Raw genomic sequence first — 57,281 nt, 5'->3', positions numbered from 1 at the left:
CGTTCGCCGCGATCTTTCCATAACGAGGAGCGCAAGACATACCAGAGGCTCTTCGGGTACTCCTTGAAAATCTGAATGCCGTCCTGCTCGACCGCGATCCGCCACATGGGAACGTCCGGCTCAACAGGAACCGATTGCCATTGGATATTGAACGCGATCTGTTTGAAACTGTTTAGAGCGCGGCGGGAATGAAACCAGCTGGTGACAAGAATAGCTTTGCGCACCTGCATGCGTTGCAGAATGGGATTGGAGAAAAGCGCGTTCTCCCACGTGTTTCTTGACTGGCACTCAACCGTGATTGATCCGGTATCGACGCCAAATTCCAACAGGGATTTGCGTATCCAGTAGCAATCGCCGTCGCCGGTTATCAGAATTTTCTGCGCCATGCCAGCTCGCCACAAGCGCGCGGCCTGTGCGGCGCGAGCAGGCCCGTCCCCGCCCAGAACAACAATAATGTCCGCCCGGGTTGCCGGGTTGCGCACGCTCAGCAGCGTGTTGGCGAATACAATTGCCAGGGGATAGCTGCACAGGGCAAACAGTCCCAGGAAAAGGATGGCGGCGAACCTCCAGCGGCGAACCAGACCACCGCGTCGACGCTTCGAGATGGAAGCTGGCAGCGGCGTCATATCGAAAGACCATGTTCGCGGCGGCGCTGCTCCTGAATCTTGATCACAATCATGTACTCGTAAGCGGCAATAAGCCGGCAATAATGGTAGCCTTGCCATCCATCCAGGAATCCGCCTCGCAACAGATACATATAGACAAAGCGGGCCGCTGGACGGAACGGCACCCGATAGGACAGTTCCTTGAGCGCTCTGCGGCGAGCTTCAGGAGCCGGGCTGAAAAAGTCCTTCCATGGGATGCCTCTGTCGCGCAGGATCTGCAGCGACTCCTTCGCCTCAAAACCGGAATACCTGTTATGTTTGTCAAACCAGGCAGTCAGGCCCTTGCTGAAACTGTAATGGATGAAATGGGAGTTCAGCCGTCCTGTGGGACCGTCACCCACGCAACGCGAATGGCACTCGCGCTCATATCTCACCCGCTCCGGGCGGCACAGCCGCGTTATCCATGTCGGATAAAGACTGCTGTGCTTGACCCAGCGTCCCATGAACATGTTCTTGTAGCGGACGCGGAAAAGTGCCTCCGGCCGGTCTGGATCACGCGCTATCGCCAGCATTTCGTCGCGTAGATCATCAGGCGTAATTTCGTCCGCGTCCGGCATGTAGACCCACGGATGCTTGAACTCTATTTCCTTGAGGCCGTACATGCGCTGCTTGGTTTCAGTTTCATATTTGTGCTGATAAATCCGCGCGCCTGCCTTTCGGGCTATTTCGAGCGTTTGATCGGTGCTGAAGGAATCCAGAATGACGATGTCGTCACACCAGGACAGTGATGCCAGACAGGCCGGAAGACTTGCTTCCTCATTTAGCGTCATGATCAGGACAGATACTGACACGTGAACACTCCATTCGTAGGTGCTAAACCGGGTCCGACAATATGCCGGGTTTCGGTTGCGCCGATTGATGATTTGTGCCGAAGTTCTTGCTCGCCTCCGCGCGGAGAAGAACTGGCGCAACAGGATTGAGCTGGCCCATAGTTACCGGACGCATACGGACGGTGTTGCTGGTGCCATTCGACACGAAGACAAACGCCGAATGAATGATGACCGGTATGAACAGTCCAAATGTCATGAGGTAATTGGAGGCTCCCAACAGAACACCGACGGCCCCGACGCCACCGCAGATCGCAGACGATGCCACAATGATGTTTGTGGTCATCGCGTGGGAATGCGACCTATCCAGCAGCAAGTGATGCAGATGCCAGCGATCAGCCGTTAGCGGATTGCGCCCCGCATGCAGCCTTCTCACGATAAGACTGATGGTATCTGTGACCGGCACAATGACGATCCAGAGCAAGACAGGAAAGGCAATCTCGCTCTGGCGCGACAAAGTGATGATCAAATAGGCAATGGCTGCACCCAGCGCTGTACTGCCGGCATCGCCAAGAAATATTTTGGCCCGTGCAGACCAGGGGCTTCGCATGTTGAACAGGAGAAAACCGCAAACCGCAGCGAGAAGAACAAGGCCGGAAACGCCCAGTTCTCCAAGCCCCTTATAAAACGAAAGCAGACTTATCCAGAAAAGGGCAGCTGCAGCACAACCACCTGCAAGTCCATCCACGCCATCAATCATGTTCCATGAATTGACCAGCCCAATAACGAACAGAATAGCAATGATTGTGAGGACAGGCAGCGCTGAACCAATAAGGGCGAGCGGCAGCATGTTTGCTACATAGATACTCGGTGCTGCCAGCGGGATTATCAGAATGGCGCTTGCCAAGAGTTGCACAACGAGCCGCGTTCGAGCCGAAAGTTCCGTTCGATCGTCCATCACGCCGATGCCCAAGATTATCAGAATCCCGATCCAGAAACTGACCGGAAAAGGCGCTACGCCTCGGGAGAAAAGACTGACCAGAAAAAATGCGGAAAAGATCGCGATCCCGCCACACAACGGAACAACGTTTTCGTGTTGTTTTCGGCTATCCGGATAATCGACGAGCGCCAATGTATGGGAAGCCTTTTTGAGAAATCCTATAAGCAATACTGTCATTGACAGCGTTGCAAAACAGCTGGTGAACCAGAACAACAAGGTCTACCCCCACTTGGTCGTGCATTCACCAATGCCAAGTGTCATCACCTTCATTGTTGACGTGAATGCTTTTCCCAAAAAGGTAGCGCGACGCTCGAACCAATTCCATTTAGGAGAAAAGACGAGAAGGTCCGCCTGAAGTATGAGGTAGCATGGACCTTTTGAGTACGGTCACAAACACGGTTGCCATTATTTCTGCCCGGCACCGCATTTCCTTCACATACTTCGCGAGCAAGGCCTACTAAATCTTTGGTATAACAAGCCTATCAGACTATATTTCCCCCGCAGGTAAAAACTTTGAACTACCGGAACTATGACCTCGGCCTGAATAAGCAAACTATCTGGCCTATCTGAAACAGCTCCAAATAATCAATCTTCGTAGTCAAGTCACGCCCGCGTCACTCTCAAATAACTAAGTTAATCTTTATTAATGCCAGATGTGCATTTCCACGTAGATCAATCTTATTGATTACTTGGGTAAAAAATAACAGAAAAAACAAAAAACTTGCAGGTCTATTCCTGCCAAAAATGGGGGCAAGTATGAACGGTAATGTACCTTTTAATATAAGTGAATGCGTGACCTACGAACCCGGAAAGAACTTTGAAAGCAAATCTGAAAATGCCATCTTCATTTATGCTGAAACGGGGGTCGTCTTTCAAGGACTTGTGAAGTCACTGGAAAGAACATTCGCTGATATTCGGATAACACTGTCGAGTTTTCTGCCGGACTCCCAGGACCCTGACATGGGCGTTGGATTGGTCCTTTTGCAGACCGAGCTGATCACCGACCTCCCGGATTGTATTGAACGCTGCAGGACATGTTTTCCGAATGCATCCATCACGCTCATGATCAATGGCGACGGATTTGCATCGCAGGGGTTGAACAGGTTGTTCTGCGACCGAAGAATCCAGGGACTGCTTCCGTTTACCTTGAAGCTCGACATCTGGCTGGCTGCCATATGGCTGCTGCTCAATGGCGGTGAATATTACCCATACGGTGCCATGCAATCGCTGGAAAAACTGGCGAAGGACGGCCACGCCCGCCATACACAACCGTCCCTGGTGGAGGGTAAAAGGGGACCGATGTCCGGCACCAAGCCAATCGATACATTGACGTTGCGCGAACATCAAATTCTCGAGCTTCTCTCCGAAGGGCTGCAAAACAAGACCATCGCTGACCGGCTCAGCCTTTCCGACCACACGGTCAAAGTCCATGTTCACAATCTCATTCGGAAGCTCAAGGTGCACAACCGCACACAGGCCGCGGCAGTATACCGTAATCACCTTGATCATGAATCTCTGCAATCGGCCTTCAGCCGCAATACCGAGCGAGCCTTCAGCCGCAATACGGAGATAACGGAATTAATGATCAATATCTGAAGGAGAGCGCCGTGAACCGGCCTGTCTCAGAATGACATGGCGCTCTTCGGATTGTTCAGCCCAACCGAACCCATCCCCACGCAACAAATGTCGGATGTTGGCTTATGAACCTGCTTTCTCCGCCGGCGGCGGGCCGTCAAACGACCTTGACCATCGACATTGTGCATGCCCTGCGCCGCGGCCGGGCCATACACAATGTCGATGCGAGTTGGATGAGCGGGCTTGGCGCGCATTCGTCAACGGCGATACGCACTGACGCGGAATACTCCCCAACATTGCCGACATCACTCAATGTAAATATATTTCCAGTATCTTTGGTATATAAGCACTATATTTTGTATTCATATATTTATGGAAAATCATAAATATATGAATACCAAATAATTTAAAAATAAAATACAATGAATCAATAAAATTGACTTATTTATAATTGATTCGTTATATCACCCATTCGCGCCCAGCTTGAAGCAATCCAAGGCCGAACGCATTTTATATCAAAATCAACCATTTCGGGGTAATTTTAAGCTCATCATACATCATTGGGTGAAATGACGACCACCCTGCTTAATTCCAATTTATTACGACTTAGGTTGATAATTACTATAGAGAACTACTGCAAGCTATAGTAGATTTGATTGCGAGGACAGGAAGTAAACAACAATAATACGCATCTCTAATCATAAATAAGGGTGACATACGGGGGCTTTAGCCATCATGCGGTTGACGGTTTTAGGAGAGGCTACGGTTAGTATCGGCGGGCACTTGGTCCCGCGCGCACCTACGAACTTCCTGCGCATTGTCACCTACATCCTCCTGGAGAGCAACCGCCACTCGGTATCGCGCGCTAAACTGGCACAAATACTCTGGTCGGAAACTGACCAAGCCCACGCGAGCATGAACTTGCGTCAAAGCCTCGCGCGCATTCGCAGATTTCAGGAACAATTCGGCATCACCCTTATTGAAAGCGATGCTGCCTATGTCAGGCTCAATCTAGCCTCCGTCAGTCAAGGCCTTCTCGAAATAGACCTTGTCGAGTTTTTCAACTGCGCCGAACAAGGAGGCCCAGAATCCGCCCTCAAGATTTCCGAACTTTATCACGGCGATCTTCTGGCGCAGAATGAACCAGACAACTCTGATTTCGATGAATGGCTGGATATCAAACGCGCTAAACTTCGTGACGACGTGATCCTTACTCTACGGTCCGGTCTTGATCTGCCCCATTTCAACATCGATGAGAGGCGGCAATGTGCACGCAAGCTGATCGAAATCGATCCCTACCAGGAGATGGGCTATCGCACGCTCATGCAAACTGCATCCCAACTCGGGATGATCACAATGATCGAGAGAACCTTCCGGGAATGCGCTAAAAAATTACGCGATGACCTGGATATCGATCCAGAGGCCGAAACAATCGAGCTTTACCAGAATCTCCATTCGAAACGATCTCTCAACCTGCCGCAAGTTGTCAGTCATGCACCGCTGCTGGGGTCTTTGTCTCTCAATGATGCGGACCATCACCGGTCGTATTTTCTTCAGCCGTCAAATACACTCGAATTATCGAAGCAACCCATACTGCCGAAAATCATTGTATTGTATCTGCCGCAAACCCTTGCAGACCCCATGGAGCAATTGGCCGCTTCTCTGGTTGACGATATCACGATAGGACTATGCCGGTTGCGTACACTGTCAGTGGTTGCGCCTTATACGTCCATCCGGGTTGTCACGGAATCCAGCATCAATGGCTTTTCTGACCTTCACGAACAATTGGGTGTGGACTTTGTTTTCGACAGCAGGCTCATGCGCGGCGATGGCTTTTGTTTCCTGTCGGTAAAACTCATCAACACGCGTACGCGGGAGATCGTCTGGGCGGAAAAGCAGAAATTTGATTATACATTGCCCGAACAGCAGTACCGCCATCTGTCCATGCGCATCGTTCTATCCATCGTTTCCACCATCGAAAGAGAAGAGCTGGATCGCTACAACAGGCTGATTCAGAATCCCGATGCCTATTACTGGTACCTTGTCGGCAAGCGAGAGATCGACAGCCTGGATCTTACAAAAGTCCGCACGGCGCGGGACGCTTTCAAGAACGCCTTGACCGCAGCGCCAGACTTTGTGCCGGCGCTGAGCGGTGTCGCGCGAACGATGCAGCGCGAATGGCTTGTTCTGGCGCGCAATGAAAAGGATATTCTGCTCGAGGGCGAGCAGATCGCCAAGAAAGCCGCGCCAAACGACCCGGATGACGAGCGCCCTTTGCGTGAGCTTGGCACCATCAATATGTATCTTGGCAAGTATGACGAAAGTCTGGAATATTTTGATCAGAGCGAAGCGCTCAACCCGCAACACGCCGACCTTCTTGCTGATTATGCCGATGCCTTGACCCATTCCGGCGAGCTTGAGTTGGCTCTCAGCAAAATCCAGCATGCGATCGCTTTAAACCCGCTGGCACCGGATTATTACTATTGGGTCGGCGCAGGCACCTTTCACTATCTCGATCGTTATGCCGAGGCCATCGCGTTTATTCAGAAGATGAAAAACCCGCGAGCGGCAGCCCGCTTGATGGCTGCGTGCTGTGCAAGATTGGGTGAACACGAACAAGCCGCAGAATACAGAAACTATGCTCTGCAAGATAACCCGTCGTTCCGAATTGATGAATGGGTAAAGTCGATGAGCCTCAGAGTGCCTGCCCACCGTAGGATGTATGAAGAATCTTTACGCGAAGCGGGATTCCAGTGACAAAACGTCCAATCCAAACAGGGGAAAACATGCATGGAAAAGTATTTTATCATCGGGGAAGCCGGGACTGATGAACTTTGGCTTGTTAACACGAGCGAAAGCCGCGTTGAGAAGTTGAGCGGCATTGCTGCAGGACCCGTTATCGAAACAATCAATACAGCTCGGAAAAACGGATTGACGCTCATCAAGGGCATAAGTATCGCGATCGCCACAAATAGCCGAACGGGCGCGGATGTGAAAATGTCAGTTACTGACCCGACAGTTAAGTAAAATAGAAATGTCGTTGGATAAGAAAGCTCATCAATAATAATGAATTGATCTAGAAACGAATCAACGTACGGTTGCTATGTGGTTCTCCTTCATGGAAAGGTTACTCGCATGGCAAAGTTTTACATTATCGATGAGCCCGAGACAGACACGCTTTGGCTGGTCAATCTGGAAGAAAAAACCGTTGAGAGTCTTGATCGGAGCATGATTGAATGCTCTGGATCGGCCGGGCACGACTTCATAAAGACTATAAGTAGCCGTTCAGAAAACATAATGATTACTGAAGGTTACAGGAACGGACCCTCAGAAAGACTATCGTCCGCGAGCCCCTTGCAATAGGCTGCGCTATTCCAGAGGATCATCGCATTTATCGATATGGTCACGATGATATCGGTTCGCTGGAGTAACAATGGAGCAATTGGCCGAGACTTCAATTCTGGATAGGCTGGCGGCGGACGAAGTGAATCTTTGTTCCGCCGCCAATGTGGAACATCAGTCTTCGACAAGATTGATGGACGCAGATTTGACGGTGCAGAAATTGCGCCCGTATTTTTCCCGTTTGGGTATTGTCCGGCTGGCAGAGACAACAGGGCTGGACCGGATAGGAATCCCCGTGTGGATGGCGGTTCGCCCGAACAGCAAGACCCTGGCGGTAAGCCAGGGCAAGGGGATCACCACAGCTCACGCGCGCGCTTCCGCTGTGATGGAAGCGGCTGAGATTGCCATAGCCGAAAACATACCGCTCGCGTCGATCAACGCCGCCCGCCGGGATTTACTGCATGCCGGCAAAGCAGTCTTTGACGGCCGGATGCTGGTCATGAAGGACGCTGATGAGCCTGCGTCCGACGCGGTTGATGAATGGCTCGAGGGCTATGACCTTCTGAAAAAAAGCAAGGTTTTCGTTCCGAGAGAACTCGTATCACTGGATTTTACATCGGCGCGAAAGTCTCGCCATTACTGCCAGTCAACCGATGGCCTTGCCTCGGGCAACTGCCTGCTTGAAGCTGTTATTCATGGCCTGTGCGAGCGGGTTGAACGCGATGCCACCGAATTATGGCGTTTCAAGCGTGACGGCGCAGTCCATGCCCAATGCGTTGACCCCGCCGTGTTCTCAGATGCCGGCATCAGCTGGCTGGCGGAGAGGATTACGCAGGCGGGTTTTCTGCTGCGTCTTTTCGATATTCGTTCCGATATTGACCTTCCGGTATTCATGGCAACCATCAACCCCGTCGCACGGAAGGGCACCTATCTGCATTTCGATCTTGCTGCGGGTTATGGTTGCCACCTGTCGCCGCGCGTGGCCGCCATGCGGGCGATCACCGAAGCGGCCCAGACGCGTATCACCAATATTTCAGGCGCGCGGGATGATTTCGACCCCTCGGAATATGCACAGCGCCTCGCTCCGGACCTTGGTGTTTATATAAACGCAGAGCCAAGGGCTCATTGGCAGTTTGATGAACCGGTGCCGTCTCAGCGCGCTCGTCTCGATACTTATCTCGACCCTTTGCGCAAACGCGGTATCGGCAGTGTGATCGTTGTTCCGCTCGGCGGCGAAGAGTGCGGAATGTCGGTTTGCCGCGTCCTGATCAATGAGCTGGAAAGTCCGGCCGGCATACGCAAACATCGCTTTGGTGGAAGGGCGTTGAACGCCATGTTGCTGCAATGAAGATCCTGTTTGCAGGCCCAAGTCTTTCGGGAACCGAGTTTGTACCGCTGCGCTCAAACGAAGACCGGTTGCTGCCCCATCTTTCATTGACATGTCGAGGCCCTGCGAAGTGCGGTGATCTCACCCGTGCGGTGGACGAAGGTTACAACGTGATCGGGTTGATCGACGGCCGATTTGAGGACGTTGCTGCGGTCTGGCACAAGGAAATACTGTATGCGCTTTCGCGCGGCGTTACGGTCCTCGGCGCAGCGAGCATGGGCGCGCTGCGCGCTGCCGAATGTCATCCATTCGGTATGATCGGTATCGGGGATGTTTTTGCGCGCTACGCTTTCGGCGGACTGGAAGACGACGCCGCAGTGGCACAAGTGCACGCGCCGGCCGAGTTTGGCTATACCGCCTTCACGGAAGCCATGGTCACTATAGATGCCACCCTGGATGCCGCATTGGCTGCGTCGGCGATCGTTCCCGAGGAACATGCGCTGATCCGCGACAAAGCCAATGCAGTGTTCTTCAAGGACAGGAGCTGGGCTTGTATATTCGACGTCCTGGCTTCCGATATCGCTCACGCCGCCGAACGGCTGAAACCTTTCATTCGCAATGTCAAAAGACAGGATGCACAAGCCTTGTTGAAAGTGCTGCTCGAAGGTAAACACCCGGACGAAGCCAAGAAGTCAGGGGAGCCTCTTACCGGCTGGTTGTTCAACGAAACGACGCAGTGGCAAAAACTCCGGGCTCAGCACTGAGGCGATCAACCGGGGCGGCAAAAAGCCTATCCTTGGAAGATGTAAGCGCCAGCACATCTTAGATGTATGATCCCTCCTCCAAAAGGATGCGGCTTTCGCTCCTGGTTGGTTTTTTTCAGCACCCAGTAGGCCGATTTCAGCATCGGACAGCCGCCAAAATCCAAAGCGTTTCCCGCCGTGCTTTCCTATAGGATGGTCATCGGAATATTTGGATTGAAAGTTGCACTGTAACCACGGAGGGGACTATGTCACCAACTACAGAGCGGCACCGGCCACTCAGCCACGCGCGACGACACTTTCTTGGCGTGGTGGTTTCCACAAGCGTCAAGGTCGCGGCAATCACCGGCCTGGCCACGGCCATGTCTTCCCTCCCCGCGCGGGCTATGGGACGGAAATGGTGGAGACATAGCGGCGAGCCCAGCCATAACCCGGGCGGCAACAATCAAAACTGTTTTCTGCGGGGGACATCCATCAAGACTCCGACAGGTGAGGTTTGCATTGAAAATCTTCAGATCGGCGATACCGTTGAAACCATGAACGGCAAAGCTGCCAGCGTGAGATGGATAGGGCGCCAGGTTTACAAAAGGAACAGCCCGTCCTGGGCAGCCAGCGTGATGCCAATCCGTATTTCACGCCACGCTTTTGATCAACGAACACCCCACTCGGATCTCTACCTCTCCCCCAATCACGCGCTGTATATCGATGGCGTTCTCATCCGTGCAAAAGACCTGGTCAACGGCCTCTCCATTGCACCATCCCTTCCCGCTGACCGTCAGATCATCGAATATTTCCACATTGTGCTTGATACCCATGAGGTGATCTTCGCCGAGGGCGCACCTGCCGAAACCTTCCTGCTTCGCGACAGCAATCATGAAAGCTTTACAAACTTCGCTGAATACACGCGGCTCTACCCTGCAGGCCTCTGCCCACCCATGGTGCCGTTCGCACCGATCGTTGGTTATGAGGGCGGGCGCGAGAACCTGATGGCTCTTCTGCGTCTCGGCATACCCCGTTTCATGGGCTTGCGTGACCCGGTTCAGCGCGCCCGCGACAGGTTTGACCTGCGTGCACAGGAAACCGCCGGCGCAGGCCAACTGCACGACACCGCCTAAGCGCGTAGCGCCACGGCAAGAATGCGGTCATACGCAACAGGTTGAGTTTTATAAGCAGGTGTTTTCTTCCGGGAACACCTGCTTATAAACGTTAAACAATAATTTTTGGATGTTATTTGCAAAGCGTTCCCGGCACCCCGGAATGCGCTTGCCTGGCCGGAACCCATCTGTTCGTTACACGGCCGCAGCGCGTTCCTCGCCCGTCCCAAAAGCTGCGATACTCTCGTGAACGCCTTGCAGAGCCTTGATATGATCGGCAAGGCGCAACGCCAGCGCGACAATTGTCAGTGTCGGCATATCATTGCCGCAGGTCGGAAACACTGAACTGCCGGCGATGTGCAGGTTGTGGATGCCATGCACCGTGCAGTTCTGGTCAACGACGCCCATATGCGGGTCGATATGCATCCGGGTGGTTCCCATATGATGATTGCATCCGATGATCGAAAGCTCAGGCTCTGCAGTCGACTGTTCGAGATCGACATGTCCGACGCCGGACGCTTCAAACTCATCCTTTATCAATCCCAACATCCGTGAATGAGTGTGTTTTTCCAGATCACCGACGCGCCAATCAAGCGCTGCCCGGTTGAGGCCCAACCTGTCCCGTTGCTCCGACAGTGTGACCCTGCTCTCCCTGTTGGGAACGGGCTCGATAACACTCTCGATCTGAAAATAATCGGACTTCGCGGCAAGCCTCAGCTTCCGATAAAGCAAGGAAGCCATCAGATTGGGGCTGCCAAGCGCAACAGTGGCAAACGTTCTCAGTTTGAAGTCGCGATAATGCCGCCACCGGACGGCATTGTATATCTCGTGGAACCGCTCGGTCAGCGTACTGTCCTCGCCCGCCCGGCATGCCCGGAAATAGGTACGGCACTGCACCAGTTGTTCATCTCGCTGCACCTGTTCCGTCAAGCCGAGATGCGCGCTTGCGCTTGTACCATCCACGGCTAGCTTGGGGTTGTGATAGGTGTAGCGGGCATCATAAAAGCGAAACGCGGCGGCATTGACCGCAGGTATCATCTGGCCGCGGCGAATACGCGGGTGCTCCATGAAATAGCGGCCGACCACATCGTGCTGATTACCAAGCCCCCGCTGATCGCGCCGATTGGAAAGCAGGAGAAGACGCGCGTTTTCGATCCCGCCTGCGGCTAGAATGACTCTTTCCGCCCGCACGAACATCATCTTTTGCCCATATGTCGCCACATGCACGCCGGTCACGATTGACGGATCTTCAAGCGTCGCGATCTCTGTCGCATTGGCATTCAGCAACACTTTCGTTGTTTGGGCGGCGCGTAGAAACACTTCATAGTCGCGGCCAAAACGTGTCGGCGGGCTAAACTTGCTCACCATTGTCTCAAGCGAGGCGTCATTCAGCTCCAGCAGTATGGAACGGTCACCCACGAGGTGTTTGTGCCAGAACTGCGGTTCAAAACCGTGATTGTTGACCTGGACCAGGTTACTTGCGCGGGCATAGAACCGCTGCATCTCTGTCAGATCAAATGGCCAGCCGCTATTGGGAACCCAGTGCCGCGGCTCAAAATCAATGCCGATGAACGGTCGTATCCACCCGCCCCAGCAATTTGAACTGCCTCCGAATTGCCGGGTTCTGGTCGCTTGAAGGTCGTAAGGGATGCCAAGGTTTTCGCCTTGGTAAAGGGATTGCGACGCGGCGTTGAAGTTCAGTCCGCCGCCTTCGAGAACGATTGTTTCAATGCCCCGCTTCTGGAATTCGAGCGCAAGCGTAATCCCTGCAACGCCACCGCCAACGATGCATATCGCGGCATCCAGGACCGAACCCGCTGGAAGTTCTCTGGCGTCAACAAACATGGCGTGAAAGCCCGGATTGAGCAAAGCTTAAAACAATATTGAGCGATATGGCGTGTTCCATTGCCGATCGACCTCAAGCCAGAACGAGCAAGACGAAAGTTATTGCTCACAGCGACAATCCGCCGGTTGGCGGCTTGTCTGTCCCCATTGGAAATTTGAAGGCGATTATAGGGCCGGATGGCCTCGAAGCGGAATATGCTGCGACGGTTAGGACAAGTAGCCCTTTTGAGTAGCGCCCTCCCCATTCGGGCTACTGTTTACACAGCCGATTAGATAAAATCGAAAGCAACGCGTCATTTCTCTTGAGACCTGATGTGCCAAGGCATTTCCCGAAATGCAGGCTCGGACAGCCCGTAACTATGACGCGATGCAAGTTACATCGATTGCCTGCCCGAGTGCTGTGGCGCCGCCAGCAGCCTGGACAGCCAAACTTCCCAGAGCAACACCGGCATTGAGGCAGGATTGCGGATCCAGCCTGTTGAGCCAGGCATTGATGAATCCTGCATCGAATGCATCGCCTGCACCAGTCGTATCAACGACCGCGACGCTCGGAGCAACGCTGTAGAAATAACGGCCATCCATCATCAGATGGGCGCCGCGCGCGCCGGATTTGACGACAACGATCGGAAAGTCTTCAGCGAGCTTGCGCAGGCTTTCAACCGGGTCGGACAGGCCGGTGATCGCCGTCGCCTCTTCTTCGTTCGGCAGGAAGATGTCCACCCCCATGCAGTTTCCGATAAAGGCAGGATCGAAAATCAGGGTCTCATCCCAGCTGGGATCGAGAGAAACCGTCAGGCCATGCGCCTTCGCATTCCGAACCAGATCGGGGATCTCAACGAGAGTGGCATATTCAGCGATATGAAGATGCGTCGCCTTTTCCCAGGCGAGAGCCGGCAGCAACGCCGCCGGCCGCGCTGAACCGGCCCGGCGTGACAGGAACGCCCGCTCATGACTGTGATTGATCGCAACGGAGACCTGGGGACCGGCATCCGGTGCTTGTTCAAGAAAGCGCAGATCAATGCCGCTTGTCGCGAGTTGATCCAGCAGTCCCACCGACAGGGAGTCCGTACCAAGCCGAGCAAGAAGCGCCGTGGTCCTGCCCGTATGGGCCAGATAGGCCGCGACGATGAACGCGCCGCCGCCGCCGGTGATGGCCATGTTGCTGGCAAAGACTTCACGCCCGAGCACCGGCATTGTCTCAAGCCCGGTAAAAATCAGGTCACAGTAAATCCTGCCGATACTCAGAACGGCGTTCATTTCGGCTGAATTGGATTTCATAAACGGCCCAGCGACTTCTCGGTTTTTGCATCGAAGAGATAGAGTGCCGTAGGCGCGGCATAAGCAGTGACCATGCTTCCTGTCGCCGGGATCAGTTTGCCCGGTGCTGTTGCAATGACCGATTGTCCGGCGACATCGAAATGCACCAGCGTTTCGGATCCAAGCGGCTCGACCGCCGACACGACACCCTCCAGTTTGAAACTGCCCGGCGCGGCCTCCCCGATCACCAGATCGTGCGGGCGAATACCGATCAGCATGGTGCCACCGGCTTCCACAGCGCCGCCCCTATCTGTCCGGCGCCCTGGAATGAGGTTCATTGAGGGGCTGCCGATGAACTTTGCGGTAAACACATCCAGCGGGTTTTCGTAGATTTCCATGGGCGTTCCGGTCTGCAGGATATGGCCGTCGCGCATGACCACGATCCGGTCGGCCATGGTCATGGCTTCCACCTGATCGTGGGTGACATAGACGATGGTCGTGCCCAGCCGCTGATGCAGACGTTTGACCTCGATGCGCATTTGCGCCCGCAATTGCGCGTCAAGATTGGACAGAGGCTCGTCGAACAGGAAAGCGGAGGGATTGCGCACCATTGCACGGCCGATGGCGACGCGCTGGCGCTGTCCGCCGGACAATGCCGAGGGACGCCGTTCGAGCAAGGCGGTCAGCCCAAGCATTTCGGCAGTCTCATCGATGCGCTTGTCCTTGTCCTCCCTCGACATTTTCGAGGTGTAAAGACCGAAGCCGATATTCTGCCGGACGGTCAGGTGCGGATAAATGGCATAGTTCTGGAACACCATGGCAATGTTGCGCTGCTTGGGTTCCCGCTCGTTGACCACATCACCACCGATACGCAGCGTGCCTCCGGAAATATCCTCGAGGCCCGCAATCATCCGCAGCGTCGTTGATTTGCCGCAGCCGGACGGACCGACGAAGACAACGAATTCGCCATCGGCGATCTCAAGGTCGATCCCGTGGACAACGTCGGTCTTGCCATAGCGCTTGACCAGGCCCTGAAGTTCAATTGTCGCCATCAGGCAGCTCCTACCAATGCTTTGAAATTGCTATCAAGTTCATGCGCCGCCCGGCTCTCGCTGGCTGCGTGATCGGCAGCCAATTTCGCGAACGCCGAAGCCCTGTCGCGATAGGACGATAACGCCTCGGCCATGGGCTCTGCGGCAGGACCGCCGAACCGGCTGCGGACACGGACAAAATAGTCCGGCGATACGATTTCCGCGAACTGATCGCGATCAACCGCCGGCTTGCGCCCGGTCGCACGTTCGAAGGCCGCCGCAAACGGCTCGAAACCGTCGGTGGGCAGATCGCCTTGTTTGGCAACGACTGCCTTGGCGACCGTGGCGGCGATTTCATGTGCTTCCCGGAACGACAGGCCTTCGCGACGCACGAGTGAATCGGCAAGTTCGGTGATGGTAATGCAGGAGCGGCGGATATTGCCGGTGACGCGCTCGGAATCGATGCGGATCGCCGACACGAAGGACGCCATGAGATCAAGAACGCGCCCGGCGGAAACAAAGGCCTCATAGCCCATCGACTGGGTTTCGCCCTCGCTGTCATTCATGTCGGTGAAGGGAGTGTTGTGCATGACGTCAAGCACGGTACGCGCCCGGCCGAATGTCTGGCTTGCCAGCAGCCGCATGTGCTCGATGGGCACCGGATTGCGCTTCTGCGGCATGATCGACGAGATTTGCACCAGCGCATTCGGGACATAGACCTGCCCCACTTCAAAGCTCGTCCAGAACTGGAAATCCTGGATCAGGCGGCCAAGGTGCAGGAACAGCAATTCGATGGCACTGTAGGTGGAGGTGATATAGTCGACCGCGGCGATGCAGCTGTAGGAATTGCGCAAGGGAGCGGAAAAACCGAGAAGCTCCGCCACGCGGGCGCGATCGATTGCAAATCCGGAGGTGGTGATCGCTGCGGCACCCATGGGGCTGAGATCGACGATCTGCCGCGCTTCCTCGAAACGGTTCATGTCGCGTATCAAAACTTCGATGACGGCAGACAGGTAATGACCGAAGGTCGTCGGCTGGGCCGGCTGGCCATGGGTATAGGCAACGATCAGGGTTGCCTTCTCGCGCTCGGCGGCATCGATCAGGGTATCAAGCAGATGGCGCGCCTTGCCCATCAGTGCATCGATGCGCGTCTTCAACCCAAGCTTGAAAAGCGTATGATCGATATCATTGCGCGAACGGGCTGTGTGGAGGCGTCCTGCAATATCGGCGCCAATCCGTTGTTTCAATTCCTTCTCGATCAGGAAGAAGAAGTCCTCCACCTCCCCCGTATAGACGAGCGAGGCCGGATCGATGTCGCGGTCAATGGCTTCGAGCGCTGCCCCGATCTTGGCGGCCTGATTACGCTCGACGATGCCGGTTTCCACCAGCATCACCAGATGGGCGCGGTCGATGCGACGGAAGCCATCGACATGATGCGACTTGGCGCCGTCAAACAGAGGTCGCAGCACCGCTTCCTTGTAGACCGGATCGGGGAAGATACTTTTGTCCGAGAGACGCGGATCATTCAACGTCATGGCGATTATCCTTTCAGTCCGGCCAGCATCACGCCGCGCACAATGTAGCGCTGCAGCACCAGGAAAACGATGAGCGTCGGCAGCGTGGCGATGGCAGCACCAGTCATGATCAGCTCCCACTGGATCGACTGTTCGACGGCAAAGCTCGAGAGGCCGACGGGAAGCGTGTAGAGTTCCTTGCTCGTGGTCACGATCAGCGGCCAGAAGAACGCCGTCCAGTTGCCAAGGAAGGTGAAAATGGCAAGAGCAGACAGCGCCGGCGTAACCAGCGGCATCGCCACCTTCCACCAGATCTGGAACTCGTTCAGCCCATCGATCCGCGCAGCTTCCAGAAAGTCGTTGGGGATGGTGTCGAAGAACTGCTTCATCAGGAAAGTCCCGAAAGCCGTCATCATGCCCGGGAACATGATGCCCCAATAGCTATCCAGCCAACCGAGCTGGCTTGACATCAGGTACCACGGAATAACCAGCATCTCGGTCGGTATCATCAGGGTCGACAGGATGGCGAGGAAGATCAGGTAGCGGCCGCGGAATTCGAACTTGGCCAGCGTGTAGCCGACAAGGCTGTCGAAGAAAACGTTGGAAAGCGTCACCGTGACGGCGACAATGCTGGAATTGAGAAACCAGCGCATGAAGCGGCCGTCCAGCAACACCTTGGCATAGTTCTCCAATGTCGGCGCTGCAGGAATGATGCGCAGATCGTAGACCTGACCTGCCGTCTTCAGCGAGGTGGAGAACATGAACAGCAGCGGCGTGATCATGATCAGACCGCCGATCAGAAGAAGCGTCCAGACAATGATCTGCGTGGGTTTTATGTTGGCGCGGTACAATCCTGCCGGCTTCGGGAGCGTAGCACTCGTCATATCATTTATCCCTCAAGACGCGCAGCTGCAGCAATGACACCACCAGCAGGATGGAAAACAAGACAACCGTCTGTGCCGCCGCATAACCCATCTGGTAGGATGAAAAGGCTGTTTGGAAGATCATCAGCACCAGGGGCTTCGTCGAACCCAGCGGACCACCGGGATCGTTGGTGGTCATGTTGTAGACCTGGTCAAAAATCCGCAGGAAGCCGATGGAGGAAAAAACCACCAGAAAGACAGTCGTTGGTTTGAGCAGCGGCAAGGTAATGCGGCGCAGAATGGCCCACTCGCCAAGCCCATCGATACGGGCGGCTTCATAGTAGGTACCTGGAATGGCGCGCAGACCAGCCATGAAGATAATGATCTGGAAGCCAAGACCAGCCCAAATCGACGTCACCATGATGGATGGCAGCGCCTGACTGACCGATCGGATGAAGGGCTGCTGCGGCAAGCCGAAAAGCCCAAGGACATCATTGATGACACCGATCGGCGCCGGCTGATAAAACCATCGCCACACCCAGGCCATGGCGGCTGCCGTGGTCAGAAACGGCAGGAAATACAACGCCCGGATGAAGGCGTGCATGAACCGCACGCGATCGAGATAGTAAGCAATGGTGAATGCAAGAAGCAGGCTGATCGGCGTGCCGATCAGAAGATAGGTGAAGGTATTGCGGAAGACTTTCCAGAACTGCGGATCGGTGAACAACCGCTCGTAATTGCCCAGACCGATGAACACCGGAGGCCGCATCAGATCCCAATCGGTCAGCGACAGCCAGAAGGCTTGCAGCGTCGGATAGAAACGGATGACGCTATAGAACAGGATGGGCAGGGCGAGAAACGACCAAACCCAGATCAGCCGTTTGGTTTTCATGGACAGCCGGTCCCACACGGGCCCGGTGGGGCGGCTTGCGACCGCCCCTTCCGTATTGACAGGTGTGGAGACCATTGGACGGTGCCCTTACTTCTTGGCAGAATCGATGATTGCCTGTTCGGCGGTTGCCGCCTGGGCAATCGAGGCTTCCGGCGACTGTCCTTCCAGAAGAACACGGTTGGTCATGTCCATGGCCGTCTGGCGCTGCGCGGCCTCGTCGACGAATTGCGTGGTATGCGCATATTCAAGACCCTTGAGGAACGGGCCAAAGATCGGATCGGCAAGATTGGCTTCCGTCAGGGCGGCGGAACGGCGCGCGGGCAACTCGCCCACCGTCTTCAGCCAGATGTCCATGGCTTCCGGCGACGAGATATAGGCCAGGAACTTCTTCGACGCTTCCAGTTTTTCCCCGCTGACGCGTGCGCCGATACCGTTGGCGAAATAGCTCGCATAGTTGGACCGCACGCCTTCCGCATTGGCTGGCAGTTCGGTGACGCCCCACTCGAAGGTGTTGATCGTCTTGAAGGAGCCGAGACGGAAAGTCCCGTCGATGGTCATGGCCGCCATGCCTGCGCGAAATGCCGCCTGGCCTTCGTCCATGAAGCCGACCTGGCCGATCTTCTTCTCTGTCTGCAGGCTGGTGTAGAACTTCAGGGCTTTGATGCCGGCGTCACTGTTGTATGTGACCTTGGTATTGTCGGCCGAATAGGGTTCGCCGCCATATTGCCGGATGAGAATTTCACGCCACCACTGGTGATCCTGCCCTGCCATATCCAGCGTGGTACCGGCGACGACAAGATTTCCAGCCGCATCGCGCTTGGTTGTCGCAACGCCCGCTGCAACAAAATCGTCCAGCGTCTTCGGCGGATTTTCAATGCCTGCTTCTTTCAGCAGTTTCTTGTTGTAGAACAGCGCTAGCGAGCGGACAGCTGTCGGCAGACCATAGTAATCATTGCCCCTCTTCATCGCTGTCACGATGGGAAAGAAATCGCTTTCAATCTTGTCGTGCGGAAACGTGTCGGCCGGCAGCGGCTGCAGCAGCTTGCCCGCAACGAACTTGTCGAGCCATCCGTAAAACAGCTGCATGACATCCGGACCCTTGCCGCCCATATTGGCTGCAACGATGCGTGTCTGGTAATCGGCATAGGGGAAGGTCGTCTGCTTGACGGTGATGCCGGGATTGGCCTTCTCGAAATTGGCAATCAGCTGATCCATTGCCTTGACGCGGGTTTCGTACACATACTGCCAATATTCGATCTCGACCGCCTGCGCCGTGCTTGCGGCAAACGAGGCGACCCCGGCAAGCAGACCGGCCAATAGAATTCCTTTACGCATATAAACCTCCTGTGCCCTGCCATATCCATCATCGGATGCAGAGCTTCCTTGTTCCCCAGGCATCGGCGATGCCCATGACCTCATCCCACCGCATGGCAATGTTTCTGCTGCAGCAACCGCGAACGTTGTCGCGGCTTACTTATAAGCTTCACCGTCAGCGATGATTTGTCAATAACATACTTTACTTGAATTATTGTATTGCGTCAGAACGCCTCTTGGAGGTATCGGTAAAAGACTGGAATCGAAGGTTTGCGATATGACCCGACAGATGAGCGGTACGCATCAGATTGCCATCGGCAAAAACCCCGAGCGCAGCCGGCATCACAACCGGCGCGTTGTGCTGGATGTCGTGCGCATTCATGGCTCGTTGGGACGCATGCACATCGCCAAGCTCACCCAGCTGACCGCCCAGGCGGTGGCCAATATCGTTGATGAACTGGTAAACGACAACCTGCTGATGGAAGTCGGACGCCTGCGGTCCGGCCGTGGCCAGCCTCCCATACAGTTCGCAGTCAATCCCGAGGGGGCCATTACCATCGGCATCGAGATTGCCGCGGATCACATGGTGATCGTTGTTTTGGACCTCGCCGGCCAAGTACGTTCCAAGGAAATCGTTCCCGTCAAAAACACCACGCCCGAACATTTCATTCCCCGCTTTGTCGGGGAAGTAGACAAGATTCGGCGCCTCTTCAAATCGAAGCTGCTTGGTATTGGCGTGGTGATGCCCGGACCGTTTGAGATCGATGGCATGACGTCCGTTGGCCCAACCACCCTTCCCGGCTGGGGAGCGATTGACACTGCAAAAGTTCTATCCGAGGCGAGCGGCGAACTGGTCATCGTTGAAAACGACGCCACCGCCGCCGTGGTTGGCGAGCGGCTGTTCGGTGCCGGCCAGACGATTTCTGATTTCTGCATGATTTACTTCGGCGCCGGTATCGGCCTTGGCGTCATCCACGAGGGAACACCGTTTCGCGGTGCTTTCGGCAATGCCGGTGAAATCGGACACATCGTGGTCGCACCGCGCGGAAAACAATGCCCGTGCGGCCAGAGCGGCTGCCTCGAACTTTATGCCTCGCTGCATGCCCTGAAGGAAAAACTGCGCGAGGCAGGCATCGCCGCCAGCGAATTTTCCGACCTTGAAGCCCTTCATACCGCCAACCATCCCGTTCTGAGAGCGTGGATTGGCGAGGCCGCGGACTATTTGAGCCCGATGGTTTCGATGCTGGAAAATATTCTTGATCCGGAAACCGTGATGCTGGGCGGAGCCATGCCAGACGCAATCATCGATGACATCATTTCCGCCATGCATCATTTGCCGGTGTCTGTGGCGAGCCGCCGTGCGCGCTCCCTCCCGCGCGTCCAGCGCGGCCAAACGGGTCAATTGACCGCCGCCCTTGGCGCCGCAGCGCTGCCGCTCTTCGAGGTCGTAACCCCCAAACTCGATACATCGCCAACAGACATAGCCCACAACACGTTATAAGCGGCAGGAGGATACCGTGCTGACGTCCCATGAGCGGATCGAACGACAAAAGTCCCGACCGGCCCTCGTCCGGCTGCACCATGCGCTGTCCCGATTGACATCGACCGTGACTGTCATGAACACCGGCGCGCATCCCGATGACGAGCAGAACGGTCTCTTGGCCATGTTCCGCTTCGGCCTGGGAATGCGGGTTGTGATCGCCTGCTCGACCCGTGGTGAAGGCGGACAGAATGCGCTTGGGCCTGAGCGCCTGGGGGCGCTCGGCGTGCTGCGATCGCGTGAGTTGGAGGAGGCGGCCCGGCAGCTCGACGCGGACGTTCATTGGCTCGGACACGGGCCGCAAGACCCGGTGCATGATTTCGGTTTTTCCAAGGACGGCGATGCGACATTTGCCCGATGGGACGAAAAGCGCATCGTCGAACGCCTGGTGCGCGCCTATCGGCAGGAGAGGCCGGATATCGTCATTCCGACATTTCTGGATGTTCCCGGACAGCACGGTCATCACCGCGCCATGACCCGCGCTGCCGAAGCGGCCATTGCCCTCGCAGCGGATGCCGAGGCTTATCCCGAACATTTTGCCGAGGGCCTGACGCCGTGGCGCGTGGCCAAGTACTACCTTCCCGCTTGGCCGGGCGGCGGCGACACCTATGATGACGAGGTTCCCCCGCCGGATGCAACGATTGCCATCGACGCTTCCGGTACGGAACCCGCAACGGGAGCCGCTTACGACCATATCGGCGAATGGTCACGCGCCTATCATGCCTCCCAGGGCATGGGGGTCTGGCGCGATACGCCACGGTCCTCTTGGCCGCTGCATCTGCTGCATGGTCCAAGAGGAAGCCGACACGAGCGTTCCATTCTCGAAGACATTCCGGCGACGCTCGCAGAACTCGCCAACACCGCAGATCATTCCACGAGCCAAGCGCTCGCATCGGCCCACGACGCCCTCAATGCAGCCATCCAGGCCTTTCCAAACCGCGACCGCATCACCGCGCTTCTCCTGGATGCTGCCGGCCACATCGACAGTGTCGAAACGCTGGCCTCGCCGGACTTCATGGCACGGCACGGACATCGACTGGATCGCAAGCGGCGGGAAATTGACGCGGCATTGTTTGAGACGGCCGGGATAGGCGTGCGGGCGATTGCAGAACCGCAGCACCTGTCACCCGGAAGCACCGGCCGCATTACGGTGCATATGGACAATCCGTCCATCCCGCTCCCGGACGACATATCGATCACGCTGCCATCCGGCGTAGTTGTTACGCGATCGCAGGACACCGCAAGGTCCCGGTCATTCGACATCGAAGCGTCTGCAGCTGCAGCGCTGACAAACCCATATGGACGCGCATGGTCCAGCCTCGGTGGAAACGGCGTGGCTTTCGCCAATGTTACGGCCAGAATTGGCAACCGGCAGGTTCAAGGCACGTTCGATCTTGAAGAGCCATTGAGCATCGTGCCCAGGCATTCCCTGACACTCCTGCCCGAGGCCATCATCGCCAAACGCGGTGATACGATGCGCAGCTGGCAGATCGGGGTCGACGGGATGGATCCCGCGGTTGCTTTGCGCTTTGACGCGCCGCCCGGCTGGACAATCAAGCCGCAGGACGGCCAATGGCTGCTGTCTGCTCCGGAGCCCCTGCCCGCCGGGATTAACCAGATCACGCCGGAGATATCCGGGTACCCGGCCATGCGCACCACATCCATTTCCTACCCACACACCGGACGCTCGGTATTCATCGCGCCTGAACGGCTACGGGTGTTGACATTGGACTTGAAGCTGCCGGAAGGTGCCAAGATCGGCTACATCGGCGCCGGCGCCGACAAGGTCGCCCTGTGGCTTCAGCGCATGGGACTGGATGTCACGGAACTCGACGCGGAGGCCCTTGGCGGCGACCTCTCACACTTTACCACCATTGTCGTGGGCATTTTCACATTCGGCCTGCGGAAAGACCTGAGCGCAGCGACATCGCGCATTCACAATTTTGTTGAAAACGGCGGTCACCTCGTCACGTTGTACCATCGTCCCAGCGACGGCTGGATTTCCAGCGTCACGCCGCCGCGCTATCTGAAAATCGGATCACCGTCACTGCGCTGGCGTGTGACCGATCCCCACGCCCCGGTAACGATATTGTCACCCCGGCACCCCCTGCTGACAGGCCCCAATATTATTGGGCCAGCCGATTGGGACGGATGGGACAAGGAACGCGGACTTTATTTCGCGTCGGATTTTGACAATGCCTATGAGCCGCTATTGTCCATGCATGATGCCAACGAACAGCCGCTGAACGGCGGGCTGATCTCGGCCCGCGTCGGCAAGGGCAGGCACACCCACACCGGCCTTGTCCTGCATCATCAGCTCGACAAGCTGGTGCCCGGCGCTTTCAGACTGATGGCCAATCTCGTGCAGCCGGCCTGACGAACATGAGCATAGGGATGAGCCACTGCGGCCTGTCATCCGAAGACCTGTTCCTGTGATCCCTACTTCTCGGCAGCCGCGACAAAATCCGCTCGGAAGGCAGCAAGATCAGCAACGCTGACATCCGACACCGCCCAGAATGTCAGGCCGCCACTGGACCATTCGGCAAAATTATAGCCCTCACGTGTCCTGCTTGCCGCCGCAATGGGAGATGCGGGCCAGACGAACACATTGATGACGTGACCGTGCCGGCGGTACACCAGAACCGCCACCACCCTGCCATTGATATAGTCCACGCGGCCGCCGACAAGGGGAAAACCCTGTGCTGAGAGGTCGATGACCGGCGGAGAATAATCGATCTTGCCGTTGAACCAGGGTTTGACCGTATGTTGATCGGATGTCTGCACATCGGTCAGGTGGTCGACGAGCAGGGATCGTACATGGCTGGCAAGAATCTGATCCTGGAGCACAGTGGTCTCGGGCTGCACCGACAATACGAGAAAAATACTTGCAGCCAGTGCCGCGAATGACGGAACAAAACTCCAGCGCTTGATGAAACCCACGGCTGCCCGCCACGTGGCGGGGCGATATGCCGATGCGGGGGAGCTTGATAGCTCTCCGTCGATCTCATGTGAAAGTGCTGACACGATCCGCTCGCGAACACGCTCGGGCATCTGCCACCGGACACCGCCCTGACCAATGATGTTTTTCAGTTCCGTGAACTTCTCCAGCTCCGCCGTACAATTTGCACAGGTGGCAAGGTGCTCTTCAAATTGCAGCGCGTGCATTGAGTCGAGCTCGCCATCGATGAAGCCGTGCAGCATGACAGCCCAGTCGGAGCATTTTTCCGGTTTGGTCTCGCTCATGATGCTGCTGCCTCGTTGCTGGCTTCACCGTGCCAAGCCTTGGCGAACTCCTGCCGGGCGCGGGCGAGCCGTGACATGACCGTCCCAATGGGCAGCTCTGTGATGTCAGCAATCTGCCGATACGAAAGCTGTTCGAGTTCGCGCAACACCAATATTTCACGCAACGCATCAGGGAGCGAATATATGACCATACGGACATGTTCGGATTCCGTCTTGCGGATCAAAGCGGCCTCGGGCGTATCCTCTTCGGAGGCAATGTTCTGCGCGATAGAGGGTGACTCCCCGTCACTATTGTCCGTCAGAGGCATTTCAACGCGAGACTTGCGGCGATTTTCCTGCAGCCAGACATGGTAGCAATTTCTGACAATGGCAAAGACCCAGGATCGCGCGTCGCCGCCGCGATACCCGTCAAAGCTGCGATAGGCGCGCAAGAAAGCATCCTGAACAATATCCTGCGCGGCGTCCCCGTCACGGCTCAGAAAACGGGCAAAATTGTAAGCGGCGTCCAAATGCGGAATGATCAGCCGGTTAAATCGCGCTGCAGTATCGGCCGCAGTGCGCACCCTTTCCGAGGTGACGCCATGACCCGCCAGCCCTGCCATATGCACAATGAAGCCCGGCAATCCCCCGCCTTGTCCGCCAGGGGCGCACCGCGACAGCACATTTGCCAGAAATGCGCGCATACCCACGAGCCGCAACCGCCAGGCAAGCGCCGCACGGGTGGAATTTGGAACAAGCATGGATATGGTTGCCGGGTGCATTTGTGTCATGGTGTTCCCAAGCGGCACGGTCACCGCGCTTGAATCCTCTCCGAAATTCCACAAGCCGTTTGTTACCTAGATCAAACAAGACGTCGGAATATTCCCGAAACCCGCAAATTATTTCGCCGCTGGCGCAGAATGCTCATCTTACACCGTTTTAAGGTGCCTTGCGCAGCTTCTGTCCGTCAGAATTGCTCAAACATTTTCAATGACTTGCATAAAAACCTGCGGCCAATGCGAATAAACCCCTGCTGATCTCAATCTATTTCATCAGCGGAGGCACTGATCGAACCATGTTCTCCGTTTGGCTAGAGCTTTCCATTGAAGGAGAATTCCAATGTTCGACATAACACGTCGTGCCGTTCTCGGATCCGCGGCCGCTGCGGCGGCCTTCGGGCTTTCCAGGCAACTCGAATTTATCCCGCCGTCATGGGCTGAAACGCCAATCGAACCGTCCGTGGGCTTCTACAAATACAAGGTCGGATCGGTCGAGATTACGGCCGTCTATGACGGCATCTGGCGCAAACCGCATGACCCGGCATTCATCAAAAATGCTTCTGTCGACGAGACCAAGCAGGCCTTGGCGAAGGCGGGCCTGACCACTGAATTCATGCCCATTCCGCTGACTGTTGTCGTGCTGAAAATCGGTGACCGGCTGGTGATGATGGATGCGGGCTCCGGCGTTGGTCAATGGCAGGCGAATGCCACCCATCTGCCGGCAAACATGCAGGCGGCCGGAATAGATCATACAAAGATCGACACCGTCATTATCTCCCACTTTCACCCCGATCATGTGTGGGGGCTGATGGAAAAGGAGACGAATGCCCCGGTATTTCCAAATGCCGAACTCGTCGTAAACGAGACTGAATACAATTGGTGGACCGAACCGGGACGCGTTGACAAGCTGGCGGAGGGCCGCAAACCGGCCGGCAAGCGCATTGCCCAGGTTTTTCCGACATGGAAGAACTGGCATCTGGTCAAGGACGGCGCGGAAGTCGCCCCCGGCATACACCTGATTGCGGCACCCGGTCATACACCTGGACACTCCGCTTTCCTTGTCGCCTCCGGCAATGAGCAATTGCTTGTCTCGGCCGACACGATGTACGTGCCTGCCCTGCTCGCGCCCCACCCGGAATGGCAAGGCAGCTATGATCAGGATGGCCCGACCGCCATAACCACCCGCCGCAAGCTCATCGATCGTGTGATCGCCGACAAGATACAGATCTGCGGTTCACATTTTCCGTTTCCCGGCTCGGGCACTTTCGTCAAGGACGGCAACGCCTATGGCTTCACGGCCACCGTCCAAGCTTAGAAACACAAAGGAGATAGGATCATGATCAAGAATGCATTCATCGGCTTTGTAAGCCTTGTCACTGCTGCAACCCTTATGCCCGGCACCGTTGTCGCCCCGGCCTACGCCGTCGATAATATGGAGACGGCAGGCGCTCCGGATCTGACATCAGCGCGCGCAAAGATCGCAGCAAAGAACTATACGGGCGCTTTGGAGGAGCTGCGTGGGCTGGCCGAAGACAGCCCACAGGCCGACGTCTACAACCTCCTTGGCTACACACTGCGCAAGACAGGTGATTTCGAGACATCCCTGACCTATTATACCAAAGCCTTGGAACTCCAGCCTGATCACAAGGCCGCCCGTGAATATTTGGGCGAGCTCTTTGTCGAGACCGGCAAAATGGACAAGGCAAACGAGCAGGTGGCATCGCTGACACGGCTCTGTCCAAATGGCTGTGAAGAGCTTGAAGACCTGCAAAAATTCATTGCCTCAAACGGCACCAAATAACGCTACGGCAGGCGGCTCTCCGCCGCCTGCCTTTTTCGCCAGCCAAAAGGGAGAAAACGTCGTGAACATTATGGCAAAAGGCACGCATCTCGCCGATGTTTTGATGCTGTTCAGCCGGCTGTTGCTGGCCTGGATATTTCTGCACGAGGGTTTTACGCTGGCCGCAAACCTGGATGGGACAATTGCAGTCATGGCAAAACTCGGTGTGAACGCACCGCTTGCCCTGGCGACCATCGCCCTTCAGATCTGTGCTGGCATTTCCATCGCTTTTGGCTGTTACGCCCGCCTTGGCGCTTTGGCACTGGGGATATTCTGCCTGCTGACCGCGGTGCTGTTCCACACCAATTTCGCCAACCAGAACGAGCTGCTGCATTTCGAAAAGGATCTCGCCATTGCGGGCGGCATGTTTGCCCTGGTCGTTGGAGGCGCCGGGAATCTGTCGCTTGACAACTTGATGCGGCCGCACCCGATAAAGCTCTGACGGTGTCTTGGATCGGTCATCGAGTTCAGTGCGCCGTGACGCGCCTGCCGGCAAAGATCGAGCGCGCAGCAGCCATGGCAGACCAGCCGGGTAACGCTGCTGGGCGACGCCATTTTACCCTTACTCAAGCCAGCTCATATTTCGCATCGGGTACGACGACGAGTTTACCGACAAATGCCTTCGCCATGAAATCACTCTGCGCGCGGTGGAATTCTGAGAGCGGGTAGACACCACCGACAAGTGGTTTGATCTTGCCTTCCTCGATATAGCGGACAATGCGGCGGAAATCGCCGCGTGTGCCCTGGGACGATCCGTGTAATTGCAGCTGTTTCAGATACATGGTCCGAAGGTCGAGTTGTACCACAGGTCCGCCGATGGCACCGGCCGTCGTATAGCGGCCTTCCGGCCGCAGGATGCGCAGAAGATCATTGAACAGGAGGCCACCGACAAGATCGGCAACCACATCGATGGGCTTGCCGTTGAGAACGCGCTCCGCGGCAGTGACGAGATCACCGTCACCGCGGGTCATCACTGCCTCGGCGCCGATATCAAGCAGCGCCTGCTCCTTGCCGGCGCCAACCACGGCATAGGGAATGGCGCCGCGCGCCCGCGCCAATTGAACGATACCCGAGCCAACACCGCCCGAAGCACCCGTGACAAGAACCCGTTCACCGGATTTCAATCCGGCTCGCTCAAGCATCTGCTCACCGGTCAGATAAGCACAGCAGAAGGTCGCCAGTTCGATATCGCTCAGATTGGTGTTGACCACATGGGCGTTTTCCGCAGGCACAGCCACATACTCAGCGTATCCGCCGTCACGGCCATGACCAATATAATCGATGTCGGCAAGGCTGTCGTCTTCACGGTTATAGATGGAAAAATCCACCATGACACGCTCGCCGATACGACTATCGGCAACACCTGCGCCTACAGCCACGACATGGCCGACAATATCCGTGCCCTGGATGCGTGGAAAGGTGAGCGTCGGGTCCTGCCGCCGCCAGCTGGAAACCGCGCTCGCATCATTCTCCGTACCATAAGCGCCCTGGCGCACCCACACATCCGTGTTGTTCATGCCGCAGGCGGAGATTTCGATCAGAACCTCGCCTGCCACCGGTTGCGCCACCGGCACATCGGTGCGGTACACCAGATTGTCGAGATCGCCGTGCCCGGTCAGCAACACGGCTGACATTGTTCGGGAAACCGTATCCATCGTCCTCGACCTCAGAGCGCTTTTGCAACGGCATCGACAGCCGCAACGGCTGCGTTGACAACAATATCCGCCTCGTCCCGCGTGAGACACAATGGAGGGGCAAATCCGAGGATATCGCCCTGCGGCATTGCCCGCCCGATCACACCGCGTTCCGCCAGTGCTGCCGCAATTTGCGGGCCGACCTTTTGCGACGCGTCAAAGAACACCCTGTCATCCCGGTCTTTGACGAATTCAACCGCAGCCAGCATGCCGTCACCACGCACCTCCCCGACGATGGGATGATGTCCCAGTGCTTCGGTAAGTGCGTTGCGGAAATAGGCGCCGGTCTCTCCTGCATTGGTCACGAGATCCAGCGTGTCGATCAGTTCCAGATTGGCAACGCCGGCAGCAGCACAGATCGGATGCGCCGAATAGGTCCAGCCATGACCGAGTGATCCGAGTTTGTCCGAGCCCTGCACCAGAACCTGCCAGACCTTGTCGCCGACGATGACGCCGGAGAGCGGCGCATAGGCCGAGGTCAGGCCCTTGGCAATCGTGATCAGATCGGGCTTGATGCCATAATGATCGGAACCGAACATGGTGCCCAGACGGCCAAAACCCGTCACAACCTCATCGGCGACCAGAAGCACATCATATGTGTTGAGAACCGCCTGTATTTTCTCCCAGTACCCGGCAGGCGGCGGCACGATGCCACCGGTGCCAAGGATCGGTTCGCCGATGAATGCAGCCACGGTCTCGGGCCCTTCCGCAAGGATCATTTCCTCCAGTTTGTCGGCGCAATGCTGGGAGAACTGCTCTTCGCTCATCGAGCGGTCTTCCCGGCGGAAATAATACGGCGCTTCCGTATGCAGGATTGGTGCTCGGGGCAGGTCGAAGGCATTGTGGAAGAGGTCGAGACCCGTCAGGCTTCCCGTCATGACGCCTGAGCCATGATAGCCGCGCCAGCGGGAAATGATCTTCTTCTTGTCCGGTCGTCCCAGCACATTGTTGTAGTACCAGATCAGCTTGATGTTGGTCTCGTTGGCATCGGACCCGGAAAGACCGAAATAAACACGGCTCATCCCTTCCGGCGCCCGGTCGATGATCATCTTGGCCAGCTTGATCGAGACTTCGGTGCCATGCCCGACATAGGCGTGATAATAGGCAAGCTCCTTGGCCTGCTGCGCAATCGCATCGGCTATTTCCTGCCGCCCATAGCCGACATTGACGCAGTAGAGCCCAGCGAACGCGTCAAGGCTTCTCTTGCCGTTCACATCAAAAATATGCACGCCTTCGCCGCCCTTTATCACCCGCGTCGGGCTTTCGCCGCGCGCATGGGTGCCCATATGGGTGGAGGGATGGAAAAAGTGGTCGCGGTCCCAGGCGTTCAGCTCGTTCGAACGGTCCAACATGTCTATTGCTCCTGCTTTTTGCCTCAGCTTGCTTCGAGGCAGAGATATTTGAGTTCGGTGAAGGCTTCGATGCCGTGGCGCGACCCTTCCCGTCCGAGACCGGATTGCTTCACGCCGCCAAAGGGGATGGGTGCACCGGTGATTTTCACCCGGTTGATCGCAACCATGCCATATTCGAGCGCCCGGCCCAGACGCAGCATGCGCTGGCCGTCGCGGGTAACGACATAGGCCACAAGACCATATTCCGTATCATTGGCACGGCGGATGACCTCATCCTCGTCATCAAACACGGTCACAGCGGCCACTGGTCCGAATGTTTCCTCGCGCATGATCAGCGCGGTGTCGGGAACATTGGTCAGCAGCGTTGGCTGAAAGAACAGAGGTCCGGCTGCGTGACGCTTGCCGCCGGCAAGGCACTTGGCACCGCGATCGAGCGCGTCCTGCACCTGTTCTTCAACCTTCTGCACGGCCTTTTCGTGCATCAACGGGCCGATTTCCGCTCCCTGTGTCAGGCCGGATGCCACTTTCAACGCCGCCATTTTTCGGGCAAACGCAGCAACAAAAACGTCATGCACCGACCGCTCCACATAAATGCGATTGGCCGCCAGACAGTCCTGGCCGGAAGTGGCAAACTTTGCGCCGATCGCAATGTCCACAGCGCGATCGATATCGCTATCGGCAAAGATAATCAGGGGCGCGTGTCCACCCAGTTCCATGACGAGATTCTTCATTGTCGGTGCGCACTGCGCTGCAATCAGACGTCCGACCTCGGTCGAGCCCGTGAAACTCAAGGCCCGCACACGCGGATCGGTACAAAGCGCCTCAACGATAGGTGCTGCCTTGCCGGTGATGATATTGAAAACACCGGCAGGCACCCCGGCCCGCTCCGCCAGTTCCGCCAGGGCAAGGGCTGACAACGGCGTCTCGGATGAGGGATGCGCCACAACGGTGCAACCGGCCGCAAGAGCCGCAGCTGCCTTGCGGGTCAGCATGGCAGACGGGAAATTCCACGGGGTGACGATGCCGACAACGCCAATCGCTTCACGGCTGACCATCATCTGCGCCCCAGGCAGGTGGCTGGTCACGCCTTCCGCGTTCAGCCGCTTCCCCTCCTCCGCATAGAACTCGATGAAGGATGCGGCGTATTCGATCTCGCCGCGCGACTCATCCAGCGGTTTGCCTTGCTCGAGCGTCATGATCAGCGCGAGATCTTCCTTTGCCGCCAGAACGAGATCGTACCATTTGCGTAAAACGGCAGCACGCTGTTGCGGCAGCAACGCGCGCCATGAACGGAACGCGCGTGACGCCGCATCGATGGCAAGAGACGTTTCCTGCGGACCGAGCGCGGCGACCCATGCCACCGGCATTCCCGATGCCGGGTCACGCACCTCGAATGTCTGCCCGCCTTTGGCTGAGCTCCAATGGCCATCAATATAGGCAAGATCGCGCAACGTCCTGCGGTCCTGCAGGCGGTCAAGTCCATCATGGCGTTCGGGTCGTGCGAAATGGGCAGACATCGGGCTCTCCCTGAGAATATCCAGCGATGCTCGCCCATCCCGTCAGGAGAGAGTGACTGTAATGCGCCGCCCGCAGAGAGAGATTGTCTGATTAAGCCCCCTGATTTGGAGAGATGGACCGGAGTGTCAGCCTTCCGGCTGGATCAGGTCATGCACAGGCAAAGCTGTTTCCTCTTTCACCGTCTTGGTGATGATGTAGGAAAAATACCGGTCGATGCCGAGCTCCCGCTGCAACAGATCATCAATCAGCCGCTGATAGGCATCGATGTCCCGGGCGACAATTTTCAGAATGTAATCAACGCCCCCGCCAACCGACCAGCACGAGGTCACCTCAGGCAAAAGCTTGATCGCCCGCTCAAACCGCTCGAAATCGGTCTGCCTGTGCGATGCAAGAGTGACTTCCACCAGAATGCTGGCAACCGGCGCAACCAGCCGGAGAGACAGGCGCGCATGGTAGCCTGTGATAATCCCCGCCTTTTCCAGTCGGCGAAGCCTTGTCCAGCACGGTGTCGGAGAGATACCAGCACGTTCGGCAAGGGCGAGTTTGGTGATCCGTCCGTCCCTTTGGATGGCGTCGAGAATACGGATGTCGATTGCGTCAAGCCTTGGTGCGCCCATCACTGTTCCAGTTCAAAGAGTGGATTGATCATGGCCTTGTGTTTTTCTCATTGTCAATTGACCTGATTTCAATCAATCTAAAATCATGACATTATGGCGACCCGATATCAGTTCACTCACCCGCCCCGCCTATCTCTCCCTGGCGGACCAGATTGCGCGCGCCATCGGTGACGGAACGCTGGAAGCAGGCGCCCGCCTGCCAACTCACCGGAAGATGGCAGAGGATCTGCACCTGTCCGTGCAGACGGTCAGCCGCGCCTATGAGGAACTCATTCGCCGCGGCATGCTTTCCGGCGAAACCGGGCGCGGCAGTTTCGTCAAGGCGCAGCGGCGCGAAATCGATCAACCCTATCTGCCGGAACGGCTCGGCGAAGTGATTGACCTTTCGATTCTCAAGCCTGTCTGCGAGAAAATGCATCATGAGCGTTTGAAGAAGGCGCTGGGCTGGCTGTCCGAAACCCTGCCGGCAAGTTCGGCCCTGTCGTTCCGCCCGAACGTGGTTTTTCCGCGCCACCGCACCACGGCAGTCAAATGGCTGCGTGCGTGCGGCCTTGATGTCCCCGCCTCGAATATCAGCATTACCAACGGCGCGACTGCTGCGATGACAGTCGCGATCATGAGCGTTGCGCCTGTCGGCTCGACGATTGCGACCGAGGCCACCGGGCACCATACCCTTGTGCCACTCGCCTCCTATCTGGGTCTCACGCTCAAAGGCATCGCCATTGACGATCAGGGTATCATCCCCGAGGCGTTGGACGCCGCGTGCAAGGAATCCAGCATTCGCGCGCTATTTGTGCAGCCGGCAGCGATCAATCCCCATGCGACGGTGATGGGATCGGTCCGCCGCGCCCAGATTGTCGAGGTTGCACGCAAGCGCGATATTGCCATCGTCGAAAGCGACATACTCGGCCCCCTGGTCGAGGATCGCCCGCCGCCGATTGCCGCGCTGGCTCCAGAGCGGACCCTCTATTTCACCAGCTTTACCAAGACTGTCGTACCCGGTTTGCGCATCGGCTATCTCGCGGCACCCGACCGTTACGTCGCCGCCGTCGCCAACCGCCACCTCGTTTCCAACTGGATGGCAACACCGATGGTCGCGGAGATCGCCACACGCTGGGTTGAGGACGGCACGGCCATGGAGCTGGTCGAATGGCAGCGCGAAGCTCTGCGGCGCAGACATGAAATTGCATCCCAGGTGCTTTCGGGCACATTTTTTCGCTCGCATCCGCAAAGCCTGCACATCTGGCTGCCACTGACCGACGGGCGAACGGAAGAGACTTTCGTCGCTCAGGCGCGCCTGCAGAATGTCGCTATTGCGCCCGGTGCATCTTTCCGCATTTCGCAGGAAGACTGGATGCCGGCCGTGCGCATATCCCTCGGCTCTACCACGGAAGAGGAATTGCTGCGCGGCCTCACCGTCGTCGGAAGTCTGCTGCAGGGTGATCCCGAACACCTGCTGCTCGCCATTTAGTCAAAGCGCGCAATTTCATGGCAATAAAACTTATATTGTCATGATTTAATTTTTATAATTGACATGATTTGATAAGTCTCTCATCGTTTAGGGCATAGCCGGTCTCAACCAGAGGGAGAGACGCATGCCCCCAATCAAAGAGACAAGAACAGCGACCACGGCTCAGCCGCCGATCATCGAGATCGACGGCATCAGCAAGAGCTTCGGCGCATTCAAAGTTCTTGATCAGTTGTCATTCAATGTCGCGCCAGGGGAGAAACTGGCGCTTATAGGACCATCCGGCTCCGGCAAGACCACGATCCTGCGTATTCTCATGACACTGGAAGGCATCGACAGCGGCGATATTCGCGTTGCAGGCGAAAATCTCTACCGGATGCAGAAGAATGGTGGCCTGCAACCGGCTGACGAAAACCACCTGCACAAAATGCGCGCCCAGATTGGCATGGTGTTCCAGCTCTTCAATCTGTTCCCCCACAAATGCGTTCTCGATAACGTGACGCTGGCACCCATGCTGACGAAAAGCACGCCGCGCAGGCAGGCCGAAGAGCAGGCCATGCAATTGCTTGAAATGGTCGGGCTTGCCGACAAGGCCAAATCAATGCCTTCGCAGCTGTCGGGCGGGCAGAAACAGCGTGTTGCCATTGCCCGTGCTCTGGCGCTGCAACCCAAGATCATGCTTTTTGACGAAGTGACATCAGCACTGGATCCCGAACTGGTCGAGGAAGTGCTCAACGTCCTGTGGCGACTGTCCGAGGAAACGGACATGACCATGCTGCTCGTCACCCACGAGATGGGTTTTGCCCACGAATTTGCCGATCGGGTCCTGTTCTTTGACCGGGGCAAGATCATCGAGGATGGCAAACCCGACGAAATTTTCCGCCATCCCAAACAGGAACGCACGCAGGCATTCCTGAAAAAGATCATCGCCGCCGGTCACAGGGTTTGACCGGGGCGGCACCTGCACACCTTAAAACACAAGAAAACTGAGGAGTTGGGAACATGTTGAACTTGAAAACAATGAGTGCGTCGATCGGAGCGATTGCACTGTCCGCCATGGCACTTTCCATGCCTGCAAAAGCGGATGAAGCGCTCGACAAACTGAAAGCGCAGGGCTTTGCCCGCATTGCCATTGCCAATGAACCACCTTTCACCGCGGTCAAGCCGGATGGCACCGTGTCCGGCGCGGGTCCTGATGTCGCCCGGGCCGTCTTCAAGAAGCTCGGCGTCGCCGATGTGGTCGCCTCCATTTCCGAGTATGGCGCCATGATCCCGGGCCTTCAGGCAGGACGTCATGATGTGGTGACAGCCGGCTTGTTCATGAAACCGGAGCGGTGCAAGGCTGTTGCTTATTCCGAGCCGATCCTGTGCGATGCCGAAGCTTTTCTGGTCAAGAAGGGTAACCCCAAGGGATTCAAGAGCTACAAGGATATCGCCGTGGATGCGAAAGCGACGATCGGCGCGCCCGGTGGCGGCACGGAAGAGCGGCTGGCGCTGGAAGCCGGTGTGCCGCGCGACCGCGTGATCGTTGTCCCCGATGGCCAGAGCGGCATCAAGATGCTGCAGGACGGGCGTATCGATGTGTATTCCCTGCCGGTTCTTTCGATCAACGATCTGGTCAAGAAGGCCAATGATCCGAATGTAGAAGTCTTCGCTCCCGTCGTCAACGCGCCGGTCTATTGCGATGGCGCTGCCTTCCGCAAAGACCAGACCACCCTGCGTGACGAGTTCGACAAAGTCCTCGCCGAGATGAAGACATCGGGTGAATTTGCAAAGATTGTCGAACCCTATGGCTTCTCCGCCAAGGCTGCCATGTCAACCACGCGCGACAAGCTTTGCGCCGGCTGACACACACCGCTGTCACGATCACTCCGGCGTTGAAACCGGAGTGATCGACCGCAATTTCCGTCACGAATGAGAGCATGACCGATGGGCCAATGGGCCGGATACTTACAGCTGATTCTGGAAGGGGCGCTGGTTACGATCAAGCTGACCCTGATGGGGTCCGTGCTTGCGCTGATCATGGCCTTTATCGCCGGGCTCGGCCGGATATCGCGTTTCCGGGCTGTGCGCGCATTGGCCACCACCTATATCGAATTCTTTCGCGGCACATCCATCTTTGTCCAGCTTTTCTGGGCCTATTTCGTGCTGCCGCTGCTCGGCTTCTCGCTCACACCACTGCAGGCCGGTGTTCTGGCGCTGGGTCTCAACGTGGGAGCCTATGGCGCCGAAGTCGTACGCGGTGCGATCAAATCCATCGGCCGGGAACAGTATGAGGCGTGCATTGCGCTGAACTTCAGCCGCTGGCAGAGCTTGCGCCATATCATTCTGCCGCAGGCCTTCGTGCTTATGCTGCCAACTTTTGGCAACAATGCGATCGAGCTTTTGAAGGCCTCCGCTGTAGTGTCACTGATTTCACTTTCGGACATGACGTTCCAGGCGCAGGTCGTGCGCGCGCAGACAGGCAGCACATTGATGCCGTTCCTGACCATTCTCGTTCTCTACTTCCTAATGTCGTCGGTCATCTCCGCCTCGATCCGCGGACTGGAGCGTTATCTGACCCGCGGCCTTGACGGTGTGAGGTCCTGAGATGGAGTGGGATTGGGCCTTTGTTGTCGAAATTCTTCCGACCATGATCGAGGGCGTGAAGATCACTGTTCTGGCAACCCTTCTGGGATCGGTGCTTGCTGCCATTATCGGCCTCGGCTTGGCCATCCTGCGCCGCTCGAAGAATGTCTTTGTCTCGAAACCGGTTGGCTTTCTTGCCGACTTCATCCGCGGCACGCCGTTGCTCGTGCAGCTGTATTTCATCTTCTACGTGCTGCCCGATGTGGGCATTACCCTTTCACCGCTGGTCGCCGGCGTCATCGGTCTTGGCCTGCATTACGGCACCTATACGGCGGAGGTCTATCGCGGTGGCATTGACAACGTGGCGCGCGGCCAGTGGGAAGCTGCCCGTGCCTGCAATCTCTCGGCGTTCCAGACCTGGACCCGGATCATTCTGCCGCAAGCCCTTCCGCCGATGATCCCCGCACTCGCCAACTACTTCATCGCCATGTTCAAGGAAACGCCGTTGCTTTCCGCCATCACGGTGCTTGAGCTGATGAACCAGGCGCGCAGCATCGCCAATTACAACTATCGCTACATTGAACCGATCACGCTGGTAGGCGCGTTCTTCCTCGTGATCAGTCTTGTGTCCGTCATTGCCCTGCGCTGGCTCGAACGCCGCTATGGGCAGATCGAGGAGAGATGACATGGGTATTCCGATCAAGGTCACCCAGACGATGACGCCGCTTGACTTCGATGACCGCCCCATTGCCAAGCGCATCGGTCTCGTGATCCTGGCCACGGATCACACGACGGAACCGGACTTTCAGCGCTTGGTCGCCAGCCCGAAGATCGGGCTCTATACGGCGCGCATCCCCTATGCCAATCCGACGACACCGGAAAATCTGCGTCGCATGCAGCCCGGACTGACGGTTGGCGCCGGATTGATCCTGCCCGACGAGGATCTCGACGCGATCTGCTATTCCTGCACCTCCGCATCGGTGGTTATCGGCGACGATGCGGTCGAGTCCGCGATCAAGGCCGCCAAGCCGGGCGTGCCGGTCATTACTCCGCCGCTCGCCGCCGTTCGGGGCCTCAATGCCTTCGGCGCCCGCCGGATCAGTGTGCTTACGCCCTATACAGTCGAGACAAGCACCCCGATGCTGGCTTATTTCCAGGCCAAGAGTTTCGATATTGCCCGCTTCACCTGTTTCGGTCTTGAAGACGACCGGGAAATGGCACGCATTAAGCCCGCATCGCTCATAGCCGCAGCAACTGAAGCCACGGCGCCGGATTGCGATGCCCTGTTCATATCCTGCACCGCATTGCGCGCCGCCATCGCCGCCCCGCAGATCGAAGCAGTGATCGGCAAACCCGTTGTCACAAGTAATCTCGCCACGGCATGGGCAACATTGCGTCTGTGCGGCGAAAATCAGCCACGACCGGAACTGGGACAGTTGATGACCCGTCCCATGGCGGCCTGGTAAGTCAGCATGACCCGAACATTCGTCACCCTGACCGAGATCGAGGCAGCCCGCGCCGTGATTGCACCGCACATCCTGCGCACCCCCACGGTTCACTCGGCAAGCCTGACCGAACGAATGGGACTGCCCGTCCATCTCAAACTGGAACAGCGGCAGATAACCGGAGCATTCAAGCTGCGGGGCGCCCTCAACGCCTTGAACAGCCTATCACTGGATGGAAGACAGCGCGGTGTTGTCACCGCGTCAACCGGCAATCACGGCCGCGCCCTCGCCTATGCTTCAAGGCTGCAAAGCATTCGCTCCGTCATCTGCATGTCGAACCTTGTCCCTGGCAACAAGGTGGATGAGATCCGCAAGCTCGGCGCGGAAATCCGGATTGTCGGCACGTCGCAGGATGAGGCCCAGGAGGAAGTCGAGAAGATCGTCGCAAGGGATGGTCTCGTCATGGTTCCGCCCTTTGACGACCCGGCTATCGTTGCCGGTCAGGGAACGATTGGACTTGAGATCGTCGAGGACGTGCCGGACGCGGAAACCGTTCTCATCCCGCTTTCCGGCGGCGGGCTCATCGCCGGGATTGCTGCGGCAATCAAAGGCTTGAAGCCAGAAACCAGGGTCATCGGCATTTCCATGCAGAACGGCGCGGCAATGGCCGCCAGCCTGAAAGCCGGTCATCCCGTCAGCGTTGTGGAACAGCAAAGCCTGGCAGATTCCCTCGGCGGCGGCATCGGCCTCAGCAATAGCGTAACCTTCGGGATGGTGCGCGCACTCGTCGATGAGGTCGTGCTGCTTTCTGAAGAAGAAATAGCGGCGGGCATCGTCCACGCCTACACGCAGGAGCGGGAAATAATCGAAGGCGCGGCGGCCGTCGGTATCGGAGCGCTTCTTGCGGGCAAGATCCGGTTGCAGGGACCGGTGGTCGCCCTGCTGTCCGGCCGCAATATCGACATGGAACAGCACCGCCGCATTGTCGCCGGATATCACGCAGGGGAGACCATGCCATGTCCCGCATGACCATTCTCACCGAAGCCGAACTGCGCCGCATCGTTTCTCTCGATCTGGATGCGGTTGCATGCGTCGAAGCTGCCTTTGAAGCCCTTGCTACGAAGGCCGTTGCCATGCCACCGATCCTGCGGCTCGACATCCCCGAACATCGCGGCGAAGTGGATGTCAAAACCGCCTACGTGCCCGGTATCGATGCCTTTGCGATCAAGATCAGCCCCGGCTTTTTCAACAATCCCCAGATTGGCCTTCCCAGCGTCAACGGCATGATGGTGCTGTTCTCCAGCAAGACGGGACTGGTCGAAGCCTTGCTGCTTGACAATGGCTATCTGACGGATGTCCGCACGGCGGCTGCCGGAGCGGTGGCAGCGAAATATCTCGCCCGCAAGGACGCAAGCATTGCAACGATCTTCGGTGCGGGTGTGCAGGCACAACTGCAGCTCAAGGCACTGACACTGGTTCGTCCCATTGGCGAAGCGCGCCTGTGGGCGCGTGATCCGCAAAAAGCCGAAGCGACGGCAGCGAATATACGGGCAGAGCTTGGCATCCGGATATCCGTTGAAAGCGATCCGTCGAAAGCCGTCGCAGGGAGCCATATCATCGTCACGACAACGCCATCCGAGAAGCCATTGCTTCGGGCGGGGTGGCTGGAACCCGGTCAGCATGTGACCGCAATGGGGTCCGATGCCGAGCACAAGAACGAAATTGATCCGGCCATTATCCGGTTTGCCGATCTCTATGTGGCCGACAGCCTGAAACAGACGCGGCGGCTGGGCGAACTCCATCACGCCATAGCCGCAGGTCTTATTTCAGAGAACCAGGCCTTTCCGGAACTCGGTGCCATCATTGCCAGCGCCAGTGCCGGCCGGCAATCGGACCATGCGATCACCATTGCCGATCTGACCGGTACCGGCGTCCAAGACACCGCCATTGCCACGCTTGCCCGTGACCGTGCCCAAAGGGCCGGTGCCGGTACGCCGTTTGAAAGTTGATATTGGAAAGTGAGGAAACCAGAATGACCGAGCCCAATCTGAAGTTCAGCCGCGACGAGTTTGCGCAGAGGCTGGCAAAAACCCGCAAGTCCATGGAGAAAAAGGGCATCGACGTACTGATCTGCAGCGATCCCTCCAACATGGCATGGCTGACGGGTTATGACGGCTGGTCGTTTTACGTGCATCAGGCAGTGATCGTTCCACCGGAAGGCGAACCTATCTGGTACGGCCGCGGGCAGGACGCGAACGGCGCGAAGCGCACCGCCTATCTCAAGCACGACAATATCGTCGGCTATCCCGATCACTACGTTCAATCCACCGAACGTCACCCGATGGATTTTCTGTCAAAACTTCTGGACGAGCGCGGATGGAGCAAGAAGACCATCGGCGTCGAGATGGACAATTACTGGTTCACGGCAGCAGCCTTCGCCTCGCTGCAAAAACATTTGCCCAATGCCCGGTTTGTCGATGGAACCGCACTCGTCAACTGGCAGCGCGCCGTGAAAAGCAAGACCGAGCTTGACTATATGCGCAAGGCCGCCCGCATTGTCGAACTCATGCACCAGCGTATCGTGGACAAGGTCGAAGTCGGCATGCGCAAATGCGATCTCGTTGCCGAAATCTACGATGCCGGCATTCGCGGAACCAATGCATTCGGTGGCGACTATCCGGCCATCGTGCCGCTGCTTCCATCCGGAGCGGATGCATCTGCCCCTCACCTGACCTGGGATGACCAGCCCATGAAGAACGGCGAAGGCACGTTCTTCGAAATCGCCGGTTGCTTCAACCGCTATCACGTACCGCTGTCCCGTACGGTTTTCCTGGGCAAACCAACCCAGGCATTTCTGGATGCGGAAAAGGCGACGCTTGAGGGGATGGAAGCAGGGCTTGCCGCCGCCAAACCCGGCAATACCTGCGAAGACATCGCCAATGCCTTTTTCGACGTGCTCAGGAAATACGGCATCGTCAAGGACAACCGCACCGGCTACCCCATCGGGATTTCCTATCCCCCGGATTGGGGCGAGCGCACCATGAGCCTGCGCCCCGGGGACAAAACCGTGCTGGAACCGGGTATGACATTCCATTTCATGACCGGTCTCTGGCTTGAAACCATGGGTCTCGAGATCACCGAAAGCATCCTGATCACGGACACCGGCGTCGAATGTCTTGCCAACGTGCCCCGGCAGCTTTTTGTGAAGAATTGATACCCATGACATCAGCTAATCTTCTAGCCCCATCCCCCATCACGCCGACCGTCGATTTTGACAGGGACGGCGTGCAGCATGGCTTCCTGCGTCTGCCTTATAGCAGGGATGATTCCGCTTGGGGGTCGGTCATGATTCCCATTGCGGTCATCCGCAATGGGAAAGGTCCGACAGCGCTTTTGACCGGCGGAAACCACGGCGACGAATACGAAGGACCAATCGCTCTCTTGGATCTGGCGCGCACGCTCGACCCGAAAGAGGTCAACGGCACTGTGATCATCGTCCCCGCCATGAACTATCCGGCCTTCCGGGCCGGGACGCGCACCTCACCCATTGACAAGGGCAACATGAACCGCAGTTTCCCGGGGCGGCCCGACGGGACCGTCACGCAGAAGATCGCCGACTATTTCACGCGGGAGCTGTTGCCTCGCGCCGATGTGGTTCTGGATTTTCATTCGGGCGGCAGGACACTCGATTTCCTGCCGTTCGCCGCTGCTCACGTCCTGCCTGACAAGGCCCAGGAAGCGCGTGGTTTCGATGCGGTCAAAGCGTTCTCGGCGCCCTGGTCCATGCGGATGCTGGAGATCGATGCGGTCGGCATGTACGACACCACGGTCGAAGAACTGGGCAAGACCTTCGTTACAACCGAACTTGGCGGGGGCGGCACAGCCAGCGCCGAAACAATCCGCATTGCCAAGCGCGGCGTCAGCAATTTTCTCCGGCATACGGGTATTTTGAGCGGTGATGTCGAGCTGCATGAAACACGGTGGATCGACATGCCCTCGGCAGACTGTTTCTCGTTCGCCGAAGATGCCGGCATGATCGAAACGATGGCCGATCTGGGCGATCCGGTCACCGCGGGTCAGGTCATCGCCCGTATCTATCCCATCGGCCGAACCGGAGCAGCGCCAGCGGAGATCAAGGCCCAACTTTCAGGGATTCTTGCCGCCCGGCATTTTCCCGGACTGGTCAATGCCGGGGACTGTGCCGCAGTGATTGCAGTCACCGAATAGGTGACTTGCCACCGTGGCACATTTTGCGGTGATTCCTATGCGCTCCAACGCCACTTTGCCTATTACAGCTGTTCGGCACACATTATCGCTGCTCTATGCGTTTGAGTACGGATTCAAGAGCTAGCGTCAGAGCCTTTGTGCCGCCGTTCTCGGTAAACTCCGTCAAGACCTGCTCATTCAGACCGCCCTTTGTCGAAAAATCGGACGCCATCGCCTCGAACGATCGCGCCTCCGATGCGCCCGTTGCATGGGACAGGCCCCCAAACAGCTGCCTCAAATAGGTGCTCGCTTGGTCGTAGGACATTCCTTCCGCTTCAAGCCAGCGGGCGCTTGTTTCCAGCAGGCCGAAATATGTACCCATCAACGCACTCGCTGCGCCAAAAAGATCGTACTGCTTGAGATCTTTTGCCTGAACTGCGGTTCCCAACGAAGAAAACAGATCAGCTATCTGGTCATGAGGTGGATATATGGCTGTGGCGCCCTGCAGATCAGCCACGAAAGGAAGAGGAATTGCCCGGGTAATCGTGACGGGCGCGTCAATCCATCTGGCAAGCGCTTCGATTTGGATAGCGGCGATAAAGCTCACCACATGTTGATCGTTGCGAAATCTGAGTTCGCCTATCACTTCCTCGGCAATTTGCGGCCTTACCGCAAGAAACACGATGTCGGTGCTGTCAACTACATCCTGGTTGTCTTTTCCGACGCGCACGATCGGAAACATTTCGTCAAGTCGGGCAGCGACGCTTGAACTGCGAGGCGAGACAACAAGGGTTTCGACATCGGATCTTGATTTCATCAGGCCAGTCACGACCGCCTCAGTTATCGCGCCGGATCCGATGAATCCCAGTCTCATGAGCTTCCCCCTCATTCGCATTGCGTTATCGCGTCCACAGTGGTCAATCAAATGAAACCCGCTATGGCGAACATTGACAGACTAATGGTCTCCCGGACGTGGGTCCAGCCACATCCATATCCATCCACGACAACAGCATATCGCCCCCAAGCAAAACAGGAATTGTTGGTTTGTCAGTGCTGCGGCTGCCTGAAGTTAATGTGTTGACGCTGTCGACTGAACCGGTCTCCAACCTTCGTTGACCAACCGTGAGAGTCCAACCAGAGTCCGAACCCGCTTCACGAAATTTTCCCGCTTTCTTGAGACTGCTCTTCACCCCGAGAAATCAGCCGCTCGACGATGAATACAAGGCATCCCGCTACCGTCAAACATGCCGCGAGAAAGAACATCGGTGCAATCGTGCTGCCCGTCGCATCCTTTATCCATGGCACGACGTTTTGAGCAATGAACCCGCCCAGATTGCCCACCGAATTGATCGCGGCCAACCCCGCTGCCGCGCCGGCGCCTCTGAGAAACCGCGAGGGCATGCTCCAGAACACGGGTTGCCCGGCGAATATTCCACCGGCGGCAAGGCAAAGAAATGCAAACTGCAGCGTCTGATTGGAAATCACGGCAGACAAGACCAGGCAGATCGCGCCAAAAAAGGCTGGTATGACGATGTAGGGCGTCTGCCAGCGTGCCCGCGCTGCCATATGCGGCACGACATAAAGCGCCACAGACACCACCACCCAGGGAATGATGTTCAGAAAGCCGTTGGCAACATTGCCGATGCCGAAGCTTTTCAGAACGGTTGGCAACCAATAGCTCAAACCATAGGCCGAGAGCGGAAAGCCGATGAAACATACCGACATGAGCAGGACACGCGGGTCAAGGAGCGCCTTGAATGCATGGCCGCCTTCCGTCCCAAGATTTGAATTCTCGTCGTCGATGCGCTTTTTCAGCCAATCCTTTTCCACTGCTGTCAGGAATGTTGCCTTTTCCGGCCGGTCGTCCAGATAGAACCAGGTCACGATCCCGGCAATCACCGCGGGAACGCCGGTAACAAGGAATACCCATTCCCAGCCTTTGAGGCCAAGGAGGCCATCCATTGCCAACAACGATCCGCCAAGCGGCGCTCCGATCGCATTGGCCACGGCGCTGAATATCATGAAGAGACCGACCATTGCGCCGCGATAACGCGCTGGGTACCACAGCGTCATGAGATAAAGCACGCCGGGGAAAAAGCCGGCCTCACACACACCCAGCAGAAAACGAAGGACGTAAAACATGCCAGCGCTCTGCGTGAATGCCAGCGCTATGGTCACCAGGCCCCACGAGACGAGAATTCGGGCGAACCATCGGCTCGCGCCGAATTTTTCCAGAAACAGGTTGCTTGGAACTTCAAAGATGAAATAGCCGATAAAAAACAGCGACGCTCCAAGCCCATAGGCATACTCGCTCATGCCGAGAGCATCGACCATCTGCAGTTTGGCAAAGCTGACATTCTGCCGATCGATATAGGCGATCAGATAGAGGATGCCGAGGAATGGCATCAATCGCCACGATATCTTGCTTATCAGCTGTTTTTCTACGACCATGATATTCTCCAAAAGGCATTGTGGGTGAAGCAGCCGAATCCATCAGGCCGGCTGTTGCTGGGTGCCTGTTACTGGTGTTTGTCCGAACCGGCCGAGGCGCCGGGCATGAAGCTGCACCAGCCGCTCACCGAAGGCGGTCGGGCGCATCGCCGGAGCTCGATCGAAAACCTCGATCCCAGCCCGTGCGGCGAAGAGGCGTTTGCCGTAACACATCAGATGTTCGATTCCCTGCATGACAAACGCCACGGCGGGCAGCATCTGCGCATAGGTATCTTCCGCCGATGCCAGATTGCCGGACCTGTAATCCTTATAGGCCCGTACGGCATAATCGATGATGTCCGGCGCAAGGATGTAGCCGGCGCAGCCGCCATTGAGCCCATCGATCAATTCAAGTCCGCCGCGGCCATTGAACACGGGAACGCTGCTCCCTATCGCCTGAATGAGGGTTTCGACATCGACAGCAGATGCCTCGGCTTTCAGCAGGCGGATATTGGGGTGACGGGTGGTAAGAGCCGTCATATCCGCTGCCCCGAGGCCGCGGCCCAGAAATGCCGGCGCATTCTGTATAGCGACGGGTAATGACGTGGCATCGGCCACCCTTCCGAAAAAGGCTATGTATTCCTGTGCATTGAAGCTTCCGGCAATGGGCGGCTGGAGGATAACCCAGTTCGCCCCCACCCGTTCGGCATGGCGGACCTGCGCGATCTGTTCGGCAACAGACGTGCCGAAGATGGTAAAGGCCAGCGGCAGGCGTCCGGCATTGTCCTCGGCCAGCCAATCCATGACCGTCCGCCTCTCATGTTCGGTCAATTTGGCGACTTCCGTCGCGAGCCCAAGCGCAGCGATACCCTGCACGCCGGTCGAAATGGCGATCTCGGTCTGCTTGCGCATGGCTTGGCGATCGAGTTTTTCGTCCCGGTCGAAGAAGGCGTATAAAATGGCGTGGATGCCGGAAAAATCATTGGATGTAGCGTTCAAAATTGTTTCCCCAGAATAGGCAATGGCAGATTGGAACGAGCACGGCGTGCAAGGGCAATGCCCAATATCCCGCCGATGACAAGCGCAGCAGCAACAAGGCCCAAGGCCACATTATAGTTGCCTGTTGCCTGCCGGATGCTGCCGATAACCGGTGGCAGTGCAAGACCGGCAACATTCGCAAGGGCGTTGATCAAAGCGATGGAGACAGCAGCGGCAACGCCGGATACATATTCCGTGGTGACAGCCCAGAATATCGGAATGACCGCCCAGTTCAGTCCAACGGAAAGAACGAGCAAGGCGTAGCGGACATAGCTGTCACCGGAAAAGACTGCCGCGATGATCGCAACGCCTGATGCGAGAAGGGGAAGGCCGAGATGCAGAGCTCTTTCGCCAGTCGCATCGGAATGCCGGCCATTGAGAAACATGAAAATACAGGCTGCAACGAATGGCACTGCTGAAAGCAGGCTGACGATCAGATTGTTGCTGCCCGACAGATCTTTGACGATCAAAGGCATGAAAAGCGTCAACCCGATTGTGCCGAAGGCCTGCAGCAGCCAGAACACCGCCAGCAACCAGATGTGCATATCAGCAAACGCTGCAACCCACGAGGTCTTGTGCGATACAACCGCCGCCTGTTCGCTCTGGATCGCCTGTTCCAGACCGCTCTGCTGCTCCGGCGTCAGCCAGCGTGCATCGGCGGGCCGGTCCGGCAGGAACCTGAGGACCAGGAAACCCAACAGGATGGCCGGTACGCCTTCGATGAGGAAAACCCACCGCCAGCCCGAAACACCCAGTACACCGTGGGCATTCAACAGCAATCCTGAAAGAGGCAAGCCGATAACGGAAGCAAGAGCAGCGCCGATATAGAAGAACGACATGGCATGGGCGCGATCCCTCGATGGATACCATCTGGCAAGATAGTAGATGATCCCCGGTGTAAACCCGGCTTCCGCTGCGCCCAGCAGAAGACGCATGCCGTAAAGCTGGTAAGCGCTCGTCACCAGCGCCATGCCTGCAGCAATGATTCCCCATGTCACCATGATGCGGGCGATCCACCGGCGTGCGCCAAATCGCGTCAGCGCGATATTGCTGGGAATTTCGAAGACAATGTAGGTGGCAAAAAACAGGCCAGCCGCAATCCCGTACATGCGCTCTGTCAGTTGCAACTCCGCGTTCATCCCCAATGCCGCTACGGAGATGTTTGACCGGTCGATATAAGCGACCAGATAAAGCAGCATCACAAAGGGCAAAATGCGTCGGTTGACGCGCCTGATCGCGTCGGACGTGTTGTAAGCAGTCATTTATTCCTCCCCAGAGCCGCTCTCCCAAGCGGCCTATCAAACATCATACGTTTAACATATGATGTTTGATAGGCAAGAAACTTTTTTGGAGTTCCACCCCGATTGTGTATGGGTGATGAAGCACACAACAATTGGTCGATGAGGTAAAAGCCATGAGAATCCGGAAGCCGAACCGAACCCGGATTGTAGTGGCAGCACTCGGAGCCCGCATCGCAACCGGCGAGTTTGCGCCTGGGGCACTCCTGCCCTCGGAAACGGTGCTTGAGCAAGAATACGAGGTCAGCCGTACCGTCATTCGCGAAGCCACCAAAATTCTTTCGGCCAAAGGCCTTGTGACCGTGCGCCAACGACATGGAACCCACGTCAATCCGCGTGAGCAGTGGATGTGGATGGATGGTGAGCTCATCAGCTGGCTGGCAAACGGCAAGGCCGCCAAGAGCGATCTTCTGGCATTCGCCGAGGCGCGCCAGATCATTGAGCCTGGCGCTGCAGCTCTTGCCGCTTTGCGGGCAACGCATAAACAGCGTGCGGAGATCGTCGCGGCCTATGAACGGATGAAGACAGGCCACGCATCACCGCAGGAGGCTATACTCGCCGACAAGCAGTTCCATCTTGCTATTCTGGACGCCACGCACAACCCTGTCCTGCAGAGCCTGCGCCAGACGATCGAGTCCATTCTGGACGCCATTTTTCCCCATACGGTTGGCACATTCACCCACAACCTCGACAATCACGGCGAGGTTGCCGATGCGATAGCGCGCGGCGACCCCGAAGCCGCACGCGCCAATATGGAGAAGGTCCTGCAGCATACCACCGGGTTTCTGCAGTCCGTCGGTTGAAGCGAGCGAAGCTTCAATGGCTCTCACGCGGTATCCCGGCACCGCGACACCCCACCAGGAAATCAAGGTCAGCCCCGCGGTCAGCCTGCAGAACACGCTCTGTATAAAGATGCTGGTACCCGCCTTCCATTGCTGGGACAGAAGCCTGCCAGGACTGGCGGCGCAATTCCAGCTCAGCGTCAGACACGTCCAGATGAAGTTTGCGCGCTTCGACGTCGAGTTCGATGAAGTCGCCGTTGCGCACCAGGGCCAGCGGACCGCCGACGGCAGCTTCCGGTGCGACGTGGAGGACGACCGTTCCGAAAGCCGTCCCTGACATACGGGCATCGGAGATACGCACCATGTCGCGCACGCCCTTCTGCAGCAGCTTCTGCGGCAGAGCCATGTTGCCAACCTCGGCCATTCCGGGATACCCCTTGGGGCCGCAATTCTTCAGTACCATGATGCAGGTTTCGTCAATATCGAGCGCCGGATCGTCAATGACGGCCTTGTAATGGTCGATGTCTTCAAAAACCACGGCACGCCCGCGATGGCGCATGAGTTCAGACGATGCAGCGGAGGGCTTTATGATCGCGCCCGAGGGTGCAAGATTGCCGCGCAACACAGCTATACCGCCTTGCGCCGTCAAGGCTTTTTCCGTCGGACGGATAACTTCCGGATCGAAATTCTCCGCCTGGGCAATGTTTTCGCCCACGGTTTTGCCGGTGACTGTCATTGCATCAAGCTCGATCAGGGCAGCTATCTCTTTCATGACGGCCGGAAGCCCGCCTGCGTAACAGAAGTCCTCCATCAGGAAACGCCCCGATGGCATGAGATCAAGGATGGTGGGAATGTCGCGCCCGAACCTGTCCCAATCGTCTAGTGACAATTCGCAACCGATCCGTCCGGCAATGGCCAGCAGATGAACGACGGCATTGGTCGAACCTCCGATAGCCCCGTTTATCCGGATGGCATTGGCAAAGGCCTCACGCTTCAAGATCGCCGAAAGCCGCAGATCTTCATGCACCATCTCAACGATGCGGCGCCCGGTCATTCGGGCAAGGCGTGCGCGATGCGCATCGACCGCCGGATAGGCGGCATTTCCCGGCAGGGCAATTCCCAATGCCTCAACCATCGATGCCATCGTCGACGCGGTGCCCATGGTCATGCAATGTCCCGGCGACCGGGACATGGCACTTTCAGCATTGGCAAACTCCTGTTCGCTCATGACGCCTGCCCGGACATCCTCCGAGAATTTCCACACATCCGTTCCCGAGCCGATCTGCTTTCCCTTGAAGCGGCCGTTCAGCATGGGGCCGCCCGATATCACGATGGACGGCAGGTCGCAGGATGCCGCGCCCATGACCAGGGATGGCGTGGTCTTGTCGCAGCCTGCCATGAGGACCACGCCGTCCATGGGATTGCCCCGGATCGATTCCTCGACGTCCATCGACGCCAGATTGCGAAACAGCATCGCCGTTGGCCGCAGATTGGATTCGCCGCAGGAGAAGACGGGGAATTCCAGCGGCAACCCGCCCGCCTCCAGCACGCCCGCCTTGATATGTTCGACGAGACCGCGGAAATGCGCATTGCACGGCGTGAATTCAGAAAATGTATTGCAAATGCCGATCACCGGACGGCCATCAAAGGCATCGTCCGGCAATCCGCCATTTTTCATCCAGCTGCGATGGATGAAAGCATCCTTGCCGTTGCCGCCAAACCAATGCTGGGATCGTCTCTTCGTCATGATAAATGCTCTGTCTTTGTTAATTGTTCGGGTGTTGCTGCTGGCTGAGACCGCCGTCCACGACAAGGCAGGCGGCGTTCATGAACGGGCACTCATCGGAAATCATGAACACAGCCGCCTGCGCGATCTCCTGCGGGGAGGCGATGCGCCCGCCCGGATGAAGGGCGAGTGTCTTGGCGCGCGCTGCAGCCGGGTCTTCAAAGCTGTTCCAGTAGTCGAGCACCTTCTGCGTTTCCACATAGCCGGGTGCCAGCGCGTTCACCCGCACGCCTTTGCCCGCATATTCGAGTGCAAGCGATTTGGTCAGGCCAAGCAGGGCATGTTTGGCGACCGGATAGGGAAAGGTCTGCGGTATGATCGTAAAGCTGTGTGTCGAGGCTATGTTGAGGATGACACCGCCGCCCTGCTCCAGCATCGATGGCAGTACAGCCTTGCTGCAGTTCCACGCGCCTTTGACATTGACATCAAAGTTGCGGTTCCACTGCTCTTCCGAAGTTTCGAGAGGGGTGGAGAACACGTTGATGCCGGCATTGTTAATCAGGGCGTTGATCGCGCCGATTTCAGATGCAGCCTGATTGACGGCGGCAAGAACAGCCGCAGCATCGCTGATATCAGCTATGGCAAATCCAACGGAAATTGACCTTGCCCGCAATTCATCCACCGCGCTTTCGAGCAATGCATGGTCCCGATCGATGAGAAAAAGCCGGGCGCCTTCCGCCAGACACGCCTCGGTGATTGCCAGGCCGATCCCCTGCGCGGCGCCTGTGATGACTATCCTTTTTCCGGCAAGTCGGTTCGTCATGGCACTTCACTCCCATCAAGAATTGTCAGTGATAGTCCGCCGCTGATTTCCTCCCCCGGAGCCAGCAATGCGAGCCCCATGGGATCGGCTTCGACTGAGGCCAGCGCGTTCGGCGTATGGCTCATCGGCTCGAAGCAGAAGAAACTCCGGTCCGTGTCTGGCGCAAAGAGCATGAACCGCGCGAAGACTTCCGTGGCTTCCGCTCTGAGAGAAAGATTGTGCTCCGGCCATGCAATCGTGGCCTTGCCGTCCCAACCCTCGAATGCATTGTTGATCCAGCGATCCGGTAGCGGTGTTGAACGTGCAAAAACCATATCCTCAGGCGGCGCTTCAAGGGTATGGGGAAGATGCGATGGCGCTTCCGTCCACCAACGGACTGCCGATGCCTTCAAGGCCGTTTTGGGCGTTCGCGGAAAAAAGGGATGAAATCCAATACCGAACGGCAGTGTCTCGTCGCCGCTATTGGTTATGGAAAGCTGCATGTCAAGCGTGGCGCCCGCGAGCCGGATTGTTTGCGTTGCCGTGTAAGCATAAGGGGAATTTTCATCCGCCTCCCTGCTGAATTCCATGGTCACCGCTTCAACCGATGCCTCCAGCACATTCCAGTCGCCAAGCCAGCCGTCTCCATGGAGATAAAGGCTTTCCTGCGTATTGGGAACGAATGATCGACGCTTGCCGCCAAAGTGGAAACCGTTGCCGGCAACCCGGTTGCCGATTGGAACAAGCGGAAAACATGCCGCTCGCTGCACTGTGAATTCCTGCTCCGTTCCGGCGTAGGGGCGCAGGAAGAAACGGCCATCCGACGTCTTGCCGTCCACCACCGCACCGCCCTTTGAGGCGACGCGGACAGTCATATACGCATTGTGCAGGACCAGAAAATCTGCTGGAACTGACTGTTCCCCGGATAGCATTTTATCGCCTGATGAACGCGCTGGACCGCAGATTGTCAAGCATCACCGCCAAGAGCAGGATGAGGCCGCGCACGATATATTGATAAAAGGCGGGAATGTTCATGAGGTTCATGACGTTCTCCGCAATGCCCATGATCATCACGCCCACAATGACACCCGCCATCGTGGCTCGTCCGCCCGCAAGCGATACGCCGCCGAGAACACAGGCGGATATGACTGAAAGTTCAAGGCCGACGGCCGCATTCGGTTGACCTGATGTAATACGGGACGCGAGCAATATCCCCGCCACGGCACAGACCACACCTTGCAAGGCAAAAATCCAGATTCTGGTCTTGTCGACATTGACGCCGGCAAGGCGCGACGCCTCCGGATTGCCGCCAATGGCCAAGGTATTCTTGCCGAAGACCGTGCGGTTCAAGACAAAGCCAAAGACCACGAAGAGGCCAGCAAGTATCCAGACCGGGGTCGGGATACCGAACAATTTCGAGAGCGCCAACTGATAGAAACCCGGATCATTGATGCCTATGGCGCGCCCATCCGACGATATCAGGGCAAGGCCACGCACAATCTGCATGGTCGCCAGTGTGGTGATGAGCGCGTTGATCCTGAACTTTGCAATGACGAAGCCGTTGACGAACCCGACGAACGCACCGCACAGAAGTGCTGCACCGATCCCGACCAGTATTGATCCGGTGGTGTTCGACGCCATGACAGCCACCATCCCGGTGAAAGCGGCCGTCGAGCCGACCGACAGATCGAAGTCCCGCGCTGCGAGACAAAACATCATGGTGCAGGCGACAATCCCCACCGTAACCACCGACTGCAGCAGGCCAAGCATATTGCGTTCGGTCAGGAAATTGGGAACCAGCAATGCAACGATCGTGAAGGCCACGATGAAAATCAGGACGATGCCCTGGTCCCCCAGCAAAATCTTCTTCAACTGATTGGTCATGCCTGTGTCCTCAATACGCAATTTCTGTTGGCTGCTTCACGTCCGGAAGCGCCGCTGCCAGGATCGCATTTTCTTCAAACTGGTCACGGTTCAACCCGGCCGCGATTTTCCCGGCGCACATGACGAGGATACGGTCGCAGATACCCATCACCTCGGGCAGTTCGCTCGAAACTACGACGATGCCCATCCCGCTTTCGGCAAGTTCGTAGAGAATCTCGTAGATTTCGGACTTGGCGCCAACATCGATGCCACGCGTCGGTTCATCGACGATCAGGATCTTCACACCCTGCTCGGCCAGCCAGCGGCCCAATATGACTTTCTGCTGATTGCCGCCGGAGAGGTTGACGATGTCCTGCTTGCGCGACGGGGTGCGTACCTTCAGGCGCTTGATGAAGGTTTCCGCAACCTCCACCTCCCTCTTCCGGTCGAGCAATCCGTATGGACTGTAATGGCGGCGCGAGGAAACATTGATGTTTTCTTCGATCGAGCGTCCCTGAAGAATACCGTCATGTTTGCGGTCCTCAGAACACAGAACAATCCCCGACCGGATCGCCTGACGCGGACTCCCGGCTTTCACCTGGGCACCATCGATCGAGGTTGCACCGGAAAACTGCGGATCGGCCCCGAAGACCAGTCGCATCAGTTCGGAACGGCCCGCGCCGATAAGGCCGAAGAAGCCGACAATCTCGCCGGCGCGCACATCAAAGCTCGCAGGCTCCGGCAGGCGTTCTCCGGAAACATTCTCCACCTTCAGACGCACGGCACCTGCCTCACGGCCGCGCCAGCCCCAGATATCGTTGATTTCCCGCCCGACCATTTCGGCTACGATCTGATCACGCGTTACGCCTTGCAACGTCTCATGATGTGCTGCGAGCTTGCCATCGCGCAAAACCGTCAAACTGTCGCAAAGCCTGAAAACCTCATCCAGCCGATGTGAAACATAGAGGATAACCTTGCCTTCGGCCCGCAAGCGGTCAATCAGTGCGAAAAGAATTTCACTTTCGCGGGAAGAAAGCGACGAGGTTGGCTCATCAAGAGCAATCACCCGTGCATCGAGCATCACTGCCTTGGCGATTTCCACCATCTGCCGTTCACCGATGGACAGCGTCTTTACCTTCTGGCGCGGATCGATATCGATCCCAGCATTCTTCAGTTTTTCAGTGACATCGGCGAACATTTTTGCGGAAGCAACTACACCCGCCTTTGCCGGAAAACGGCCAAGATACAGGTTTTCCGCCACGGTCAACTCGGGCACGAGCTGCAGCTCCTGGTGGATAACGATCACACCATGTTCGAAGGCGTCTCTTGAAGAGCCATACGCCTGAACATCACCGTCAATGCGTATTTCGCCCTCGTTCGCATGCTGATCTCCGGACAGAATTCGGATGAGGGTTGATTTACCGGCACCGTTCTCACCCATCAATCCATGCACGGCACCTTTGCGTACATCGAAACTGATGCCGGACAGCGCTTTCACGCCGGGATAGGTCTTCGTAAGATTTGAGAACTGTAAAAACGACACGTGGCTTCCCCTCCAGCTTGGCGGCGGAACAAACCGCCGCCAGGGATTTCAATATACGGCGAGGATTACTCGATACCGAGTTCCTTGCGCACCTGCTGGAAGGTGTCCCGCTTGGCGAGAGCGCCCGATGTCAGGGTAAGCTTTTCCGGCTGCTTGCCATTCGCCACCCACTCATACATGTTGGTGGCAGTCTCATAGCCGTGACGCTTGGGGGAAATGATAACAGTCCCGACAAAACCGGTCGCGGTCGGCTTCTTGAACTCGTTGATCGCCGAGTCAGCGCCGCCGATGCCGACGCCGATCACACCGTCTGCCGGAATGCCAACACTCTCCGTCGCGCGCACAGCGCCGAGCACCGCCTCGTCATTGAGGCCGAAAGCGACCCACTTCTTGATACCGGCATGCGCATTCAACACCACGGTTGCAGCATTCAGAGCAGCTTCGGTATCCGTCTTTGCCTGCGGGGCCGGAAAGATGTTCTCAGCCTTGAAGCCGTTTGCCTTCAGCACCGAAATGGCACCCTCGACACGGTCAACGGCCGTCGGCAGCTGATCGTAGGAAACGCGAATGGCTCCCACTTCCTCCGGCTTCCAGCCGCGCGCCTTCATCTCGTCAACGATGCCCTGCCCGACGGCTTCGCCGATCTTGGTGGCGGAAATGCCCATATGCGGCACCTCCTCAAGCGGTTTGCCGGCAGCATCGACCAAACGGTCATCGACCGTCATCATCTTGAGATTGTTCGCAGCCGCCTTGGCCACAATGCCCGGTCCGAGCTTCACATCGGGCGTGCAGACGACAAAGCCCTGAGCGCCTTGCGCGCCAAGATTGTCGATTGCCGACATCAGCTTCTCGCCATCCTCAGCGCCAATCTTGACGAGAGTAAATCCCTTCTCCTTGGCTGCCTGGTCGGCAAATTTCCATTCATCCTGGAACCAGGGTTCCTCCGGCTGTTTCACGATAAATCCGATTTTGGCATCCTGCGCACTGGCAGGAACCATGGACACGACAGACATCGTTGCGAGTGCGCCGGCGAGAATCGCCGTCTTGATTAAATTCATTGTCATTCCTCCCAAAAGCACGATCCCGTTTTCCGATCGTGATGGTACAATTAATCATTTTTATCATACTCGTCAATTGCTCTGGTATGATAAATAGTCTATTGCTCGAGGGATTGGAATTCTCGACACGATGATCGATAAGGCTGTGACGCCGTCGCGTCACAGAGGGGAAGAAATGATGAGCCAAGCCACTGATCCGTCAATTGCAGGCGCGCAGAAAACACGCCGCCCCCGCGTGATGCCGGACGTGGTGCGCACGCTTGCGCGTGACATATTTGCCGGCCGTTATCCAAGCGGCAGCCTTTTGCCACGGGAAAGCGATCTCGGCGACGCCTATGGCGTTAGCCGGACGGTTATCCGGGAGGCGCTGAAGGTTTTGGCCGCCAAGGGGCTGGTCAGCAGCCGTCCGCGCATCGGTACAACCGTATGTGATCCGGATAACTGGAACATCATCGACCCCCAGGTGCTGGAATGGCATGCGCCGCACCTCCTGGACGACCGCCTGTTTGACGCCATCCTTGAAACACGCCGCGCCATAGAACCGCTGGTTGCTGAACTTGCAGCGAGCCGGGCAACGCTGCAGGAAATCGCCGATCTCGAACTTGCCTGGCAGGGCATGGCCGACGCTGCGAACGACGTGGAACAGTTCTCGCGGTCAGACATAGCATTCCACCAGATCCTGTATGCGGCGAGCCACAACCCGGTGTTCCGTCAGATTGGCGGACTGATCGACGCGGCACTGAAATTCGTTCTCGAAACCACCGCCACCACTTCCAACGATCAGAGAAGCGAAGCGATCAAGGCGCACCGCGCCATGGTCGAAGCATTGCGGATGCGCGACGCTGCCGCTGCACGCAAGGCTGCCAGTGACATCCTGGACCTCGCCGCACGCGATCTTGCCGCGGCAAAATCTCTCAATGCAGGCAAAACCGTTTAAAGGTCAGACAGACGATGAAAATCACCGCACTCAAGACATTCATTGTTCCCCCGCGCTGGCTCTTTCTGAAAATTGAAACCGACGAGGGTGTCAGCGGCTGGGGCGAACCCGTTGTCGAAGGCCGGGCGCACACGGTTGAAACCGCGATCACCGAACTTGCCGATTATCTGATCGGCAAGGATCCGCGTCTGATCGAGGATCACTGGACGGTGATGTATCGCGGCGCCTTCTATCGCGGCGGCCCCATCCTGATGAGTGCGATCGCCGGTGTCGATCAGGCGCTTTGGGACATCAAGGGCAAAGCACTAGGCGTGCCTGTCCATGCGCTTCTCGGCGGCAAACTCCGCGACCGGATCAAGGTATATTCCTGGATCGGCGGTGACCGGCCGGCTGACATCGCCGCCGGCGCCCTTGACGTCACCAGCCGCGGCTTCACCGCACTCAAAATGAACGGCACGGAAGAATTGCAGATCGTGGACAGCCACGACAAGATCGATGCCGTCATCGAGCGTGTCGCGACTGTTCGCCAGGCAGTCGGACCGAACATCGGCATTGCCGTCGATTTTCACGGCCGTGTTCACCGGCCGATGGCACGGGCCCTGGTCAAGGAACTCGATCCCTATCGCCTGATGTTCATCGAAGAACCGGTGCTGAGCGAGAACCGTGAGGCGCTCAAGGAAATTGCCGCTTTTTCATCAGCGCCGATTGCGCTGGGCGAGCGCCTTTATAGCCGCTGGGATTTCAAGAGCGTTCTTGAGCAAGGGGCCGTTGATATCATCCAGCCCGACCTGTCTCACGCGGGCGGCATTACGGAATGCCGCAAGATCGCAGCCATGGCCGAAGCCTACGACGTGGCGCTGGCACCCCATTGCCCGCTTGGCCCGATTGCGCTGGCAGCTTGCCTGCAGCTTGATGCTGTCAGTTACAACGCCTTCATCCAGGAACAAAGCCTCGGTATCCACTATAACAGTACCAATGATTTGCTCGACTACGCCAAGGACAAATCCGTCTTTCACTACGAGGATGGTTTTGTGGCAATTCCGGAAGGTCCGGGCCTCGGCATTGAAATCAACGAGGAATACGTCATCGAACGCGCCAAGGAAGGACACCGCTGGCGCAACCCGATCTGGCGGCACAAGGACGGCTCCTTTGCTGAATGGTGATGTTCATGGGCCGTCATTTTGATCGATCATTCTGCGATCCATCGCTGAGCGATTCAGGTCAGTCCTAAATTGCTCGAACGGTTCAATCAAAGGGCGCGCATTCTTACCCGCAACTGAAATTTCGACGAGACATATCCCATATAAAGACCCTCGGTTTTGGTGTGGTCGCAGCGGAAACAAACGTCTGATGTCTTTGCTCGGCATTCTCAGATCGGTCGTCGCTCGCTCTTGAGCGATCTCCCAGCGCGCCGCGCACTTGTTATCAAGCGGTGGCTTGCAGCGGAATGCGCATGCAGGCTGTCAAATAATTTGAGTTGACCGTTTTTGATGGCGAGGCAACACTTGCAATCCACCGCAAGGCAGGAGGAAAAATGATGAATGAGCCTGACCGATGGCGTCACATGGCAGCCGCGCCGAGAGATGGCCGGCGGATTCTCGTCACGATTCGCCCATCCGAACAGGGGCAGGCAGAAGTCGACCTTGCCTATTGGTCGAAGGGTGATCAGTTCGGCTCAGAAGGCTGGCGTGCTTCCGATTCCTCGCCTGGCCGCCTCGTCGAATATGCCGAGCCGGAATTGAAATGCTGGATGCCAATGCCCACTGCTAATCTCGATGGCAGCTCCATGCCGTCACCATGGGAAGGCGACGACGCGCGAGAGCTCGACGGGACAGGGATTTAGCAGCTCGCGCCGATATGTTGGGAGGACTCAATATGGACTCTCAAAATCCTGTTGAGTCATCTGCTATTATACTCGCTACAGTCTAATGTTCATTGTTTTTATTAACTTTATTCCATTACCGCGCACCCATTGCGAAGATAGCTTCGGCAGCATGGACTGATAATCTTTTCTTAACCATGATGCCGAATGCGATATGCGCCTGATGGGGCTGCGTTATAAGGCTCATTTCGCTCTGCGGCCGTCCATCGTCTCACTATACGCCATTTTCCTGCATTTGCTTCGCTGTACAGCATTGCTTTAATTGGGTTTTCCGGTGTCCCCTGCCCTCTCCGCTTTGTCCCGTCACCCGCGCACTCGCCGGTGTTTTCCTCTTATCGGCATATACAACTGTTCGTTTTCTTGTGACTTACGCGTTTGTACATACTGGATTTGCTGGGGTTTTTCCGGGTGGTTTCGGCCGCGAAA

52 protein-coding genes (1 of these 52 running past the window's edge) are annotated in these 57,281 nt (G+C 57.0%); 26 read left to right on the top strand and 26 right to left on the bottom strand.

Annotation, left to right across the window (positions count from 1 at the left end; genetic code table 11):
• The 3 genes in view from ACIQWS_RS22125 to ACIQWS_RS22115 are tightly spaced (at most 22 nt apart) and all read right to left on the bottom strand, a layout consistent with a single transcriptional unit that may run on beyond the window.
• Window positions 1-626, bottom strand: partial view of a YdcF family protein gene (locus ACIQWS_RS22125; RefSeq protein WP_403184353.1) — the 5' portion only. The gene continues 37 nt to the left of window position 1, outside the view; 626 of the gene's 663 nt are visible here — the first part of the coding sequence; it begins with the start codon at window positions 624-626; its stop codon lies beyond the left edge, outside the window.
• The gene (locus ACIQWS_RS22120; RefSeq protein WP_403184351.1) at window positions 623-1,456 is read right to left on the bottom strand and encodes a glycosyltransferase family 2 protein; all 834 of its coding nucleotides are present in this window, start codon (window positions 1,454-1,456) and stop codon (window positions 623-625) included. Before ACIQWS_RS22120 ends, ACIQWS_RS22125 begins: the two co-directional genes overlap by 4 nt.
• Window positions 1,457-1,478: 22 nt before the next feature.
• On the bottom strand, window positions 1,479-2,609 hold the full coding sequence (locus tag ACIQWS_RS22115; RefSeq protein WP_403184347.1) for an MraY family glycosyltransferase: 1,131 nt from the start codon (window positions 2,607-2,609) through the stop codon (window positions 1,479-1,481).
• A gap of 579 nt (window positions 2,610-3,188) precedes the next feature.
• Here ACIQWS_RS22115 and ACIQWS_RS22110 point away from each other — a divergent pair.
• The 7 genes from ACIQWS_RS22110 to ACIQWS_RS22080 all read left to right on the top strand — a co-directional run bounded on the left by ACIQWS_RS22110 (window position 3,189) and on the right by ACIQWS_RS22080 (window position 10,552).
• Window positions 3,189-4,028 carry a LuxR C-terminal-related transcriptional regulator gene (locus ACIQWS_RS22110; RefSeq protein WP_403184345.1) on the top strand — a complete coding sequence of 280 codons (840 nt, stop codon included), beginning with the start codon at window positions 3,189-3,191 and terminating at the stop codon, window positions 4,026-4,028.
• A gap of 104 nt (window positions 4,029-4,132) precedes the next feature.
• The gene (locus tag ACIQWS_RS22105; RefSeq protein WP_403184342.1) at window positions 4,133-4,393 is read left to right on the top strand and encodes a hypothetical protein; all 261 of its coding nucleotides are present in this window, start codon (window positions 4,133-4,135) and stop codon (window positions 4,391-4,393) included.
• Window positions 4,394-4,742: 349 nt separating this feature from the next.
• Complete coding sequence (locus tag ACIQWS_RS22100; protein ID WP_403184339.1) at window positions 4,743-6,764, top strand: BTAD domain-containing putative transcriptional regulator; 2,022 nt, start codon at window positions 4,743-4,745, stop codon at window positions 6,762-6,764.
• Window positions 6,765-6,797: 33 nt separating this feature from the next.
• Window positions 6,798-7,034: a hypothetical protein gene (locus ACIQWS_RS22095; protein WP_403184336.1), complete on the top strand. Its 237-nt coding sequence runs from the start codon at window positions 6,798-6,800 to the stop codon at window positions 7,032-7,034.
• A 406-nt stretch (window positions 7,035-7,440) separates the two neighbouring features.
• The gene (locus ACIQWS_RS22090) at window positions 7,441-8,697 is read left to right on the top strand and encodes a YcaO-like family protein (RefSeq protein WP_403184334.1); all 1,257 of its coding nucleotides are present in this window, start codon (window positions 7,441-7,443) and stop codon (window positions 8,695-8,697) included.
• Window positions 8,694-9,440, top strand: coding sequence for a TfuA-like protein (locus tag ACIQWS_RS22085; protein ID WP_403184332.1), 747 nt, complete (start codon window positions 8,694-8,696; stop codon window positions 9,438-9,440). The genes ACIQWS_RS22090 and ACIQWS_RS22085 overlap by 4 nt, the downstream gene beginning before the upstream one ends.
• 245 nt (window positions 9,441-9,685) lie before the next feature.
• The gene (locus ACIQWS_RS22080; protein ID WP_403184330.1) at window positions 9,686-10,552 is read left to right on the top strand and encodes a Hint domain-containing protein; all 867 of its coding nucleotides are present in this window, start codon (window positions 9,686-9,688) and stop codon (window positions 10,550-10,552) included.
• Between the two features lie 174 nt (window positions 10,553-10,726).
• Here the strand turns inward: ACIQWS_RS22080 and ACIQWS_RS22075 are convergent, their stop codons facing one another.
• The 7 genes from ACIQWS_RS22075 to ACIQWS_RS22045 all read right to left on the bottom strand — a co-directional run bounded on the left by ACIQWS_RS22075 (window position 10,727) and on the right by ACIQWS_RS22045 (window position 19,268).
• Window positions 10,727-12,376, bottom strand: coding sequence for a GMC oxidoreductase (locus ACIQWS_RS22075; RefSeq protein ID WP_403184328.1), 1,650 nt, complete (start codon window positions 12,374-12,376; stop codon window positions 10,727-10,729).
• A gap of 357 nt (window positions 12,377-12,733) precedes the next feature.
• A complete protein-coding gene (locus ACIQWS_RS22070; RefSeq protein WP_403184326.1) occupies window positions 12,734-13,654 on the bottom strand; it encodes a carbohydrate kinase family protein in 921 nt (306 codons plus the stop codon).
• On the bottom strand, window positions 13,651-14,685 hold the full coding sequence (locus ACIQWS_RS22065) for an ABC transporter ATP-binding protein (protein WP_403184323.1): 1,035 nt from the start codon (window positions 14,683-14,685) through the stop codon (window positions 13,651-13,653). The genes ACIQWS_RS22070 and ACIQWS_RS22065 overlap by 4 nt, the downstream gene beginning before the upstream one ends.
• A complete protein-coding gene (argH, locus tag ACIQWS_RS22060; RefSeq protein WP_403184321.1) occupies window positions 14,685-16,199 on the bottom strand; it encodes an argininosuccinate lyase in 1,515 nt (504 codons plus the stop codon). Before argH ends, ACIQWS_RS22065 begins: the two co-directional genes overlap by 1 nt.
• A gap of 5 nt (window positions 16,200-16,204) precedes the next feature.
• Window positions 16,205-17,062, bottom strand: coding sequence for a carbohydrate ABC transporter permease (locus ACIQWS_RS22055; protein WP_403184319.1), 858 nt, complete (start codon window positions 17,060-17,062; stop codon window positions 16,205-16,207).
• A 1-nt stretch (window position 17,063) separates the two neighbouring features.
• Window positions 17,064-18,008 (bottom strand): carbohydrate ABC transporter permease, encoded by a 945-nt coding sequence (locus tag ACIQWS_RS22050; RefSeq protein ID WP_223615318.1) that lies wholly within the window; start codon window positions 18,006-18,008, stop codon window positions 17,064-17,066.
• Window positions 18,009-18,020: 12 nt separating this feature from the next.
• Window positions 18,021-19,268 carry an extracellular solute-binding protein gene (locus ACIQWS_RS22045; RefSeq protein WP_403184316.1) on the bottom strand — a complete coding sequence of 416 codons (1,248 nt, stop codon included), beginning with the start codon at window positions 19,266-19,268 and terminating at the stop codon, window positions 18,021-18,023.
• Window positions 19,269-19,524: 256 nt separating this feature from the next.
• On the opposite strand from ACIQWS_RS22045, the gene ACIQWS_RS22040 reads away from it, so the two are divergent.
• Both ACIQWS_RS22040 and ACIQWS_RS22035 read left to right on the top strand, forming a co-directional pair.
• Window positions 19,525-20,748, top strand: coding sequence for an ROK family protein (locus tag ACIQWS_RS22040; RefSeq protein WP_403184314.1), 1,224 nt, complete (start codon window positions 19,525-19,527; stop codon window positions 20,746-20,748).
• A 16-nt stretch (window positions 20,749-20,764) separates the two neighbouring features.
• The gene (locus ACIQWS_RS22035) at window positions 20,765-23,164 is read left to right on the top strand and encodes a PIG-L family deacetylase (RefSeq protein WP_403184312.1); all 2,400 of its coding nucleotides are present in this window, start codon (window positions 20,765-20,767) and stop codon (window positions 23,162-23,164) included.
• Between the two features lie 62 nt (window positions 23,165-23,226).
• On the opposite strand, the gene ACIQWS_RS22030 is transcribed toward ACIQWS_RS22035, so the two are convergent.
• Complete coding sequence (locus ACIQWS_RS22030) at window positions 23,227-24,030, bottom strand: anti-sigma factor (RefSeq protein WP_346307392.1); 804 nt, start codon at window positions 24,028-24,030, stop codon at window positions 23,227-23,229.
• On the bottom strand, window positions 24,027-24,632 hold the full coding sequence (locus tag ACIQWS_RS22025; protein ID WP_403184569.1) for a sigma-70 family RNA polymerase sigma factor: 606 nt from the start codon (window positions 24,630-24,632) through the stop codon (window positions 24,027-24,029). The genes ACIQWS_RS22030 and ACIQWS_RS22025 overlap by 4 nt, the downstream gene beginning before the upstream one ends.
• 496 nt (window positions 24,633-25,128) lie before the next feature.
• Between ACIQWS_RS22025 and ACIQWS_RS22020 the strand changes: the two genes are divergently transcribed.
• The 3 genes from ACIQWS_RS22020 (at window position 25,129) to ACIQWS_RS22010 (ending at window position 27,070) form a co-directional block, all read left to right on the top strand.
• Window positions 25,129-26,103, top strand: coding sequence for an MBL fold metallo-hydrolase (locus ACIQWS_RS22020; protein WP_403184309.1), 975 nt, complete (start codon window positions 25,129-25,131; stop codon window positions 26,101-26,103).
• Between the two features lie 75 nt (window positions 26,104-26,178).
• Window positions 26,179-26,589, top strand: a complete 411-nt coding sequence (locus tag ACIQWS_RS22015) for a tetratricopeptide repeat protein (RefSeq protein ID WP_403184567.1) — start codon at window positions 26,179-26,181, stop codon at window positions 26,587-26,589.
• Window positions 26,590-26,659: 70 nt separating this feature from the next.
• Window positions 26,660-27,070, top strand: a complete 411-nt coding sequence (locus ACIQWS_RS22010; RefSeq protein WP_403184565.1) for a DoxX family protein — start codon at window positions 26,660-26,662, stop codon at window positions 27,068-27,070.
• A gap of 124 nt (window positions 27,071-27,194) precedes the next feature.
• On the opposite strand, the gene ACIQWS_RS22005 is transcribed toward ACIQWS_RS22010, so the two are convergent.
• The 4 genes from ACIQWS_RS22005 to ACIQWS_RS21990 form a co-directional block, all read right to left on the bottom strand.
• Complete coding sequence (locus ACIQWS_RS22005) at window positions 27,195-28,262, bottom strand: alcohol dehydrogenase family protein (protein ID WP_403184307.1); 1,068 nt, start codon at window positions 28,260-28,262, stop codon at window positions 27,195-27,197.
• 32 nt (window positions 28,263-28,294) lie between these two features.
• Window positions 28,295-29,674, bottom strand: coding sequence for an aspartate aminotransferase family protein (locus ACIQWS_RS22000; RefSeq protein WP_403184305.1), 1,380 nt, complete (start codon window positions 29,672-29,674; stop codon window positions 28,295-28,297).
• A gap of 23 nt (window positions 29,675-29,697) precedes the next feature.
• A complete protein-coding gene (locus tag ACIQWS_RS21995; RefSeq protein WP_403184303.1) occupies window positions 29,698-31,191 on the bottom strand; it encodes an NAD-dependent succinate-semialdehyde dehydrogenase in 1,494 nt (497 codons plus the stop codon).
• Window positions 31,192-31,317: 126 nt separating this feature from the next.
• On the bottom strand, window positions 31,318-31,809 hold the full coding sequence (locus ACIQWS_RS21990; RefSeq protein WP_403184301.1) for an Lrp/AsnC family transcriptional regulator: 492 nt from the start codon (window positions 31,807-31,809) through the stop codon (window positions 31,318-31,320).
• Window positions 31,810-31,894: 85 nt separating this feature from the next.
• Here ACIQWS_RS21990 and ACIQWS_RS21985 point away from each other — a divergent pair, with 85 nt between their 5' ends.
• The 10 genes from ACIQWS_RS21985 to doeB all read left to right on the top strand — a co-directional run bounded on the left by ACIQWS_RS21985 (window position 31,895) and on the right by doeB (window position 41,517).
• Window positions 31,895-33,280, top strand: a complete 1,386-nt coding sequence (locus tag ACIQWS_RS21985) for a PLP-dependent aminotransferase family protein (RefSeq protein WP_403184298.1) — start codon at window positions 31,895-31,897, stop codon at window positions 33,278-33,280.
• A 124-nt stretch (window positions 33,281-33,404) separates the two neighbouring features.
• Window positions 33,405-34,226 (top strand): ectoine/hydroxyectoine ABC transporter ATP-binding protein EhuA, encoded by an 822-nt coding sequence (gene ehuA, locus ACIQWS_RS21980; protein ID WP_403184295.1) that lies wholly within the window; start codon window positions 33,405-33,407, stop codon window positions 34,224-34,226.
• Window positions 34,227-34,279: 53 nt separating this feature from the next.
• A complete protein-coding gene (gene ehuB, locus ACIQWS_RS21975) occupies window positions 34,280-35,125 on the top strand; it encodes an ectoine/hydroxyectoine ABC transporter substrate-binding protein EhuB (RefSeq protein WP_403184293.1) in 846 nt (281 codons plus the stop codon).
• An 81-nt stretch (window positions 35,126-35,206) separates the two neighbouring features.
• On the top strand, window positions 35,207-35,866 hold the full coding sequence (gene ehuC, locus ACIQWS_RS21970) for an ectoine/hydroxyectoine ABC transporter permease subunit EhuC (protein WP_223615332.1): 660 nt from the start codon (window positions 35,207-35,209) through the stop codon (window positions 35,864-35,866).
• Between the two features lies 1 nt (window position 35,867).
• A complete protein-coding gene (gene ehuD / locus ACIQWS_RS21965) occupies window positions 35,868-36,530 on the top strand; it encodes an ectoine/hydroxyectoine ABC transporter permease subunit EhuD (protein ID WP_403184291.1) in 663 nt (220 codons plus the stop codon).
• Window position 36,531: 1 nt separating this feature from the next.
• Window positions 36,532-37,311 carry an ectoine utilization protein EutA gene (eutA, locus tag ACIQWS_RS21960; protein WP_346305065.1) on the top strand — a complete coding sequence of 260 codons (780 nt, stop codon included), beginning with the start codon at window positions 36,532-36,534 and terminating at the stop codon, window positions 37,309-37,311.
• Window positions 37,312-37,317: 6 nt separating this feature from the next.
• Window positions 37,318-38,319 (top strand): hydroxyectoine utilization dehydratase EutB, encoded by a 1,002-nt coding sequence (gene eutB / locus ACIQWS_RS21955; protein ID WP_403184289.1) that lies wholly within the window; start codon window positions 37,318-37,320, stop codon window positions 38,317-38,319.
• Entirely contained in the window at window positions 38,307-39,299 is a 993-nt protein-coding gene (gene eutC, locus ACIQWS_RS21950) for an ectoine utilization protein EutC (RefSeq protein ID WP_403184287.1), read from the top strand. The genes eutB and eutC overlap by 13 nt, the downstream gene beginning before the upstream one ends.
• Window positions 39,300-39,322: 23 nt before the next feature.
• Window positions 39,323-40,504 carry an ectoine hydrolase DoeA gene (doeA, locus tag ACIQWS_RS21945; RefSeq protein ID WP_403184283.1) on the top strand — a complete coding sequence of 394 codons (1,182 nt, stop codon included), beginning with the start codon at window positions 39,323-39,325 and terminating at the stop codon, window positions 40,502-40,504.
• A gap of 5 nt (window positions 40,505-40,509) precedes the next feature.
• A complete protein-coding gene (gene doeB / locus ACIQWS_RS21940; RefSeq protein WP_346305069.1) occupies window positions 40,510-41,517 on the top strand; it encodes a N(2)-acetyl-L-2,4-diaminobutanoate deacetylase DoeB in 1,008 nt (335 codons plus the stop codon).
• 82 nt (window positions 41,518-41,599) lie between these two features.
• Here doeB and ACIQWS_RS21935 read toward each other — a convergent pair whose 3' ends face one another.
• The 4 genes from ACIQWS_RS21935 to ACIQWS_RS21920 form a co-directional block, all read right to left on the bottom strand.
• On the bottom strand, window positions 41,600-42,370 hold the full coding sequence (locus tag ACIQWS_RS21935) for a pyrroline-5-carboxylate reductase (RefSeq protein ID WP_403184279.1): 771 nt from the start codon (window positions 42,368-42,370) through the stop codon (window positions 41,600-41,602).
• Window positions 42,371-42,648: 278 nt separating this feature from the next.
• Window positions 42,649-43,947, bottom strand: coding sequence for an MFS transporter (locus tag ACIQWS_RS21930; RefSeq protein ID WP_403184277.1), 1,299 nt, complete (start codon window positions 43,945-43,947; stop codon window positions 42,649-42,651).
• A gap of 42 nt (window positions 43,948-43,989) precedes the next feature.
• Complete coding sequence (locus tag ACIQWS_RS21925; protein ID WP_346305072.1) at window positions 43,990-44,925, bottom strand: dihydrodipicolinate synthase family protein; 936 nt, start codon at window positions 44,923-44,925, stop codon at window positions 43,990-43,992.
• The gene (locus tag ACIQWS_RS21920; protein WP_403184274.1) at window positions 44,922-46,226 is read right to left on the bottom strand and encodes an MFS transporter; all 1,305 of its coding nucleotides are present in this window, start codon (window positions 46,224-46,226) and stop codon (window positions 44,922-44,924) included. Before ACIQWS_RS21920 ends, ACIQWS_RS21925 begins: the two co-directional genes overlap by 4 nt.
• 152 nt (window positions 46,227-46,378) lie before the next feature.
• Between ACIQWS_RS21920 and ACIQWS_RS21915 the strand changes: the two genes are divergently transcribed.
• Window positions 46,379-47,065, top strand: coding sequence for a FadR/GntR family transcriptional regulator (locus tag ACIQWS_RS21915; protein WP_403184272.1), 687 nt, complete (start codon window positions 46,379-46,381; stop codon window positions 47,063-47,065).
• A 13-nt stretch (window positions 47,066-47,078) separates the two neighbouring features.
• On the opposite strand, the gene ACIQWS_RS21910 is transcribed toward ACIQWS_RS21915, so the two are convergent.
• The 6 genes from ACIQWS_RS21910 to ACIQWS_RS21885 all read right to left on the bottom strand — a co-directional run bounded on the left by ACIQWS_RS21910 (window position 47,079) and on the right by ACIQWS_RS21885 (window position 54,036).
• Entirely contained in the window at window positions 47,079-48,791 is a 1,713-nt protein-coding gene (locus tag ACIQWS_RS21910; RefSeq protein ID WP_403184269.1) for an IlvD/Edd family dehydratase, read from the bottom strand.
• A gap of 19 nt (window positions 48,792-48,810) precedes the next feature.
• Complete coding sequence (locus tag ACIQWS_RS21905; protein ID WP_403184267.1) at window positions 48,811-49,593, bottom strand: SDR family oxidoreductase; 783 nt, start codon at window positions 49,591-49,593, stop codon at window positions 48,811-48,813.
• The gene (locus ACIQWS_RS21900) at window positions 49,590-50,504 is read right to left on the bottom strand and encodes an aldose 1-epimerase (protein WP_403184265.1); all 915 of its coding nucleotides are present in this window, start codon (window positions 50,502-50,504) and stop codon (window positions 49,590-49,592) included. Before ACIQWS_RS21900 ends, ACIQWS_RS21905 begins: the two co-directional genes overlap by 4 nt.
• Window position 50,505: 1 nt before the next feature.
• Window positions 50,506-51,456: an L-arabinose ABC transporter permease AraH gene (araH, locus tag ACIQWS_RS21895; protein ID WP_346305398.1), complete on the bottom strand. Its 951-nt coding sequence runs from the start codon at window positions 51,454-51,456 to the stop codon at window positions 50,506-50,508.
• A 10-nt stretch (window positions 51,457-51,466) separates the two neighbouring features.
• Window positions 51,467-52,978, bottom strand: coding sequence for an L-arabinose ABC transporter ATP-binding protein AraG (gene araG / locus ACIQWS_RS21890; RefSeq protein ID WP_403184262.1), 1,512 nt, complete (start codon window positions 52,976-52,978; stop codon window positions 51,467-51,469).
• Between the two features lie 65 nt (window positions 52,979-53,043).
• Window positions 53,044-54,036, bottom strand: a complete 993-nt coding sequence (locus ACIQWS_RS21885) for an arabinose ABC transporter substrate-binding protein (protein WP_403184260.1) — start codon at window positions 54,034-54,036, stop codon at window positions 53,044-53,046.
• A 178-nt stretch (window positions 54,037-54,214) separates the two neighbouring features.
• Between ACIQWS_RS21885 and ACIQWS_RS21880 the strand changes: the two genes are divergently transcribed.
• From ACIQWS_RS21880 to ACIQWS_RS21870, 3 genes are all read left to right on the top strand, one after another.
• Window positions 54,215-54,973, top strand: a complete 759-nt coding sequence (locus ACIQWS_RS21880) for a FadR/GntR family transcriptional regulator (protein ID WP_346305400.1) — start codon at window positions 54,215-54,217, stop codon at window positions 54,971-54,973.
• Window positions 54,974-54,987: 14 nt separating this feature from the next.
• Complete coding sequence (dgoD, locus tag ACIQWS_RS21875) at window positions 54,988-56,136, top strand: galactonate dehydratase (protein WP_346305401.1); 1,149 nt, start codon at window positions 54,988-54,990, stop codon at window positions 56,134-56,136.
• Between the two features lie 374 nt (window positions 56,137-56,510).
• Window positions 56,511-56,816 carry a hypothetical protein gene (locus tag ACIQWS_RS21870; protein WP_403184256.1) on the top strand — a complete coding sequence of 102 codons (306 nt, stop codon included), beginning with the start codon at window positions 56,511-56,513 and terminating at the stop codon, window positions 56,814-56,816.
• Window positions 56,817-57,281: the final 465 nt, after the last annotated feature.

This window comes from Phyllobacterium sp. NPDC097923 (assembly GCF_044760925.1).
In the GTDB taxonomy this organism is placed as follows: domain Bacteria; phylum Pseudomonadota; class Alphaproteobacteria; order Rhizobiales; family Rhizobiaceae; genus Phyllobacterium; species Phyllobacterium calauticae.
This window is presented reverse-complemented; position numbering and strand designations above follow the sequence as displayed.

Coding starts and splice junctions, on each gene's coding strand:
- ACIQWS_RS21930 (WP_403184277.1), bottom strand. CDS start 43,947: ATGGTCGTAGAAAAACAGCTGATAAGCAAGATATCGTGGCGATTGATG.
- araH (WP_346305398.1), bottom strand. CDS start 51,456: ATGACCAATCAGTTGAAGAAGATTTTGCTGGGGGACCAGGGCATCGTC.
- ACIQWS_RS22055 (WP_403184319.1), bottom strand. CDS start 17,062: ATGACGAGTGCTACGCTCCCGAAGCCGGCAGGATTGTACCGCGCCAAC.
- ACIQWS_RS22090 (WP_403184334.1), top strand. CDS start 7,441: ATGGAGCAATTGGCCGAGACTTCAATTCTGGATAGGCTGGCGGCGGAC.
- ehuB (WP_403184293.1), top strand. CDS start 34,280: ATGTTGAACTTGAAAACAATGAGTGCGTCGATCGGAGCGATTGCACTG.
- ACIQWS_RS22080 (WP_403184330.1), top strand. CDS start 9,686: ATGTCACCAACTACAGAGCGGCACCGGCCACTCAGCCACGCGCGACGA.
- ACIQWS_RS21905 (WP_403184267.1), bottom strand. CDS start 49,593: ATGACGAACCGACTTGCCGGAAAAAGGATAGTCATCACAGGCGCCGCG.
- ACIQWS_RS21935 (WP_403184279.1), bottom strand. CDS start 42,370: ATGAGACTGGGATTCATCGGATCCGGCGCGATAACTGAGGCGGTCGTG.
- ACIQWS_RS22085 (WP_403184332.1), top strand. CDS start 8,694: ATGAAGATCCTGTTTGCAGGCCCAAGTCTTTCGGGAACCGAGTTTGTA.
- ACIQWS_RS22025 (WP_403184569.1), bottom strand. CDS start 24,632: ATGGCAGGGCTGGCGGGTCATGGCGTCACCTCGGAAAGGGTGCGCACT.
- ACIQWS_RS21915 (WP_403184272.1), top strand. CDS start 46,379: ATGAGAATCCGGAAGCCGAACCGAACCCGGATTGTAGTGGCAGCACTC.
- ACIQWS_RS22110 (WP_403184345.1), top strand. CDS start 3,189: ATGAACGGTAATGTACCTTTTAATATAAGTGAATGCGTGACCTACGAA.
- ACIQWS_RS21885 (WP_403184260.1), bottom strand. CDS start 54,036: ATGAATTTAATCAAGACGGCGATTCTCGCCGGCGCACTCGCAACGATG.
- ACIQWS_RS22020 (WP_403184309.1), top strand. CDS start 25,129: ATGTTCGACATAACACGTCGTGCCGTTCTCGGATCCGCGGCCGCTGCG.
- ACIQWS_RS21995 (WP_403184303.1), bottom strand. CDS start 31,191: ATGTCTGCCCATTTCGCACGACCCGAACGCCATGATGGACTTGACCGC.
- ACIQWS_RS22095 (WP_403184336.1), top strand. CDS start 6,798: ATGGAAAAGTATTTTATCATCGGGGAAGCCGGGACTGATGAACTTTGG.
- eutC (WP_403184287.1), top strand. CDS start 38,307: ATGTCCCGCATGACCATTCTCACCGAAGCCGAACTGCGCCGCATCGTT.
- ACIQWS_RS21900 (WP_403184265.1), bottom strand. CDS start 50,504: ATGCTATCCGGGGAACAGTCAGTTCCAGCAGATTTTCTGGTCCTGCAC.
- ACIQWS_RS21990 (WP_403184301.1), bottom strand. CDS start 31,809: ATGGGCGCACCAAGGCTTGACGCAATCGACATCCGTATTCTCGACGCC.
- ACIQWS_RS22070 (WP_403184326.1), bottom strand. CDS start 13,654: ATGAAATCCAATTCAGCCGAAATGAACGCCGTTCTGAGTATCGGCAGG.
- ACIQWS_RS21880 (WP_346305400.1), top strand. CDS start 54,215: ATGAGCCAAGCCACTGATCCGTCAATTGCAGGCGCGCAGAAAACACGC.
- ACIQWS_RS22045 (WP_403184316.1), bottom strand. CDS start 19,268: ATGCGTAAAGGAATTCTATTGGCCGGTCTGCTTGCCGGGGTCGCCTCG.
- ACIQWS_RS22010 (WP_403184565.1), top strand. CDS start 26,660: ATGGCAAAAGGCACGCATCTCGCCGATGTTTTGATGCTGTTCAGCCGG.
- dgoD (WP_346305401.1), top strand. CDS start 54,988: ATGAAAATCACCGCACTCAAGACATTCATTGTTCCCCCGCGCTGGCTC.
- ACIQWS_RS22105 (WP_403184342.1), top strand. CDS start 4,133: ATGAACCTGCTTTCTCCGCCGGCGGCGGGCCGTCAAACGACCTTGACC.
- ehuA (WP_403184295.1), top strand. CDS start 33,405: ATGCCCCCAATCAAAGAGACAAGAACAGCGACCACGGCTCAGCCGCCG.
- ACIQWS_RS22075 (WP_403184328.1), bottom strand. CDS start 12,376: ATGTTTGTTGACGCCAGAGAACTTCCAGCGGGTTCGGTCCTGGATGCC.
- ACIQWS_RS22100 (WP_403184339.1), top strand. CDS start 4,743: ATGCGGTTGACGGTTTTAGGAGAGGCTACGGTTAGTATCGGCGGGCAC.
- ACIQWS_RS22040 (WP_403184314.1), top strand. CDS start 19,525: ATGACCCGACAGATGAGCGGTACGCATCAGATTGCCATCGGCAAAAAC.
- ACIQWS_RS22005 (WP_403184307.1), bottom strand. CDS start 28,262: ATGTCAGCCGTGTTGCTGACCGGGCACGGCGATCTCGACAATCTGGTG.
- ACIQWS_RS22115 (WP_403184347.1), bottom strand. CDS start 2,609: ATGACAGTATTGCTTATAGGATTTCTCAAAAAGGCTTCCCATACATTG.
- ACIQWS_RS22030 (WP_346307392.1), bottom strand. CDS start 24,030: ATGAGCGAGACCAAACCGGAAAAATGCTCCGACTGGGCTGTCATGCTG.
- argH (WP_403184321.1), bottom strand. CDS start 16,199: ATGACGTTGAATGATCCGCGTCTCTCGGACAAAAGTATCTTCCCCGAT.
- doeA (WP_403184283.1), top strand. CDS start 39,323: ATGACCGAGCCCAATCTGAAGTTCAGCCGCGACGAGTTTGCGCAGAGG.
- ACIQWS_RS21870 (WP_403184256.1), top strand. CDS start 56,511: ATGAATGAGCCTGACCGATGGCGTCACATGGCAGCCGCGCCGAGAGAT.
- ehuD (WP_403184291.1), top strand. CDS start 35,868: ATGGAGTGGGATTGGGCCTTTGTTGTCGAAATTCTTCCGACCATGATC.
- ACIQWS_RS22050 (WP_223615318.1), bottom strand. CDS start 18,008: ATGGTCTCCACACCTGTCAATACGGAAGGGGCGGTCGCAAGCCGCCCC.
- ehuC (WP_223615332.1), top strand. CDS start 35,207: ATGGGCCAATGGGCCGGATACTTACAGCTGATTCTGGAAGGGGCGCTG.
- eutA (WP_346305065.1), top strand. CDS start 36,532: ATGGGTATTCCGATCAAGGTCACCCAGACGATGACGCCGCTTGACTTC.
- ACIQWS_RS22065 (WP_403184323.1), bottom strand. CDS start 14,685: ATGGCGACAATTGAACTTCAGGGCCTGGTCAAGCGCTATGGCAAGACC.
- ACIQWS_RS22015 (WP_403184567.1), top strand. CDS start 26,179: ATGCCCGGCACCGTTGTCGCCCCGGCCTACGCCGTCGATAATATGGAG.
- ACIQWS_RS21985 (WP_403184298.1), top strand. CDS start 31,895: ATGACATTATGGCGACCCGATATCAGTTCACTCACCCGCCCCGCCTAT.
- ACIQWS_RS22000 (WP_403184305.1), bottom strand. CDS start 29,674: ATGTTGGACCGTTCGAACGAGCTGAACGCCTGGGACCGCGACCACTTT.
- doeB (WP_346305069.1), top strand. CDS start 40,510: ATGACATCAGCTAATCTTCTAGCCCCATCCCCCATCACGCCGACCGTC.
- ACIQWS_RS21910 (WP_403184269.1), bottom strand. CDS start 48,791: ATGACGAAGAGACGATCCCAGCATTGGTTTGGCGGCAACGGCAAGGAT.
- ACIQWS_RS21920 (WP_403184274.1), bottom strand. CDS start 46,226: ATGACTGCTTACAACACGTCCGACGCGATCAGGCGCGTCAACCGACGC.
- eutB (WP_403184289.1), top strand. CDS start 37,318: ATGACCCGAACATTCGTCACCCTGACCGAGATCGAGGCAGCCCGCGCC.